Origin of the sequence: Actinomadura sp. NPDC000929, assembly GCF_040492065.1 — a bacterium.
Lineage (GTDB): Bacteria > Actinomycetota > Actinomycetes > Streptosporangiales > Streptosporangiaceae > Spirillospora > Spirillospora verrucosospora.
The window spans coordinates 1-50,882 of the sequence record NZ_JBEUPA010000044.1 but is presented as its reverse complement, the minus strand read 5'-3'; the positions used below and the strand labels follow the sequence as shown (position 1 = coordinate 50,882).

General features: G+C 73.1%; 43 protein-coding genes, 1 tRNA gene and 1 pseudogene. 21 read left to right on the top strand and 24 right to left on the bottom strand.

Features of this window, described 5'->3' with window-relative positions; all coding sequences use genetic code 11:
• Both ABWI04_RS18120 and ABWI04_RS18115 read left to right on the top strand, forming a co-directional pair.
• A partial coding sequence (locus ABWI04_RS18120; protein ID WP_353833123.1) for an RcpC/CpaB family pilus assembly protein occupies positions 1–473 on the top strand: 473 nt, incomplete at its 5' end.
• Between the two features lie 117 nt (positions 474–590).
• The gene (locus tag ABWI04_RS18115; RefSeq protein ID WP_345173384.1) at positions 591–1,010 is read left to right on the top strand and encodes an MscL family protein; all 420 of its coding nucleotides are present in this window, start codon (positions 591–593) and stop codon (positions 1,008–1,010) included.
• Positions 1,011–1,026: 16 nt separating this feature from the next.
• On the opposite strand, the gene ABWI04_RS18110 is transcribed toward ABWI04_RS18115, so the two are convergent.
• Together ABWI04_RS18110 and ABWI04_RS18105 are read right to left on the bottom strand one after the other, a co-directional pair.
• Positions 1,027–2,064, bottom strand: a complete 1,038-nt coding sequence (locus ABWI04_RS18110) for a D-alanyl-D-alanine carboxypeptidase family protein (RefSeq protein WP_345173383.1) — start codon at positions 2,062–2,064, stop codon at positions 1,027–1,029.
• 82 nt (positions 2,065–2,146) lie between these two features.
• Complete coding sequence (locus ABWI04_RS18105) at positions 2,147–2,587, bottom strand: hypothetical protein (RefSeq protein ID WP_353833122.1); 441 nt, start codon at positions 2,585–2,587, stop codon at positions 2,147–2,149.
• A gap of 127 nt (positions 2,588–2,714) precedes the next feature.
• On the opposite strand from ABWI04_RS18105, the gene ABWI04_RS18100 reads away from it, so the two are divergent.
• Positions 2,715–2,787 (top strand) — tRNA-Arg (locus ABWI04_RS18100).
• A 378-nt stretch (positions 2,788–3,165) separates the two neighbouring features.
• Here ABWI04_RS18100 and ABWI04_RS18095 read toward each other — a convergent pair.
• The 3 genes from ABWI04_RS18095 to ABWI04_RS18085 form a co-directional block, all read right to left on the bottom strand.
• Positions 3,166–3,591: a hypothetical protein gene (locus ABWI04_RS18095; RefSeq protein ID WP_345173380.1), complete on the bottom strand. Its 426-nt coding sequence runs from the start codon at positions 3,589–3,591 to the stop codon at positions 3,166–3,168.
• Between the two features lie 280 nt (positions 3,592–3,871).
• Entirely contained in the window at positions 3,872–5,140 is a 1,269-nt protein-coding gene (locus ABWI04_RS18090; protein ID WP_353833120.1) for a hypothetical protein, read from the bottom strand.
• 359 nt (positions 5,141–5,499) lie between these two features.
• Positions 5,500–6,165 (bottom strand): TetR/AcrR family transcriptional regulator, encoded by a 666-nt coding sequence (locus ABWI04_RS18085; protein WP_378188585.1) that lies wholly within the window; start codon positions 6,163–6,165, stop codon positions 5,500–5,502.
• 188 nt (positions 6,166–6,353) lie between these two features.
• On the opposite strand from ABWI04_RS18085, the gene ABWI04_RS18080 reads away from it, so the two are divergent.
• Positions 6,354–7,595 carry an oxygenase MpaB family protein gene (locus ABWI04_RS18080; protein WP_353833119.1) on the top strand — a complete coding sequence of 414 codons (1,242 nt, stop codon included), beginning with the start codon at positions 6,354–6,356 and terminating at the stop codon, positions 7,593–7,595.
• A 299-nt stretch (positions 7,596–7,894) separates the two neighbouring features.
• On the top strand, positions 7,895–8,413 hold the full coding sequence (locus ABWI04_RS18075; protein WP_353833118.1) for a GNAT family N-acetyltransferase: 519 nt from the start codon (positions 7,895–7,897) through the stop codon (positions 8,411–8,413).
• Between the two features lie 71 nt (positions 8,414–8,484).
• Here the strand turns inward: ABWI04_RS18075 and ABWI04_RS18070 are convergent, their stop codons facing one another.
• Together ABWI04_RS18070 and ABWI04_RS18065 are read right to left on the bottom strand one after the other, a co-directional pair.
• Positions 8,485–9,930 carry a M1 family metallopeptidase gene (locus tag ABWI04_RS18070; RefSeq protein ID WP_353833117.1) on the bottom strand — a complete coding sequence of 482 codons (1,446 nt, stop codon included), beginning with the start codon at positions 9,928–9,930 and terminating at the stop codon, positions 8,485–8,487.
• 259 nt (positions 9,931–10,189) lie between these two features.
• Positions 10,190–10,994, bottom strand: a pseudogene (locus ABWI04_RS18065) (SAM-dependent methyltransferase).
• Between the two features lie 41 nt (positions 10,995–11,035).
• Between ABWI04_RS18065 and ABWI04_RS18060 the strand changes: the two are divergent.
• Together ABWI04_RS18060 and ABWI04_RS18055 are read left to right on the top strand one after the other, a co-directional pair.
• The gene (locus ABWI04_RS18060; protein ID WP_425550302.1) at positions 11,036–11,416 is read left to right on the top strand and encodes a YchJ family protein; all 381 of its coding nucleotides are present in this window, start codon (positions 11,036–11,038) and stop codon (positions 11,414–11,416) included.
• A gap of 112 nt (positions 11,417–11,528) precedes the next feature.
• On the top strand, positions 11,529–12,182 hold the full coding sequence (locus ABWI04_RS18055) for a hypothetical protein (protein WP_345173367.1): 654 nt from the start codon (positions 11,529–11,531) through the stop codon (positions 12,180–12,182).
• A 256-nt stretch (positions 12,183–12,438) separates the two neighbouring features.
• On the opposite strand, the gene ABWI04_RS18050 is transcribed toward ABWI04_RS18055, so the two are convergent.
• On the bottom strand, positions 12,439–13,887 hold the full coding sequence (locus ABWI04_RS18050) for an MFS transporter (RefSeq protein ID WP_353833116.1): 1,449 nt from the start codon (positions 13,885–13,887) through the stop codon (positions 12,439–12,441).
• A gap of 59 nt (positions 13,888–13,946) precedes the next feature.
• On the opposite strand from ABWI04_RS18050, the gene ABWI04_RS18045 reads away from it, so the two are divergent.
• Positions 13,947–15,116 (top strand): ROK family protein, encoded by a 1,170-nt coding sequence (locus ABWI04_RS18045; protein ID WP_353833115.1) that lies wholly within the window; start codon positions 13,947–13,949, stop codon positions 15,114–15,116.
• Between the two features lie 534 nt (positions 15,117–15,650).
• On the opposite strand, the gene ABWI04_RS18040 is transcribed toward ABWI04_RS18045, so the two are convergent.
• From ABWI04_RS18040 to ABWI04_RS18030, 3 genes are read right to left on the bottom strand one after another with little or no spacing between them, the layout of a single operon-like run.
• Positions 15,651–16,058 (bottom strand): cupin domain-containing protein, encoded by a 408-nt coding sequence (locus ABWI04_RS18040; protein ID WP_179844124.1) that lies wholly within the window; start codon positions 16,056–16,058, stop codon positions 15,651–15,653.
• Positions 16,058–16,879 (bottom strand): phosphoenolpyruvate hydrolase family protein, encoded by an 822-nt coding sequence (locus ABWI04_RS18035; RefSeq protein ID WP_353833114.1) that lies wholly within the window; start codon positions 16,877–16,879, stop codon positions 16,058–16,060. The genes ABWI04_RS18040 and ABWI04_RS18035 overlap by 1 nt, the downstream gene beginning before the upstream one ends.
• Positions 16,876–18,075: a Tm-1-like ATP-binding domain-containing protein gene (locus ABWI04_RS18030; RefSeq protein ID WP_353833113.1), complete on the bottom strand. Its 1,200-nt coding sequence runs from the start codon at positions 18,073–18,075 to the stop codon at positions 16,876–16,878. Before ABWI04_RS18030 ends, ABWI04_RS18035 begins: the two co-directional genes overlap by 4 nt.
• Before the next feature lie 101 nt (positions 18,076–18,176).
• Here ABWI04_RS18030 and ABWI04_RS18025 point away from each other — a divergent pair, with 101 nt between their 5' ends.
• The gene (locus ABWI04_RS18025) at positions 18,177–18,896 is read left to right on the top strand and encodes a hypothetical protein (RefSeq protein WP_353833112.1); all 720 of its coding nucleotides are present in this window, start codon (positions 18,177–18,179) and stop codon (positions 18,894–18,896) included.
• Between the two features lie 3 nt (positions 18,897–18,899).
• On the opposite strand, the gene ABWI04_RS18020 is transcribed toward ABWI04_RS18025, so the two are convergent.
• The 5 genes from ABWI04_RS18020 to ABWI04_RS18000 all read right to left on the bottom strand — a co-directional run bounded on the left by ABWI04_RS18020 (position 18,900) and on the right by ABWI04_RS18000 (position 29,789).
• Positions 18,900–19,592, bottom strand: coding sequence for an ABC transporter ATP-binding protein (locus ABWI04_RS18020; RefSeq protein ID WP_345173357.1), 693 nt, complete (start codon positions 19,590–19,592; stop codon positions 18,900–18,902).
• Entirely contained in the window at positions 19,589–20,518 is a 930-nt protein-coding gene (locus tag ABWI04_RS18015; RefSeq protein WP_345173355.1) for an ABC transporter ATP-binding protein, read from the bottom strand. The genes ABWI04_RS18020 and ABWI04_RS18015 overlap by 4 nt, the downstream gene beginning before the upstream one ends.
• The gene (gene cas5, locus ABWI04_RS18010) at positions 20,518–23,085 is read right to left on the bottom strand and encodes a CRISPR-associated protein Cas5 (protein WP_353833111.1); all 2,568 of its coding nucleotides are present in this window, start codon (positions 23,083–23,085) and stop codon (positions 20,518–20,520) included. Before cas5 ends, ABWI04_RS18015 begins: the two co-directional genes overlap by 1 nt.
• Complete coding sequence (locus tag ABWI04_RS18005) at positions 23,082–26,426, bottom strand: ABC transporter permease (RefSeq protein WP_353833110.1); 3,345 nt, start codon at positions 26,424–26,426, stop codon at positions 23,082–23,084. Before ABWI04_RS18005 ends, cas5 begins: the two co-directional genes overlap by 4 nt.
• Positions 26,427–26,576: 150 nt before the next feature.
• Positions 26,577–29,789 carry an AfsR/SARP family transcriptional regulator gene (locus ABWI04_RS18000; RefSeq protein WP_353833109.1) on the bottom strand — a complete coding sequence of 1,071 codons (3,213 nt, stop codon included), beginning with the start codon at positions 29,787–29,789 and terminating at the stop codon, positions 26,577–26,579.
• Positions 29,790–29,928: 139 nt separating this feature from the next.
• Here ABWI04_RS18000 and ABWI04_RS17995 point away from each other — a divergent pair, with 139 nt between their 5' ends.
• Entirely contained in the window at positions 29,929–30,489 is a 561-nt protein-coding gene (locus ABWI04_RS17995; protein WP_345173349.1) for a dihydrofolate reductase family protein, read from the top strand.
• Between the two features lie 7 nt (positions 30,490–30,496).
• Here ABWI04_RS17995 and ABWI04_RS17990 read toward each other — a convergent pair whose 3' ends face one another.
• Positions 30,497–31,426, bottom strand: coding sequence for a Sco1979 family transcriptional regulator (locus ABWI04_RS17990; protein ID WP_345173348.1), 930 nt, complete (start codon positions 31,424–31,426; stop codon positions 30,497–30,499).
• A 367-nt stretch (positions 31,427–31,793) separates the two neighbouring features.
• On the opposite strand from ABWI04_RS17990, the gene ABWI04_RS17985 reads away from it, so the two are divergent.
• Together ABWI04_RS17985 and ABWI04_RS17980 are read left to right on the top strand one after the other, a co-directional pair.
• Positions 31,794–32,147 (top strand): YciI family protein, encoded by a 354-nt coding sequence (locus ABWI04_RS17985; protein ID WP_353833108.1) that lies wholly within the window; start codon positions 31,794–31,796, stop codon positions 32,145–32,147.
• 84 nt (positions 32,148–32,231) lie between these two features.
• A complete protein-coding gene (locus ABWI04_RS17980; protein WP_449718088.1) occupies positions 32,232–33,536 on the top strand; it encodes an RNA polymerase sigma factor in 1,305 nt (434 codons plus the stop codon).
• Here ABWI04_RS17980 and ABWI04_RS17975 read toward each other — a convergent pair.
• Positions 33,517–34,680 carry an FAD-dependent monooxygenase gene (locus ABWI04_RS17975; RefSeq protein ID WP_345173345.1) on the bottom strand — a complete coding sequence of 388 codons (1,164 nt, stop codon included), beginning with the start codon at positions 34,678–34,680 and terminating at the stop codon, positions 33,517–33,519. The two genes, ABWI04_RS17980 and ABWI04_RS17975, sit on opposite strands and share 20 nt — an antisense overlap.
• 313 nt (positions 34,681–34,993) lie before the next feature.
• On the opposite strand from ABWI04_RS17975, the gene ABWI04_RS17970 reads away from it, so the two are divergent.
• A complete protein-coding gene (locus ABWI04_RS17970) occupies positions 34,994–35,935 on the top strand; it encodes a threonine/serine dehydratase (RefSeq protein ID WP_353833107.1) in 942 nt (313 codons plus the stop codon).
• Between the two features lie 22 nt (positions 35,936–35,957).
• Here ABWI04_RS17970 and ABWI04_RS17965 read toward each other — a convergent pair whose 3' ends face one another.
• Positions 35,958–37,286, bottom strand: a complete 1,329-nt coding sequence (locus tag ABWI04_RS17965) for a serine hydrolase domain-containing protein (protein ID WP_345173342.1) — start codon at positions 37,284–37,286, stop codon at positions 35,958–35,960.
• Between the two features lie 250 nt (positions 37,287–37,536).
• Here ABWI04_RS17965 and ABWI04_RS17960 point away from each other — a divergent pair, with 250 nt between their 5' ends.
• A complete protein-coding gene (locus ABWI04_RS17960; protein ID WP_345173340.1) occupies positions 37,537–37,977 on the top strand; it encodes an Hsp20/alpha crystallin family protein in 441 nt (146 codons plus the stop codon).
• 115 nt (positions 37,978–38,092) lie between these two features.
• Positions 38,093–38,413 carry a MerR family transcriptional regulator gene (locus ABWI04_RS17955; protein ID WP_345173339.1) on the top strand — a complete coding sequence of 107 codons (321 nt, stop codon included), beginning with the start codon at positions 38,093–38,095 and terminating at the stop codon, positions 38,411–38,413.
• A 57-nt stretch (positions 38,414–38,470) separates the two neighbouring features.
• Here the strand turns inward: ABWI04_RS17955 and ABWI04_RS17950 are convergent, their stop codons facing one another.
• Positions 38,471–39,385: an RNA polymerase sigma factor gene (locus ABWI04_RS17950; RefSeq protein ID WP_378188456.1), complete on the bottom strand. Its 915-nt coding sequence runs from the start codon at positions 39,383–39,385 to the stop codon at positions 38,471–38,473.
• A 183-nt stretch (positions 39,386–39,568) separates the two neighbouring features.
• On the opposite strand from ABWI04_RS17950, the gene ABWI04_RS17945 reads away from it, so the two are divergent.
• On the top strand, positions 39,569–40,216 hold the full coding sequence (locus ABWI04_RS17945) for a TetR/AcrR family transcriptional regulator (RefSeq protein WP_345173337.1): 648 nt from the start codon (positions 39,569–39,571) through the stop codon (positions 40,214–40,216).
• Here the strand turns inward: ABWI04_RS17945 and ABWI04_RS17940 are convergent.
• Complete coding sequence (locus ABWI04_RS17940; RefSeq protein WP_353833106.1) at positions 40,213–43,593, bottom strand: pyruvate carboxylase; 3,381 nt, start codon at positions 43,591–43,593, stop codon at positions 40,213–40,215. The genes ABWI04_RS17945 and ABWI04_RS17940 overlap by 4 nt on opposite strands.
• 332 nt (positions 43,594–43,925) lie before the next feature.
• Between ABWI04_RS17940 and ABWI04_RS17935 the strand changes: the two genes are divergently transcribed.
• Positions 43,926–44,108 (top strand): hypothetical protein, encoded by a 183-nt coding sequence (locus ABWI04_RS17935; protein WP_345173334.1) that lies wholly within the window; start codon positions 43,926–43,928, stop codon positions 44,106–44,108.
• A 72-nt stretch (positions 44,109–44,180) separates the two neighbouring features.
• Here ABWI04_RS17935 and ABWI04_RS17930 read toward each other — a convergent pair whose 3' ends face one another.
• Entirely contained in the window at positions 44,181–44,819 is a 639-nt protein-coding gene (locus tag ABWI04_RS17930; protein WP_345173333.1) for a TetR/AcrR family transcriptional regulator, read from the bottom strand.
• Positions 44,820–44,973: 154 nt separating this feature from the next.
• On the opposite strand from ABWI04_RS17930, the gene ABWI04_RS17925 reads away from it, so the two are divergent.
• On the top strand, positions 44,974–46,716 hold the full coding sequence (locus ABWI04_RS17925; protein ID WP_353833105.1) for a serine/threonine protein kinase: 1,743 nt from the start codon (positions 44,974–44,976) through the stop codon (positions 46,714–46,716).
• A 117-nt stretch (positions 46,717–46,833) separates the two neighbouring features.
• Here the strand turns inward: ABWI04_RS17925 and ABWI04_RS17920 are convergent, their stop codons facing one another.
• Positions 46,834–47,085: a DUF397 domain-containing protein gene (locus tag ABWI04_RS17920; RefSeq protein ID WP_185035161.1), complete on the bottom strand. Its 252-nt coding sequence runs from the start codon at positions 47,083–47,085 to the stop codon at positions 46,834–46,836.
• Positions 47,085–47,951 carry a Sco1979 family transcriptional regulator gene (locus ABWI04_RS17915; protein WP_179844140.1) on the bottom strand — a complete coding sequence of 289 codons (867 nt, stop codon included), beginning with the start codon at positions 47,949–47,951 and terminating at the stop codon, positions 47,085–47,087. The genes ABWI04_RS17920 and ABWI04_RS17915 overlap by 1 nt, the downstream gene beginning before the upstream one ends.
• Before the next feature lie 226 nt (positions 47,952–48,177).
• Here ABWI04_RS17915 and ABWI04_RS17910 point away from each other — a divergent pair, with 226 nt between their 5' ends.
• The 3 genes from ABWI04_RS17910 to ABWI04_RS17900 all read left to right on the top strand — a co-directional run bounded on the left by ABWI04_RS17910 (position 48,178) and on the right by ABWI04_RS17900 (position 50,744).
• A complete protein-coding gene (locus ABWI04_RS17910; protein WP_345173328.1) occupies positions 48,178–48,795 on the top strand; it encodes an ATP-binding protein in 618 nt (205 codons plus the stop codon).
• A gap of 119 nt (positions 48,796–48,914) precedes the next feature.
• Positions 48,915–49,268, top strand: coding sequence for an STAS domain-containing protein (locus tag ABWI04_RS17905; protein ID WP_353833104.1), 354 nt, complete (start codon positions 48,915–48,917; stop codon positions 49,266–49,268).
• 219 nt (positions 49,269–49,487) lie between these two features.
• Positions 49,488–50,744 carry a M16 family metallopeptidase gene (locus ABWI04_RS17900; protein ID WP_345173327.1) on the top strand — a complete coding sequence of 419 codons (1,257 nt, stop codon included), beginning with the start codon at positions 49,488–49,490 and terminating at the stop codon, positions 50,742–50,744.
• Positions 50,745–50,882: the final 138 nt, after the last annotated feature.

The following is a 50,882-nucleotide window of genomic DNA, read 5'->3' as shown; positions in this document are numbered from 1 at the left end:
GAACGCCCCTCGCCCCGGCCGACCTCCGCCCCCTCGACCTGCCGCCGTCCGCCGTCCCGGCGGGCGCGCTCCGCGCGGGCGGCGCCGGCCGCGTCCTCGCCGGCCCCATGCGCCGCGGCGAACCCCTCACCGACGCCCGCGTCGTCGGCGCCGGGCTCCTGCGCGGCTACGGCCCCGGCACGGTCGCCGCACCGGTCCGCCTGGCCGACGCGGGCGCCGCCCGCCTCGTCCGCCCCGGCGACCGCGTGGACGTCCTGACCGTCCCGTCCGAGGGCGCCCCCGCGAACGGCCCGCGCCCCCGCTGGCCCGCCGCCCGCGTGGTGGTGTCAGAAGTGCCGGTCATAGCGATCCCGCCCCCGGACGAGAACGGCCCCGAGGAGGGCGCCCTGGTCGTCCTGGCGACCGACCGCCCCCAGGCCGTCGCCCTGGCCGGCGCCGCCGGCCCCCTCGCCCTGACGATCACCGCCCCCTGACCCCGCGCAGGTGAGAGGGGTCGACTTGGCGAATCAGGCATGACTTCATTACGATCCGTAGCCGTTTCACGCGCCCCGCCAGCCGGGGGCGCGACCCCCACAACCCCTGGAGCCGACATGAGCGGATTCAAGAAGTTCCTCTTCCGCGGGAACCTTGTCGAACTCGCGGTGGCGTTCGTCGTCGGAGCGGCGTTCGCCGGGCTCGTGAAGGACTTCGCGAACTCCTTCATCACCCCGCTGATCGCCCTTCTCGGCGGCAAGCCCGACTACACGCGCCTGGCCGTCAGCATCGACGGCACCACGTTCCCCTACGGGGTCTTCGTGACATCGGCGATCGCGTTCTTCATCACGGCCCTGATCGTCTACTTCCTGGTCGTGCTCCCGACGACCAAGCTGATCGAGCGGATGGACCGCGGCAAGGAGGCCACCGAGCGCGAGTGCCCGCAGTGCCTCAGCGACATCCCGGTGAAGGCGCGCCGCTGCCGCTACTGCACGGCGGAGGTCGTCCCCGCCGACGAGGTGCCGTCCCCCCGCTGACGCCGGGCGGCCCGGCTCATCCGTTCTCCGTCCCGAACTCCCAGTGCCAGGGCTCGAACGGGTTGCTGTAGGCCCAGGCCGGGTGGATCCATCCGTACTTCCCGGCGTGGGCCTCCATCCAGTTGAACTGGACGGAACCCGAGCTCTGCACACCACCGCACAGGTCGAGCGCCTGCCCCTTGCCGTGGTTGCTCGTCCCGGGAACGGCCGCGAAGCCGGGCCGCTGCGCGTAGACACGGTGCTGGTCCGCCAGGCTGCGGTAGGCGTCCGTCACGCACATGTCGCGCCCGAAACTGCGCTTGTACGCCTCGTTCAGCTTGTAGAAGGCGAGCGCCGCGTCCGCCCGCAGCATGTGCCCGTTCTTCTGCGGCAGAGGGCACAGGTACTTCGACGGGATGAGCCCGTTGGGGAACTTCCTCGCATCCCTCGCCAGGGACTTGTCGCACCCGAGTTCGAGCCGCTTCTGCCGCGTCACCGCCAGCTTGTCGAGCATCGCGTTGAGCTGCTTGGTCAACTGCGCCGACCGGTTCTTCAACCCCTCCACCTCCTGCTGGAGGCGGGTCTGCTCGACCGCGTTGCGCGACTGCAGCTCCTGCGCCGTGGAGGCGAGCCGCTGCCGCCGGTCCTGCAGCTCGTCGGCACGGTCCACGAGCGCCTGCTGCGACCTCGCCATGAGCGTCACGTCCGCCGTCGAGCGCAGCGCCGTGCTCGGATCACCGCCCCCGAAGATCGCCATGGAACCGGCCGCGCCGCTCTGCTGGTAGGAGGTGTTCGCGAGCCGGGCCAGCGGCTCGCGTATCCGGTTCAGCTCGGCCTCGGCCCCGGCGAGGTCCTTCAGCGTGGCGCGCAGCTTCACCTGGGACCCGGCAAGGTCCTTCTTCCGGGTCTCCATCTGCTTCGTGGCCTTCTCTAGCTCGGTGCGCGCCTTCGTCGCCTCGCGGCGCAGCGACTCGAGCGAGTCGGCCCCCGCGGCCGCGTTCGCGGCGCCGTGCGGTGAGAGCGTCGCCATCACCAGGAAGACCGCGGTCAGCGCCGCCGACCGGGGGTTCGGCACGGTGGTTTTCCTCCTGATGCCCAAAAGCGGAACAGCGCCAGAACGCTACTACAGGATCTACGATGACCTGTCCGTAATCGGTTCAGCGACTTCGGTGATGTTCGCACCACCGGCGCATCCACCAGACGTCCTCCCAGCCGGCAGGGCACGGCCGCCGCCCACGCGCGGACGGGGAGGGGGTGGGCGCGGGCGCGGGGCTCGCCCTCCGCGGCGTCACCGCCGGCCTGGGCGCCCGCCTCGGCGGCTTGGTCGCCACCTGCGGCTCCGTCTCCGGCGGCACGTACGTCCCGAACGTCGGCTCGCCCTCAGGCCCCGGCGCCACGCTCCGCGCGGGCCCGCCCGCCGACTCCGGCCTCTCCCGCGCGGGCTCGTCCCGCAGCCCGAACGCGATCGCCGACGCCACCAGCACGGGCACCGCGAATGCCGCGGCGACGACCGTGATCCGCCTACCGCGCGGCGACTCCTCGCCCGCCGATTCCCGGGCGTCCAGGTCCTTCGGCTGCCCTCGATGCCGTCCCGTCACGGAACGGAAGCGTACCCACACCGCCCCCGCGCGGCCTAGGGTCCGGCGCATAACAGGGAGCGCCCACCACTCCCCTTCCCCTACCCTGTAGGTGCCGTCCGCTACGCTCTACCGCGAGCGACGACACGCCTCCGTAGCTCAGGGGATAGAGCACCGCTCTCCTAAAGCGGGTGCCGCAGGTTCGAATCCTGCCGGAGGCGCTTTCATGACCACCGCGAAAGGTCCCTGGCCGGCATGAGCGCCGCGCAGGGCTTTCGCTTCCTCGGAACGGGCGCGGTTTCCGTGCGGGGCGCCGTCCCCAAGGCATGTTGCTCACGTTTCCCGGTGCGGGCTCGGCGGGCGTGCGGGCGTCTTTCAACGAAAGTGGCCCTCCTCCCGGGGGAGAAGGGCCACTTCGGTGAGAAGCGCGCCATGCGGGACGGCACGCTCAAGTGAGAATCGGCTCGGCTGAGCCGAAGGTTTCGCGATCGGCGTCCGGCGTCACGCCGGGGCCGTAGATGAGGGGGCCGCACCAGCCCCCTCATCTCGGTCATCTTGACGATGGAGCCGCGCAGGCCGGGGGGCCTAGGGCGCGGTTCTCACACTCGCCAGTCCGCAGCGGAGACCAGCGCGGTGTACTCCACCCAGTCGTACCCGTCCCGGGTGTACTCCTCCCGGAGGTACTTGAGCAGGCCGTACTCCCGCACGTAGCAGCCCACCGGCGTGTACTCCACGACGGTGATCCACAGGATGGCGATCCGCCGCACGGTGACCCGCACCACGAGGAACTCCACCACGGTGACGCGCATCGTGGCGAGGTCGAGCACGGGGATCCACACCCGGTCGTACTCCACCACGACCAGCTCCACCAGGACGAAGTCGATCTCGGTGAAGCCGCCCCCGGGGAAGCTCACCCCGGTGAAGACGGGCCAGGTGAAGTCGGGCCCGGCGTAGCGGGTGAGGGGGAAACCGTTCCCGCGACGGGAGATCTCGGGACGGTCGTTGGTCGGGATCATGATGATCACGCAGCCTTCCGGGCTTTAGTCACGAACTGCACGAGGCAGAAGCCCTGCCGAGCAGGACCTGATCAAGACCGTACGGCGCCGAGGCCGGAAGGCAACCGGGCCGAAAGCGCGACCCAGGTCATATTCCGAAAGGCCTTCGGCTCGCCCGGCGGCGCGGCATGGGAAAGGCCGGGCGGCGCGTGAGTGCGCCGCCCGGCCTTCGGGTGGACGGGTCGAGTGCCCGGACCGGCCCTAAGGCGGGCCGGGCCTGATCATTACCGGCCGTGAGACCGCCGCACGATCAGCTTTCTCGCGGCGAACCGGCCAGCCTCTCGATGAACGCCTCCCTGGCCGTGTCATCCCGCAGTTCGTCGAACTCCGTCCAGACGGTCCGCGCGGTTTCGGCGGACAGGCCGGCGGCTTCGACGGCGTCGGCGAGTTTGACGTTCATGCCCCACCGGGCCGTCCGCCAGCAGTACGTGCTGACGAGTTCGCGGAGCCCCGGATGCATGGCGTCCAGGTTTCCGGCGATCCAGTCCCGGGTGTTCCGCACCATTCGCTCGTGGCCGGGGCGCAGCAGTTCCTGGACGTCCGCGCCGCGCCGCTCGCGAAGGGCCACGGACCGCGCGTGATTCCCGATGGCCTCGCGGACGGCGCGCAGCACCCCCTCCTGGACCCGAGGATCCGTGTAGCGGGCGGACCGGTGCACCGGATTGACCCCCTTCGTCAGCGGGTGGTCTCGGAACCATCCCTGCACGGGGTGGCCCTGGGCGTCGATCCGGTCGGGTGTCAGTTTCGGCCCGCTGGTCAGAACCTCGATCACCACGAGCGCGTCGTTCGCCCGGAAGGTCAGACCTTCCAGATCCGGGTCGTCCGGCAGCACGAGCAGGTTCTTGCCGCCGTCGCTGCCGGCCGCGTCGAGGTCGAACAGGTACCCCCGGTCCGCGTGCGGGTGCGGGTCGAAGTACGCCGCCGTCCGGAACAGGTACAGCCCGCGCACCAGGGTTCCCCTGGCGGTCGGCCAGTACATCTGCTTCAGGGCCGCACGGGCCGTGCCGCGCATTCCGTTGTCGAGCAGGATGACGTCCTGCCGCGGTTCGGGCTCGTCCACGGGCAGGCCCCGCCGACGCAGGAGTGTCGTCAGGTTCCGAGCGGCGTCGGCGATCTCCTCGTCGGAGGGGGCCTTCCACGCCATCGTCCCGAGCATGGCGTCCAGCTCGGGGAAGGTCCTGCCATGGTGGCGCTTCAGATCCGCCAGTGCGCTCCTGACGACGCTCCGGTTGATGGGGATCTCGATGATGTCCAGCCCCGGCTCGAAGGCGAGGACGATCATGCGGCAGTTCTCGCCGTCGCGGCCGACCGACGCGAGGGTCGCGCCGTTCGCGGCCGCCGCTCGGATGTCTCCGAGCATGCGGTGGACGGCCCGGACGTAGAACGGTGCGATGGTCTCCCATGCGGCGTCGTACGCGTCGCGGAGGGCGGACGCCACGGCCTCCCGGTCGGTTTCCGACGCGAACCGGAAGAGCCCTTCGGTGTCGAGGATCGACCTCAGCGAGGCCTCTCGTTCCATTTTATCTTGTTTGTTCAAGCTAGTCGCCATTGCGACACACTTCCCTTTTCTTTGAGTTCCTTTTGCGGCCTTTGCCGCAAAGGACATAGTACTTACTTAATGCCCGACGTCAAGCTTCCAGCGCCACGCATCCGTCCATGTGGACGCAGGTCAGCCCCATATCACAAAGGGCCCTCTCCCGTCACGCAGAGCCGCACATCGACGCCATTTCATTCACCATGGCGCTCCGCCCGGCGGAGAATGGAACGGTTCGCCATGGCGGCGCCGCGAAGGCTCTTCCATGGCGGCGGGAAAGGGTCACAAGGGTCGCCCGCGGCGACATTTCGCCGCGCGAGGGCGCCGACCGCGGCCTCGACAGGTCAGGGACGGTCGAGACGGGGCTCTCTCGGTTCCAGCATCGGGACGAGGAAGCGGTGGGCCAGGGCGGCCAGTCGAGCGTCGTCGTCGAGGTCGATGATGTGGCTGGGAACCGCCAGGAGCGAGCCGGATATCCGGACCATCATCTCGGCCACGAAATCGATGTCCAGGTCGCTCGACACGTTGCCGGCGCGCTGCTCGCGGCGGAGCTGGTCGGCGACGAACCGCCGCACGGTGGCGAGGGTCCGGCCCCCGTCACCGGTCAGGGAGGGCAGGAGCAGGTCCGGTTCCGTGGCGATCAGGCCGCCGATCAGAGGGTTGCCCCGGATGGCGCGCAGCGAGCTCACGAAGCCGAGGACGACCCGGTCGGCGGCCGTCTCGGCCTCCCGGATGTCGATGAGGAACCGGTCGAAATAGCGGCGGAACTCCCGCCGCACCACCTGCTCCACCAGGGCGTCCTTCGTGGCGAACCGCCGGTAGACGGTGATCCGCGAGACGCCGGCCCGCCGGGCCACGTCGTCCATCGTGGAGCGCTGGATGCCCATCCGGCAGAACTGCGCGTAGGCCGCGTCGAGGACGCGCGACCGGGTCTCGTCCACGTCGTCGACCTGTTCGACGGCCTCGACGTACACGCTCTCCAGCAGCGACCCCGAGTCCGACGACCCCATGAGGAACGACAGCACAGGTTCCACGATCCCCTCCCGAGACACCGATTCTGCCCGAATCGTCCATGTGCGTCACGAAGGGTCTTGTGACCGAAGCCACCGTGTGCTCTCATGATGCCAGACCCTGATACACGGAAGCACGTTGTGTTTCATCGTATCAGCAGTCGTCGTCGGCCCGAGGAGGGAAAGGCATGGAACAACCCAGCAGGCGCAACGTGCTGATGACGGGCGGGGTGCTCGGGGCGCTCGGTGCGCTCAGCGTCGCGACGCCCGCCCAGGCCAGGCCGCTGTGGACGTGGTCGCCCAAGGGATCGGTCGTGGGCGCCGGCAAGGGCGTCGACCCGCGGTGGGTCTGGGACGAGGAGGCCGACCCGCTGGTCGCCTCGCTGATCGACCGGGGCGACGTCCCCAAGGTCAACATGCTGCTGAAGACCTGGACCAAGAACGGCCAGGCGCTGCCGTCCGGGCTGCCGGCGGACCTGAGGGCGTTCATCGAGAAGGCCCGGCAGCTGCCGTCGTGGGCCGACCAGACGAAGCTCGCCACCGCGTTCAGGTTCAACCAGAAGCGGGGCACCTACCTCGGCGTCAGCTACGGCTTCGCCAGCGGGATGATGAGCACGGTCATCCCCCACGAGGCGCGCGCGGTGTACTACTCCAAGGGCGGCGCGGACATGAGGGACCGCATCACCAAGACCGCCAAGCTCGGCTACGACATCGGCACCAGGAACGCGTTCCTGCCCGACGGCGAGATGATCGTGACCTGCGTCAAGACGCGGCTGGCCCACGCGGGCGTGCGCCACCTGCTGCCGCAGTCCCCGTACTGGACCAAGGTCGCCGACGAGCAGATCCCGATCAGCCAGGCGGACATGATGGTCACCTGGCACAGCCTGCCCACCACGGTCATGAAGCAGCTGAACCGGTGGAAGGTGCCGATCCCCGCCGACGAGTCCGCGGCGTTCCTGCACTCCTGGCAGCTGACCGCGCACATGCTGGGCATCCTGGACGAGTACATCCCCAACTCGTGGGACGAGGCCAACGCCCAGGCCGCGCAGGTCCTCGACCCGGTCCTCGCCCCGACCCCCGAGGGCGTCAAGCTGGCCGACATCCTGCTCCACCTCGGCGTCACCATCGACGGCGGCATCCTCACCACGCACATCCTCGGCGCGCTCACCCGCTACATGCTCGGCGACCAGATCTGCGGCTGGCTGCAGATCCCGCGCGAGCCGGTGTGGGACCCGGCCTTCGAGGCCTTCTGGCCGACCTTCGTCGCCATCAAGGAGGGCCTGCTCAAGATCACGGACGCGCCCCCCGGCCTGCTGCAGATCTACTGGGCCTTCGACGAGATCATCCGCCTGGGGACCCTGCTCTTCCTGTCGGGGGGCAACCTCCCGATCAGCATCCAGATCCCCACCACGAACAACCCGAACTACTGATCGCTTCGGTCCCACCCCACGGACTCCCGAAAGGACACGCGCGCCACGCTCCCCACGCCGGAGGCGCCAGGCAGAACCGGGCTCGGAATCCACGGATTCCGAGCCCGCGGCGGTTCCGCCCCCGGTCGACGGCGGCGGACGGCCGGCGTCTCGCCGCCGCGGAGGCGCCCGCTCGGCGGGAAAGGTAATGAGCGTGGGCGATGTCGTTACCGGTAGAGGGCACTTTTCTTGCAGGTCTGGGGAGTGGTTGTGGCGTTTAGTTTGAAATGGCGGGTATTTCCATCTGGCACACTGGGGGCGTGACGGCCACTGATCCGCTGATCCGGCTCGGGCGTCCAGGAGACGCGTCCGCTTTGGCGGAATTGCAGCACCTTCTGGACGGCGAGACGGAATTCATGCTTCTGGAACCCGGCGAGCGGGAGCCGGACCTCGACCCGCTGAAGCTGCGCCTCGCCGCCCGCGCCGAGGGCCGCGACCCGTCGTACCTGGTCGTGGCGCTGGAGGGGCCCGCGGCGGTGGGCTACGTCGACGTGTCGGTGCTCCCCTTCGCCAGGGCCCGCCGCACCGGCTACGTGGTCGCCGGCGTGCGCTCCGGCCACGGCGGGCGGGGGCTGGGCAAGGCCCTGATGGGGGCGGCACTGCGGGAGGCGCGGACGCGCGGGATGCGACGTCTGGAACTCACCGTGATGGAGCACAATCGCCGCGCTCTTTCGCTTTATCTGAATTGTGGTTTCCAGGTGGAGGGGCTCCGGCGGGCCGCGCTGGAGGCCCAGGGGCACCGGATCAACGAGTACTACATGGGCCTGCTGCTGGACTGAGCCAGGCAGGGCCGCCCCCCTGCCTCACCCACCGCGCCGGGGGCCGGCGGTGCGCCGGCCCCCGGGGCGGGTCACCAGGTGGTGGGCTTGGTCGGGCTGTGGAGCCAGGCCTTGAAGAAGGCGTCCAGGTCCTGGCCGGAGACCTTCTCCGCCAGAGCCTCGAACTCCCCGGTACCGGCGTTGCCGTACCGCTTGGTGGCCACCCAGGTGCGGACGAGGCGCAGGAACGGCCCGTCACCGATCTTGTGGCGGAGGGCCTGCAGCGTCATCGCGCCGCGGAAGTAGATCGCGCGGTGGAACAGCTGGTCGTGGGTCGGGTCGGCGATCACGAGGTCCCAGAACGGGGGCCGGTCCGGCTGGATCGGCGGCGGGTTGTCGTAGGACTGCTGGAACGACAGCTGCGCGGGCTGGCCTCCGTGCTTCTCCGCCCAGTACCACTCGACCCACTTGGCGAAGCCCTCGTTCAGCCAGACGTCCTTCCAGTCGCGCACCGAGACGCTGTCGCCGAACCACTGGTGGCCGATCTCGTGCGCCACGCCCCGCTCGACGGGCGGGCTCTGGTAGGTGGGGCGCGTCTGGGTCTCCAGCGCGTTCTCCAGGTTGAGCGGCGGGACGTTGTCGTTCTCGACGATGGAGCCGGTGCTGGTGAACGGGTAGTCGCCGAAGTAGCCGGCGAGCTCGTCCGTCACCCGCGTGGTGTGGCGCGGCGTGCTGAGCGCGTCGGGGTCGGAGGCGATCTCCGGGTCGACCGCGTCGAGCTGCGGGACGCCCTTGGGGGTGGTCGTCGTGGAGACGTCGAACCGTCCGATCGAGTTGGTCACCAGGTACGTCGCCGTCGGCCGGTCCTCCCGCCACAGGAAGGTGTCCTCTCCGTGGGCGCTCCACTGCCGGACGAGCCGTCCGTTGCCGATCGCCTTGAGGCCGTGGGGGACGGTCGTCTCCAGCGTGACCAGCGCCTTGTCGCGCGGGTGGTCGTTGGACGGGAACCAGGTGGACGCGCCGTCGGGCTCGCTCATGACCGTCGCGCCGTCCCTGGTCGGCAGGAAACCGTACGGGAGGTCGAAGACGACCGGGCCGCTGAGGACCTGCGGCACGCCGTCGTAGCGGACGGTCACGGTGAACGCGCTGTGCTTCCGCAGGCCGCGGGGCGGGGTGATCTCCAGCTCCCGCTCGCCGGTGCGGTCGAACGACGCCGCGCGGCCGTTCACCCGTACCGACCGCACGTTCATCTTGTGGAAGTCGAGGTTGAACCGGGACAGGTTCTGGGTGGCGGTCGCCTTGACGGTGGTCGTGCCGGTGAGCTCGTCGGTGCCCGGGTCGTAGGCGGTCTGGATGTAGTAGTGCGTGACGTCGTATCCGCCGTTGCCGAGATCGGGGAAGTAGGGGTCGCCCATGCCGGGGGCTCCGGGCTCGTACCGGACGTCGGCGGCCGCGGCGGGCGCGAGAAGCGCGAGCGTCGCGGCGCCTGCCGCCGTGACCGCCAGCGGAAGGCGGCCGGCGGATCTGAGAGTCGCCATCGAGTCCCTCTCCGTCGAAGTCGGACGATCGCCTCAGCGGCGACCGAGACATGATCGATAACGTGCCCGCCGGAGAAGTCGATCAAGCCTGACAAAACGATCTTGTCGCGCGAAGCGGGCTCCCGACCTCACGTCCACCTGCGCCGCCACGGGCAGCGCGGGGTGGCAGCAGGTGAAGATCCTTCGAGTCGTACGGGGTCTTCCACCTCCTGGACGATCGGCGGGCGGCCGGATGCGACACCTCGCGGCGACCGCCGGGTCAGGGCTTGCGGGCCAGGCCGCAGGCGGCGTCCACCGGCTCCGGCATGCCGAACGGCGTCGCCTCGGGCCGCCAGCGGGACGTGGAGACGACGCCCGGCTCCAGCAGTTCGAGGCCGGTGAAGAACTCGGCGATCTGCTCGGGCGTGCGGACGACATAGGGCGTCGAGCCCTGCTCGACGGCGATCCGCACGGCCTCTTCGCGGCCCTTCCGGTCGACGACGCCGGTGCCGTCGTTGAACGCCGCGAAGCTTCCCGGGACGAGCGCGTCGAGGAGCCGCCGCACGATGGCGTGCGCCTCGCCGTCGTCGACGACGTTGCCCATGATCCCGAACATGATGAGGCCGACCGGACGGCCGAAGTCGAGGGTGCGGGCGGCCTCGTCCAGGATCCGGCCGGGGTCGCGGACGTCGCACTGGACGTAGTCCGTCCTGCCTTCGGGGCGCCCGGTCAGCAGCGCCCGCGCGTGGAGCAGGACCAGCGGGTCGTTGTCGATGTACACGACGCGCGACTCGGGCGCGACGCGCTGGGCGACCTCGTGGGTGTTGTCGTGCGTGGGAAGCCCCGTCCCGATGTCGAGGAACTGCCGGACGCCCTCCCGCTCGGCGAGGTGGCGGACCATGCGGCCGAGCGTCGCGGTGGCGGGCGACGTCGCCGGCGCTGGGGAACGCCGCCGCGACCTGCTCGCCGACCTGCCGGTCGATCTCGTAGAAGTCCTTGCCGCCGACCCAGTAGTTCCACATGCGCGCGGGATGGGGGCGGGAGGTGTCGATCTCGGGCGGTAACCGTGCGGACATGGCGCTCATCGTCGCCGCGCGGTTACCGCCCCGCAAGGCAGAATCGGAAGGTGGCGAAAAGATGTCCGTGCGGGGTCGGCTCCCGGTATCGGGACTGTTGCGGGCCCTTGCACCGGGGTGAGGAAACGGCTGAGACGGCCGTCCGGTTGATGCGGTCGCGGTTCAGCGCGTTCGCGGTGGAGGACGAGGCGTACCTGCTCGCGACCTGGCATCCGGCGACACGTCCGGAGCGGATCGGCTTCGAGGACGGCACGCGCTGGACGCGGCTGGAGGTCGTCCGCACCGAGGGCGGCGGGCCGGACGACGACAAGGGCCTCGTGGAGTTCCGCGCCCATTACCTGACGGGAACGGAGCCCGGTGAAATGCACGAGGTCAGCCGGTTCGTGCGACACGACGGCAGATGGGTCTACGTCCGGGGCAAAGTGAGCTGACATTCCGCCCCACGGGCGAGCGGTATCGCCCGTACGGGGGAAGGACGACCTGGGCGGGCGCTGAGAACGTGTGGATGCGGGCGATGGACGCCCACGGAAAAGGGGAATCCACATGTCACGGAAAAGGCGTGCCGCGGTCGCCGGAATGGCCGTTCTCTGCGCGGCCGGCGCGGTCGGCACCGGCAGCGCGATGGCGCAGGACAAGGGGCCGGTCCCGAAGGAGGCCCACGTCACCGGGGACGCGTGGCTGAACTACCCGGGCGACTCCGAGTACCCGTACCGGCGGTTCATCGTCGACGCGCACGGCGGCCCGTGGAAGTTCGTCAACGGCAAGATGATCATGGGTGCGGCGCGCGGCACGGTGAAGTTCGACCACTACGCGCCGGACGTGCCCGGTGGACCGTCGAAGCACCACTGGGGCTGGATCAAGGTCGACTACGTGATGGCGACCGGGCCGGTCGCGGTCGTGTCCGGAATCCGGCAGGACGACGAGCACGGCATTCCACCGAACCAGAAGCGCGCGAACCTGACGTTCTACCAGTCGCCGCGCGGCCACAAGTTCGACCGGATGGGCTTCTCGTGGGGCGTCGTCTATCCGCAGTGCCAGCAGATGGGTGTCGGGCCGGCGCCGTTCAGCACCAACAGTTCCGGTCCTTTCGGGAAATGGCTGAAGGGGTACACGGTGAAGGACGCGCCCCTGAAGCTCCCGACCGGCGACTTCCAGCCGCCGGACAACCCCGCCGACTGCTCGTTCGCCGACAGCTAGCCCACCCGCCGACGCGACGGAAGCCGTCCTACTCCGCGCCTCGACGACGACCAGTCGGGGGCCGAGGCGCGGAGGGCGAACGGCCTGGACAACCTCCACCCGTCCGGCGTCCGGCGCCACTCGGCTCCGCGCCCACGCGATCGTGGTCGAGACGCCAGAAACCACCGTTTCGCAAGCCGACCGCCACCGACCGCCACCAGCCGCCGCCGGGCGTGGCTGGGCCCCGCTGGGCGCCGCCGGGCGCGGCGGGGCGCGGCTATCCGGTCCTGAGCCGCCGTCCGCAGCGGGCCAGCAGCACCAGCAGCAGGACGGGCGCGACGAGCGCGGCGGCGCGCAGGGTGGCGAGGTCGGCGAGCGCCCCGAGCACGAGCGGGGCGACGCCGATCGCCACCCCGGACGCGAGCGCGCACCGCGCCGCGGCCCGCGCCGGCTCGGACGGCCGCGCGGCGAGGGCCTGGCCGAGGATCACCGGATACAGCAACGCCACCCCGAGCCCGGTCACCACGAGCCCGGCGACGGCGACCGGCGCGGGCGACGCCCACAGCACCGCGAACCCGCCGAGGCCGACGGCCGCCGCGAGGGCGAGCAGCCGGTCCGGCCGTCCTCCGCGCCGCACGACCGGCCCCGCGGCGGCCCGCCCGGCGGCCATCCCGAGGACGAACCCCGCCGACAACGTGGCCGCGCTCCCCGCCCCCAGCCCCTTGACGCTCCCGAGGAAGTCCGCCGCCCAGAAGACCATGCAGAACTCCACCCCCACCGCGAGCACAAGATCGACCCACCGTCCCCAGAACCCAACCCCGCCCCGTCCCCGGCGAACGGACCGACCCCCTTCTCCGCCAGCACCCACCCCACCAGAAGCCTCAGCGCCTACACCAAGGCAGGAAACCCGCCCACCACCCACACCACCCGCCGCCGACTCCTCGTCGAACGACCTGCGATCGACAGAAGCGCCAGAAGGCTCAGTACCTGCCGCGCCGAGACGGGTAGGCCGGACTTCGGTTGCGGTGCCTGCCGTTGGCTCGTTCCCGGGCGACTCGTAGTCCGTTGGCGCAGCGTTGAGGGGCTTGGTGCTGGGCGGGTCGGTGGGCGCGGGGGTGGCGTGGGCCGGTGCGGGCTCGGTGGGGGCGTTGATCGGGGGGCGGGGTGGACGGGTGAGGAGAAGGAGGATGGCGGCGGCCAGGAGGGGCGGGGCGGCGAAGGCGGGGCGCCAGCCGAGGCCGTGGGCCAGGGCGGCGCCGATGAGGATCGGGGACAGGACGGACGCGGCGCTGGAAACGGCGTTGGCCTCGCCGATTTGGACCGTTCCATCGCCGTGCTGGGCGGCGCGCAGGGCCGCCGGGACGAGTTGGACGAGGCCCGCTCCGCCGAGGCCGAGGACCAGGGCGCCCGAGGCCGTTCCGAGTCGTTCGCCGGATGCGGCCAGGAGGGCGGCGCCGCCGACGAGGGCGGTCAGGGCCGCCGGGATCGCGTACCGCCCGAGCCGTGCGGCCAGGCGGTGTCCGACCAGCCCGACGATCACCAGACCGAGGGCGAAGGCGGACGGGTAGAGGGCGGCCTCGGCGCGGGGCAGGCCGCGCTCCTCCCGCAACTGGGGCAGGATCGCACCGAGCCCGGTGAGCAGGTAGCCGAGGCATCCGAAGGCGGCGTACAGCCCGAGTGTCTCCGCTGTCCGCCCGGTGGCCGGGCCCGTGTCGGCGGGCTTCATCGCGCCTCCCTATTAAACTCGTAGGACGAGGATAAGTCGAGCACGCCAGGATGTCACCCATGGAGCCGATGACCGCGCACTCCGCGCGCGCCCTGCGCAGCCAGGGAGCGCTGGCGATGCTCCGCCACGCCCACGCTCACCCGTCGGTCAAGCGCGCGGACGCGGCGCGGGCGCTGGGGCTGAGCAGCGGCTCCGCGACCGAGATCACGAGCCGGTTGAAGGCGGCCCGGCTGCTCGACGAGGAGGCCTCCGCCCTGACCGGCGGGCGCGGCCGCCCCTCCCCCGCGCTCGTGCCCCACCGCGACGGCCCGCTGGTGTGCGTCGTGGACATCAGCCACGAGCGGTGGCAGGCGGCCTGCGTCGAACTGGGCGGCCGCGTCGTCGCGCAGGAGGCCGGCGGCCACTCCGGCACCCCGGACGTCCTCGAGACGCTCGGCCACCACGTGGCGGCCATGCACGCCCGCTACGGCCACCGCCTCCGTGCGGTGTCCGCCTGCGTCGCGGGCACGGTCAGCGCGACCACGGTCGTCCAGGCGTCGGGCATGGGCTGGCGCGGCGTGGACCTAGAACCGCTCCGGCCGCCCGGAATTCCCCTGCTCGTCGGCAACGACGCCTCGCTCGCCGGGCTGGCGGAGGCCAGACGCGGCGCGGGCGCGGGGGCGCGGGTGGTCCTGCACCTCACGGTCGAGGTAGGGATCGGCGGCATCCTCGTCGTGGACGGACGGCCGGTGGACGGCGCCACCGGCGCTGGCGGCGAGTTCGGCCACATGCCGTTCGGGGACCCCTCGCTCCAATGCCCCTGCGGCGCCCGCGGTTGCTGGGACCTGGAGGTCGACGGCCGCGCCATGGCCCGCGCCCTCGGCCGCCCCGCCCCCCGCGACCCGCGCACGGCCGCCGGGCACGTGATCGCCGCCGCGTCGTCCGACCCCGCGGCCCGCTCGGCCGTCGGCGCCGCCGCGCACGCGCTGGGACGGGGCATCGGCGCCCTCGCCAACGCCCTCGATCCCGGCGTGGTCACGCTCTCCGGCCTGGCCACCGATCTGGCCGCGACGGCGCCCGCGGCCCTGGAGACCGGCTACACCGCGGCCCTGATGCGCTACCGCCGCACGGCGCCGCCGCCCATCCTGCCCTCGACGCTCGGCCCGCAGGGCCCCCTCACCGGAGCCGCGGACGCCGCCTTCGACCTCCTCCTCACCGAGGAAGGCCTGGCCGCCTGGTCCCGAACGTGAGTCCGAGCGCCAGGCCAGGCCCCCAGCGCGGCACCCCGTCACCAGGGACGCTGCGGGATCGCGGATGCCACGTTCGGCCCCTCCTCGCGCAGAAGCATGAGGTCGCCTGGTCCCGCACCTGAGCCGAGCGCGCGGTGCGTGGCCACGCAACGCCGCGCGGCGCTTGGCTGCCCGCGCGGCGCTCGAGCAGCCAACGCCGCTAGGAGGCGCGCGACGGGCTGCGCTCGGGAACCTCACGCAAAGAAGCACCAAGGCGCACGCTCCCCGTACCTGCGGCCGGGCGGCCAGGAACTAGCCGCGCAGCGGCGCGCAGCGCGCGGCTGCCCTAAGGCCGCTCGGAGGCGCGGACGGCTGCGCCCGGGGCTTTACGCAGAGGCGGACCAGAGCGTGTGGGCCCTGCACCCGAGGCTGGGCGGCCAGGAACTAGCTGTGCAGCGGCGCTCGGGTGGCCGATGCGGCTTGGGGGGGTGCGGCGGTTGCGTTCGGGCCAGCGCGTATGGGGTCCGCATCTGGGGGCGGGAACGGGGGTGGTGGTTAGGCGGGGCGCCATTCGGGGATGGCGCCTGGTTCGTGGAGGCAGTGGTCGGGGGCGGCTTCCAGGGCCTTCTCCTCGCCGCCGGGGGTGTAGGTGACGATCAGGCGCAGGGGGCGCCAGGTCATGTTGTAGGTGGAGTGCCAGACGCCCTTGGGGATGTGGACGGCGTCGCCTTCGCGGATCAGGAAGGGCTCGCCGTCGTCGACCATCTGCGCGGCCTCGCCGGAGATGACGTAGATGACCTCCTCGGCGTTCGGATGGTGGTGGCGGGCGTGGCCCTTGCCGGGGTTGACGATCACCTCGCCCAGGGTGCTGCCCGCCCCGGGCACCGCGGACGGGGTGACGAACCACTTGATCGACCCCCAGTCGAAGGTCGCGGTCGCCACGTCACCGGGGTTCCTCAGCATCAGATCTCCAGGTTCTTGAAGGCCGCGACCTGCGCGGTGACGGCCTTCTCGGTCGGGAGCCGCTCGACGGAGGAGGCGCCGAAGAAGCCGACGACGCCCTCCGTCCGGGACAGGACGTAGGCGGCGTCGTCCGGTTCGGCGATGGGGCCGCCGTGGCACAGCACGAGGACGTCGGGACGGACGGCGGCCGCGGCGTCCCGCATGGCCTGGACGCGCTCGACCGCCTCGTCCAGCGTCAGGGACGTCCCGGCGCCGATGCTGCCCTTGGTGGTCAGGCCGACGTGGGGGACGAGCACGTCGGCGCCGGCCTCGGCCATCGCCCGCGCCTGGTCCTCGTCGAAGACGTAGGGGGCGGTGACCAGGCCGCGCTCGCGGGCGAGCCGCACCATCTCGATCTCCAGGTCGTAGCCCATGCCGGTCTCTTCGAGGTTCTGCCGGAAGACGCCGTCGTAGAGCCCGACCGTCGGGAAGTTCTGCACGCCCGCGAAGCCCATGGCCTTGAGCTGGTCGAGGAAGACGGGCATCAACCGGAACGGGTCGGTGCCGCACACTCCGGCCAGGACGGGCGTGTCCCGGACGACGGGCAGCACCTCCGACGCCATCTCCACCACGATCTGGTTGGCGTCCCCGTACGGGAGCAGGCCGGCCAGCGACCCGCGTCCGGCCATCCGGTAGCGGCCCGAGTTGTAGATGATGATCAGGTCGACGCCGCCCGCCTCGGCGCACTTGGCGGACAGCCCGGTGCCCGCGCCCGCGCCGATGACGGGCCTGCCCTCCTCGACGGTGTTCCGCAGCCGGAACAGGACGGTCTCGCGGTTCACTGCGCGCCCTCCGAGATCAGCCGGTGCAGCCGGTCGGCCATCGCCCGGCCGAACTCCGGGTCGTTGATGTGCATGTCGAGCATCTCCGCCTCCGCGACGTCCTCCAGCGCCATGAAGCAGGCCACGTCGGCCACCGGATCGTGGAACGGCATGCCGGGCGCGTCGAGCGCCGACACGCCCTTGAGCGGGACGAACAGCGCGGTCGGCCCGGTGGCGGCGGCCAGCTTGGCCGCCATCCTGCGGCCCAGCTCGCCCATCTCCTCGGCCGTCGTCCGCATGAGCGTCACGGTGGGGTTGTGGACGTACAGCATCCGCTGCCCGAACCGCTCGGGGACGGTGCCGCGCGGCCCGAAGTTGACCATGTCGAGGGCGCCGGGCGCCACGACCTGCGGGACGCCGTGCCGTCCCGCGGCGGTGAGGCGGTCGGGTCCCGCCGACAGGACGCCGCCCACGAGGTCGTCCGCCAGCTCGGTGGTGGTCAGGTCGAGCACCCCGGCCAGCAGGCCGCTCTCCACGAGCCCTTCGAGCGCCCGTCCTCCGGCGCCCGTCGCGTGGAAGACGAGCACCTCGTAGCCGAGTTCGTCCAGGCGCTCCCGGGCGGCGTCCACCGCCGGGGTCGTGACCCCGAACATGGACGCCGCGACGAGGGGCCGCTCGTCCGGGGCGGGCTCCGGGACGGCGTGCGCCTTCGCCATCCCGGCCGCCGCCGCGGCGGCGTTCCCGAGGATCAGGCGCGACAGCCGGTTCAGGCCCGCGATGTCGACGACGCTGTAGGTGAGCGTGACGTCCTTGGCGCCCACGTAGGGCGAGACGTCCCCCGACGCCATCGTCGACACGATCAGCTTGGGCAGTCCGATGGGCAGGTCCCGGACGGCCCGCGCGGCGATCGACGATCCGCCGCTCCCGCCGACGGCGAGCACGGCGTCCACCCGGTCCAGCGCGGCGAGGACGACCGCCGCGCCCTCCCCCATCGCCGTGACGGCCGCGCCCCGGTCGCCGGCGTCCCGCAGGGCCTGGAGCGAGGCGCCCCCGGCCTCCGCGACCTCCTCGGCGGTGACGTCGGCCGTCACCTCCGACGGCCCGACCCCCGCGTCCACGAGGACGGTGTCGCAGCCCAGCTCACGCACCCGCTCGCGGAGCCACGCGTACTCCGCGCCCTTGGTGTCGAGCGTCCCCACCAGTACCACGGTCGCCATCGCGTCCCCTCCGTTCCCCCGATACCGATTCCCCCGACGATCACTTCGCAAGCCTGTCCCCCTGGTGAGCGCCACCCTTCTTGGAACGGGACAATCTGGGCATGCCCCAGCCCTCTCTCGCCGGAGTCCTGCGTAGCACCGTCGCGACCGTGCTCACGCTCCTGGCGGCCGTCGTCTTCGTGGCGCTCGCCGTGGTCCTGATGGTCACGCAGGTCCCGGACGGCACCCGGGACCTGGACGCCTACCGGGCCGCGCCGCGCTGCCCGTCCGCGCCGGCCCGGCCCGCCGAGTGCCGCTGGACGCGGGAGTTCACCGTGGCCGGCGTCCGGCTGACGTCCAGGCGGGGCAGGCTCGACACCGTCACCCTGACCGGCACGGACGGCCACCGGTGGGAGACGGCCTACACCGACCGGGGCCCGGTCATCGGCGATCTCGGCAGGGGCGACCGGGTCACCGGCACCGTCTGGCGCGGGCGGCTGACCGAGATCGCGGCGCGCGGCGAGTCGCAGGACACCGACGCCGCCCCGGCCGACCTGCGCGCCCGGTCCCTCATCGCCGGGCTGATCATGATTCCGCCCGGCCTCCTCGTCACGGCGGCGTGCGTCTGGAGGCTGGGACGGCACGCCGGCCCGAGCCGGGGCATGGTCGCCACCCTCGGCCTGGCCGTCGGCGTGTTCTTCGCCGGCCTGTTCTCCCCGCTCGTCGCGAACGCCGTCGGCGAGGACTTCTGGGCCACGGCGGCCGTCTGGCTGCCCGCGGCCGTCCTCCTGGCCGTCGGGGCCCGCGTCTACACGACCCGGGGGAACGGCCTCGCCAGGTGACGGTCAGGCGGGGACGGACGCCTCGGTGACGGAGCCGTCCTCCAGGGTCAGGACGCGGTCGGCCTCGGCGAGGAGGGTCTCGTCGTGGGTCGCCACCAGGACGGTCACGCCCTCGCTGGAGACGACCGCGCGGAACAGCGGCATGATGGCGGCGGCGGTCTCGGAGTCGAGCTGGCCCGTGGGCTCGTCGGCCAGGAGCAGGCGGGGCCGGTTGGCGAGGGCGCGGGCGATCGCCACGCGCTGGCGCTGGCCGCCGGACAGCTCGTAGGGGCGCTGCAGCGCGTGGTCGGCCAGGCCGACGAGGCCCAGCAGGACGCGGACCCGCTCGTCGCGCTCGGCGGGCGGCGTGCGGACGAGGCGCAGCGGGACCTCGACGTTCTCGGCGGCCGACAGGACGGGGATGAGTCCGTGCGACTGGAACACGTAGCCGATGTCGTCGCGGCGCAGGGCGAGCAGCTCGTCCTCGGAGAGCGCGCCGACGTCGCGGCCGTCGACGCGGACGGTGCCGCCGTCCGGGCTGTCCAGGCCGCCGATCAGGTTGAGGAGGGTCGTCTTGCCGGAGCCCGAGCGGCCCCGGACGGCGACGATCTCGCCGGGCGCGATGGTGAAGGACGCCCCGCGCAGGGCCGGGACCTCGATCCTGCCCGTCCGGAAGGTGCGGACCAGCCCCTCCACGGCCACCATCGGCGCGGTCATCGGTTCTCCTCCCGGTCGGGCCACACGCCGACATGGTCGCTCTCCAGCGCGAGGCGGACGCGGTCGCGCAGGTCCAGGGCCTCGGTGAAGCCCTTGGGCAGCTGGACGCGGCCGACGCGGTCGAGGAGGGCGTACTCCTCGACGACGCGGGTCCCGTCGTCCTCGGAGCGGCGGCGGACCTCGACGCTGGTGCGGCCGTCGCGGATGCCGACGGTCCGGTCGACGCGCTCGGACACCTGCGTGTCGTGGGTGACGACGACGGTGGTGGTGCCGAGCTCCTCGTTGACGCGGCGCAGGGCGGCGAACACCCCGGCGGCGGTGGCGGTGTCGAGCTCGCCGGTCGGCTCGTCGGCCAGCACGACCTGGGGTTCGTTGGCGACGGCCACGGCGATCGCGATGCGCTGCTGCTGGCCGCCGGACAGCTCCGCCGGGCGGCGGCCCGCGCAGTCGCCGACGTCCAGCATGCCGAGCAGCTCGGCGGCGCGGGTGGCGCGCTCGCGGCGCGACCGCCCGGCGAACCTCATGGGCAGCTCGACGTTCTGCGCGGCGGTCAGGTACGGCAGGAGGTTGCGGGACGTCTGCTGCCAGACGAACCCGACCTTCTCGCGCCGGAACTCCAGCCGCTCCTTGGACGCCATGGTGAGCAGGTCCGACCCGGCGACGCGGGCGACGCCGGCGGTCGGCACGTCCAGGCCGGACAGGATGTTCAGCAGCGTCGACTTCCCCGACCCGGAGGCGCCGACGATGGCGACGAGCTCGCCGGGGTCGATCAGCAGGTCGAGGCCCTGGAGGGCGACGACCTCGACGCCGTCGGTCTTGTAGATGCGCACCAGGTTGTCGCAGACGATGTGGGCGCCCTCGCCGTAGACGGGGCCGCGTTCGGCGGCCCGTCGCTCCAGTTCGGCGAGATCGGTCGTGTCGGTCATCACTCCCCCGTTCTCAGAGCGTCGGCGGGGTCGGCGTCGAAGGCGCGGTCGACCGCGATGGCGGCGGCGGCCGCCAGCAGCAGCGCGGCGAGCAGGCCGAGCAGCGCCGGAAGCCCCGGGACGTGCGCGGTGACGGCGAAGCCGCCGGTGTAGGGGCGCAGGTCCACGGCCGGTCCGGTGATCTCCGGCAGCAGGAGGCCGAGGACCCACCCGGCGCCGACCGCGCACAGCAGGACGGGCGCGACCTCCACGAGCGCGAGGCGGCGGCTCTGCCGGCGGCTCAGCCCGAGGGCGCGCAGGTGCGCGATCGTCCGGCCGCGGGCGCGGGCGCCCACGACGAGCATCAGCAGGACGGCGAGCAGCCCGTACGCGCCGCCCGCGAGGGCGCCGTTCCGGAAGGTCTCGTGGACGACCGACACCAGCGGCAGCCCCGTCATCTCCCGCAGGACCCGCTGCCGCAGCACGATGTCGTCCCCTGGGGCCGCGGCGCGCAGCGCCTTGACGTCGATGTGGCCGCCCGCGAGGAAGACGTGGGACGGGAAACCCGTCGCACCGGCGACCGTCCGGTAAGGGACGATCACGAAGGCGCTGTTCTTCTCCTGACCGGGGAAGCGCGCGATCTGGCCGGACGGCTTGACGGTCACCGGGTCCATGCCCGCGCGGCCGAGCGTCACGGTGCCGGAGCCCAGGGTGCGGGCGGCCAGGGGCGACACCAGCGCGCCCGAGGTGTCCGGGATGCCGGGCACTTCGGGCGCGAGCCTCCGGTAGGCGTCGAGGTCCACGCCGACCACGGTCACCGGCGCCGGGTCGGTGGCGGACGAGGCCCGCGTGATGACCCGGACCCGGACGGCGCCGGTGACGCCGGGCACCGCGCGGATGCGGCGGAGCCCGGCCTCGTCCAGCGCCCCCGCCTCGACCCGCGCCTCGGCGCCGGTCTCGGCCCAGGAGGCGCGCTCCTGCCCGATCCGCAGCGCGGTGTCCACGGTGGAGGTGAAGCCGGCGATGGTCGCGGCGAGCAGCAGGACGGCCAGCGGCAGCGCGCCGACGAGGTTCTGCCGGGACGCGCGGGCGAGGCCGATGAACGCGACGGCCCCGGTCCGCCGCCGCAGCAGCGGCCCGGCCGCGCGCAGCAGGTACGGGTAGGCGCGCAGGACGAGCACCCCGAGCGCCGCGCCGAGCAGGGCGGGAACGGCGGCGACGAGCGGGTCGGTGCCGGCGGACGGGCCGCGCTCGCGCAGCAGCACGACGCCGATCACCGCGAGCACTACCAGCAGGCCGTCCATGACGAGCCGCCGCCGGGAGGGCCGCGCCGCGACGAGGTCGTCGCGGCGTTCGGCGACCGAGCCGAGCCCGCCGCCGCGCTCCCGCAGGACCATGGTCGCCGAGACGCCGAGCACGGCCAGGACGAGCAGCCCGATCGCGTACAGCGAGGCGGCCTGCGGCGGACCGGCGTCCAGCAGCCGTCCCGCCGCGTAGCCGAGCAGGGCGGACGGGACGGCGGCGAGCGCGGTCAGCCCGCAGGCGGGCGCGGCGAGCTGGCGCAGCGACGCGCCGCGGGCCCGCATCACGCCGAGGAGCGGGCGGAGCCGCTCGCCGAACAGCCCGGCGGCGAGCAGCAGCAGCCCGGCGGCTACGGCGACGAGGCCGCCGAAGGCGAGGCCGAGGACGGACTGGGCGGTGTGGAGCCGTTCGATGAACTCCTTCAGCCGGTTGTCCAGGGCGGTGGAGACCTCGCAGGGGAAGAGGTCGGCGCGCCCTTCGACGGCGGAGCGGAAGGCGTCGAGGTCGCGGACCATGACGCGGGTCTGCTCGGCGCTGACGGCGCCGGTGCGGACCGGGAACCGCCAGTCGTAGAGCAGCTTCAGATGCGGGTCGCGCGTGAGGCGCGAGTACGCGGTGGCATCGATCAGCGCCGTGCCCGCGTCGGCCTCGATGGTGCTGTTGGGGAGGTACTCGACGGTCGGGTGCAGGATCCGGGCGCGCGGCCGCCAGAACTGGTCGGCGGCGTTCAACGGTGCGTACAGGCCGCTGATGCGGACGCCCCTGCCGCCGAGGTCGATCCGGTCGCCGGCCTTGTAGCCGAGCTGGTCGGCGTACCTCTTGGCGACCAGCACGTCGATGTCGCCGCTCGTCTGCCCCGGCTTGTTGAAGGGGTAGCGGCCGGAGACGAGGCGGACGCGCCGCCAGGCGCCCGGCTCCCAGCCGAGGTAGAGGATCCTCGGGCGGCGGAAGTCCCCCTCGACGCGGTCGCCCGGGGAGGTGACCGACGACTCGGGCTCGCCGACGACCCCGGCCAGGGAGCGGGGCAGCCGGTCCCGCCAGGCGAGGGCGTGGGAGTTCAGGGCCGCGTCGCCGGGGACGGCCGCGAAGGCGGCGGAGCCTCCGGCCTCCCCCTTCACGTGGATGTCGGCGTCGGCGCCGACGGCGGCGGCCGCGGCGCGGTCGTACCCGGCGGTCGTCCGGGACGGGACGGCGACGGCGAGCAGCGCCGACACCAGCATCAGCACGGCCAGCGCGGTGAGCGGCGCCCACTGCGCGCGGGCGAGCCGCGTCCCGGCACTCCTCATCGGTCCTCCCCCACGCGCAGGCCGGCGCCGAGGTTCCGGCGCCGCAGCGTCCGGATGACCGGCGCGAGCACGAGCCCGAGCACCGCCGCCACCCCGCCGAGGACGGCCAGCACCACGGGCCACTGGACGACCAGGTGCGCGGGCGGGTACGGCTCGGCGGCCTGCACGCTCAGCACGACGTGCGGGACGACGAGCCGCGCCACGACCAGGCCGAGGACCGTCCCGCCGAGCAGGCCGAGCCCGACCAGGTAGGCCTGCTCGGTCGCGAGCATCCCGGCGACCTGGCGGGGCGGGACGCCGAGCGCCCGCAGCACCGCGAACTCCCGGTACCGCTCGCCCGCGGTCACCGCCGCGTTCACCACGAACGCGATGACGGCGAACGCCAGCGCCGCGGCGAAGCCGAGCACGAGGGCGCCCTGGAGCGCCGCGCCCAGCGGGGCGTCGCGGAGCCGGGCGCGGGTCTCGACGCGGTCGGCCGCGACCTCGCCCCAGGCGGGATGGCGGGCCAGTTCCCGGACGGCGGGGGCGGTGCGGCCGCCGCGCGCCGACGCCCACCATTCCCGCGGCGTGATGGTCTCGCCGCCCGAACCGTCCACGGCGAGCCGCGACTGGGTGAGGGTGGGCAGGTCGACCAGGACGCCAGGCCTGCCGGGCGCCACGCTCGGCAGCGCGGGCGCGATGCCGGCGACCTTGACGGGCTGGTCGCCGTCGATGGTGTTCACGGTGACGGTGCCGCCGACGCCGACCTTGGCGCGGCTCGCCATCTCCTTGGTGATGACGCCCGGCACGACCGGCAGCAGGTCGGTGTTCTTGGTGTCGTGCGAGGGCGGGGTGGACGTGCCGAGCATCGCGTGGACGGCGGTACCGGTCGCGTAGCCGTAGAAGCCCTGGCGGTCGAGGGTGGGCGACGAGGGGATCGTGAGGGTCGCCAGCGCGTCCTCGCCCTCCTCGGCGGTCGTCCTGATCGGATGCTCCAGGTCCTGCGGTCCGGCGAACGCGTCCCAGCGGGCCCCCGCGGGCCGCGTGGCCTGGCCGGTGCCCTCGCCGGCGATGCTCCGCAGCTCCAGGTCGAGCCTGCCCGAGATCTTGTTGTCGTCGTAGTTGAAGTGGACGCCGCGGACCGCCAGCGGGAAGGAGGGCACGCCGTCCTTCCCCGCGAGCCGGGCGGTGTCGAGGGCGATGGTGTGCTCGTCGCCGTCCGCGTCGATGCCGGGCAGGGTCACCTGCCGGGTGAGCCCGTCGGCGTCGACGATGCTCACCACGAACTTGTAGCCCTCGCCGAGCGGCGGCACGTAGTCGGGGGGCACTTCGGGCTCCGGACCGGAGCGGCTGAGGCGCAGGTCGAACAGCAGCCGCTTCGGCGTGCCGGGCACGGTCAGCGCCGGGGCGGCGGGACGCGCCCGCGCCAGCTCGTCCAACCGCAGGTCGTTCCGCAGGCCGGGGCCGACGCGCAGGAGCGGGCCGAGTCTCCTCGCGTCGACGCCGAGCAGGGTCGCGGGTTCGGTGCCGAGGTCGGCGTCCATGCGCAGGACCCCGCTCGCGGCCGAGACGCCCGGCAGCGCCGCGAACCGCCCGGCCTGCCCGAGCGCCTCCGGGCCGCCCTCCCGGGCCGAGGCGGCCAGCCGCAGGTCGGCGCCGCTCTGGAAGTCGGCCTGGTCGGTCTGCGACCGCCGCCAGGTCGCCATCGTCGTGACCGACAGGATCCCGACGGCCATCGCCATCACCAGCAGCAGGACGGGCCCGGTGTAGCGGAGCTGGCGCCGCCCGACCTGCCGGGTGCCGAGGACGGCCACGAGGCCGCGCCCGCGGGTCGCGATCCGCTCGGCCACGCGGGTGACGGCGGGCACGAGGCGGAGCAGGAGGACCCCGCCGGCGAGCAGGGCCAGGGCCGGGCCGGACACGATGAACGGGTCGATGCCGCCCGTGCCGCCGCCGGGGGCGCCGCCGCCCGCGCCGTCCGCCCCGTACCGGGTGAGCTGCCAGATCGCGAGCCCGGCGACGAGCAGCAGCGCGAGGTCGGTGCCCGAGCCGCGCAGGCCGCCGCGGCCCTGCCGCCCGATGCCGGCCTGGGCCTCCACGAAGGTCCGGTTCGCGCCCCGCAGCGTCGGGACCGTCAGGACGACGGCGCAGGCCAGCGCCGTCAGCACCGAGACGGTCCACAGCGGCAGGAGCGGCCCGGCGTCCAGCCGCAGCCCCGAGTCCCGGACCGCGGGCGCGTGCCCGGCCAGGCGCAGCAGCGGGCCGGCCAGCAGCGGGCCGAGCACCGCGGCGGGCAGCACGATCAGCAGGCCCTCGGCGAGGCCGAGCCGGGCGAGCTGGCGCATGCCGAGGCCGCGGGTGCGCAGCAGCGCGACCTCGCCGCGCCGGTGGTCGGCGAGCAGCCGCGCGACCAGCAGCCATGCGCAGCCCGCCAGCAGGGCGAGCTGGATCACCGGGATGAGCATCGTGGACCGCGCGACCTGGAGCGCGGTGCGCAGCTGCGCGGTCAGGTCGGGCAGGTCGGTCGCGACGCTGAACTGCGCACCGTCGCCGGCCTTCTCGAAGGTGTCGCCGCCGGCGGCCACCCGGTCGCCGAGGGCGCCGAGCTCGCCCGGCTCGACGCCGCGCAGGTCCGGCATGACGGTGAAGCGCGCCTCGGATCCCGTGCCGGTGAACCGGGCGGCGAAGACCTCGGGCCGCACCACGAAGGGCCCGTGGCTCGTGTAGGTGAGCCTTTCGACGCCGGTCGTGATGAGCTTGTCGTCCTGCCAGAAGTAGTCCTGCGGGTCGGGGACGTCGAACAGCCCGACGACGCGGACCTTCACGACCGACTTCTTGTCGACGCGGCCGTGCAGCGTGAGGACGTCGTCCACACCGGCGCGCATGGCGCGGGCGGCGGCGCCGGGCAGGGCCGCCTCGACCTCCCTGGAGCCCGTGCCCGAGGCCGCGCCGGGCCAGCGTCCCTCGGTGAGCCGCGCGTGCTTCTCGATGCCGGTGTAGGTCTCGAACGCCGTCAGGTCGGGGTGTTCGCTCTTCTCCTGGCCGGGCAGCGTGAAGGAGTCGCTGCGGACGCTCATCGAGACCGCCAGCGGGACGTCCCGGTAGATCTGCTTCAGCGCCCGGTCGACCTGGCCCTGCACCGTGGGGAGGCCGTTCGCCGGGACGTGGGTGCCGAGCGTCGTCCCGACCGACTCGAACGTCGCGTCCGCCAGGGTGCGGCGCAGGCCCTCGCGGGTCACCGAGCCGGTGTAGCCGACCAGGGCCGCGAGGACGGTCGTGGCGAAGAGGGCGGTCGCGCAGGCGGCCAGCACCAGCGTCCGATCGCCGATGATCCGGCTGAGCACCAACCCCCGTCGTCCCACGAAGGGTGATGATCAACCCCTGTGGGAGGGGCCACAAGGGGTCGTGATGAATCCGCGACTATTCGCAACCTTCTTGCAATAGGGCGAATCACCCAGGCAAGCGCGTCCCCAGGAGGCCCTGCCGCCTCGCCCTGCCGGTCCGCCCGCGCCCTACCGGCCGGCCCATACGGACGCGCCCTCCGGAGGGACGGTCTCCGCACGGCGCAGGATCTCCGCCGGATCGAGGCCCGCCCCCGCGGCGAGCGCGTCCGGGCCGGCCGCGTCCCCGAGCCGCGCGGCGGCCCGGTCGATGTCGTCCTGCTCGACGGGGGCGGGCGGCACGCCGGCGGCCTCCCGGATCGCCGCCGCCTTCCCGAGGGCCTGCGCCGCGTCCCGGTGCCGCCCCGCCATGGCCAGCGCGCCGGCCAGCCCCTCCAGGGCGCCCGCCAGGTCGCGTGGCGCCTCCAACCTGATCGCGACGGCCAGCGCGTCCCGCTGGTACCGGACGGCGGACGCCGCGTCGCCCCGCGCCTCCGCCACGCGGCCCAGCCCGGTCTGGATCATCGGCAGGTACAGGGGCGGGAACTCCTCCGGCGACGCCGCCGCCAGCAGGGGCCGCATCCGGTCCTCGGCGTCCTCCAGCCGCTCCTCGCGTTCCGCCGCCAGCCCGAGGCCGATGTCGGCGAACATGGCCGCGGGCGCGAACCCCTGCTCCGCCGCGACCCGCCGCGCCCGCCCGAACAGCCGCCGCGCGGACGCCTGGTCGCGGCGCAGGTAGGCGATCCAGCCGCGCCACGCCATCCGCATGGCGACGTCCGGCCACAACCGCAGCTCCTCGGCGATGCGCTGCGCGTCGTGATGGAGCCGCTCGGCCCGGTCGTAGTCGCCGGTCAGCTCCGCCAGCCCGCCGAGCCACTCCACCGCCTGGAGCCGTCCCCAGCGGTCGCCGACCTCGTCGAACAGCACGGCGGCCCGTTCGGCGTCGCGCTCCAGCGCGGCGGGCTCGCCGCGCGCGTGGGCGTGCATGGCGCGCTGGACGAGCGCCGCCGCCTCGCCCCACCGGTCGCCGCACGCGCGGAACCCCGTGAGCGCCTCCTCCAGCCGCGCGGCGCCCTCGCCGGTGTCGTCCAGCTCGGCCCGGGCGAACGTCAGGAACCAGCGCGCCCACGCCTTCAGGCGGTCGTCGCCGGTGGCGTCCACGAGCGCGAGGGCCTCGTCGCGGCGGGCCTTCCAGTCGCCGGGGGCGCCCTTGAGCACGGCCAGCCCCGCCCGCCACACCAGCGCGCGGGCCCGGACGTCCGGCGATCCGCCGTCCCGGGCGAGGGCCGCCTCCAGCGACCGCAGCGCCTCGGTCAGCCGCCCGCGCAGGAACCAGTACCAGGCGAGCGCGTTGACCAGCCGCAACGCCTCGTCCGCCGACCCGGCGGCGTCGAGCGCGGCCCGCAGGTTCGCCGACTCGACGTCCAGCCTCGCCAGCCAGCGCGCCTGGTCGGGCCCGGTGAGGCCGCCCGCCGCGCGCTCGGCCAGGGCCAGGTGGTGGGCGCTGTGCGCGGCCTCGGCGCGCCGCGTCTCCCCCGCCTCCGCCAGCCGCTCGGCCGCGTAGGCGGCGACCGACTCCAGCAGCCGGTACCGGGGGCCCTCGCCGGGACGCTCCGTCATCACGACGAGCGAGCGGTCGACCAGCCGCACCAGGACGTCGAGGACCTCCGCGTCCGGGACCTCCCCGCCCGCGCACACCGCCTCGGCCGAGTCGGCGGTGCAGCCGTCGGCGTGCACCGACAGCCGGCCCAGCACCGCGCGCTCCGGCCCGGTCAGCAGGTCCCAGCTCCAGTCGATCACCGCGGTGAGGGTGCGCTGCCGGGCCGGGGCGCCGCGGTGCCCGGACGACAGCAGCCGGAACCGGTCGTCGATCCGTTCGACGAGCCCCTCGACGCCGAGCGTCCGCACCCGGGTCGCGGCGAGTTCGAGGGCGAGCGGGATGCCGTCCAGCCTGCGGCACAGCTCCCCGACCGGGCCGGCCGTGTCCCCGTCCAGCCGGAAGCCCCGCGACGCCGCCCGCGCCCGCTCCGCGAACAGCCGGACCGCGCTCGACGCCGCCGGGTCGTCGCCGCGGCCCGGCACGTCCAGCGGCGGAACGGCCCACACGACCTCGCCCGGCAGGCCGAGCGGCTCCCGGCTCGTCGCCAGCACCCGCACCCCGGGCACCCCGCGCAGCAGCCGGTCCGCCAGCTCGGCGGCCTGCTCGACCACGTGCTCGCAGTTGTCCAGGACGAGCAGCAGCCGCCGGGCGCCGAGCGCCGCCGCCAGCCGGTCGAGCGCCGCCGCGGGCTCGCCGGGCGCGTCCCGGATGTCGAGGATCGCCGTCACGACCTCCGCGAGGTCGGGCACGGTCGAGCGCTCCAGGGCCGCCAGCTCCGCCATCCACACGCCGTCGCCGAACCTGTCCGCGAGCCCGGCCGCCGTCTCGATCGCCAGGCGCGTCTTGCCGACCCCGCCCGGGCCGGTCAGCGTGACCAGCCGGTCGGTGCCGATCCGGGCCCGGATCTCCCGGACGGCGCCGTCCCGCCCGATCAGCTCGGTCGGCGGGGCGGGCAGGTTCGAACGCGGGCGCGGCGGCTCCGGGGCGGCGGGCCCGCCCAGGGCGGGGTCCTGCCGCAGGATGGCCCGCTGGAGCTCGGCCAGCTCGGAGCCCGGGTCCAGGCCCAGCTCGTCGGCGAGCAGCACCCGGTACCTCTCGAAGCACTCCAGCGCCTCGTTCTGCCGTCCGGCCCCGTAGAGGGCCCGCATGTGCGCGGCCCTCAGCCGCTCGCGCAGCGGGTGCTCCTCGACGGCGCCGCCGAGCTCGCCCGCCAGGGCGCCGTGCTCGCCGAGCGCCAGCCGCACCTCGGCGTGCTCCTCCAGCGCGGTCAGCCGCAGTTCCTCGAGCCTCGCCACCGCCGCGCGGGTGAACTCCTCGTCGCGGAAGTCGGCCAGCGCGGGGCCGCGCCACCGTCCGAGCGCCTCCGCCAGCAGCGCCGCCCTCTCCTTCGGCTCCGCCGCGCCGCGCGCCCGCTCGACCAGCGCCTGGAAGGACCGGGCGTCGACCCGCTCGGGGGCGGCGGCCAGCAGGTACCCGGCCGGGCGCGACTCCACCAGGGCCCGCGCGCCCGGCTCGGCGTCCTCCAGGACGCGGCGCAGCTGCGACACCTTCGCCGACAGCGCGCCCATCGGGTTCCCGGGCGGCGCGTCGCCCCACAGGTCGTCGACCAGCCGGTCGGCGGGGACCGGACGGCCCTCGTGCACGAGCAGGTCCGCCAGCAGCGCCCGCACCTTCAGCCCCGGCACGGGGACGAGCCCGCCGTCGTCGGTCCAGACCGCGAGCGGTCCGAGCAGCCCGAAACGCATCTTCCGACCCTAATGCGAACTCGTTCTCCGGCGCGTCCGGGCGGCCGCCGGAAAGGAAGCGTAAGGATCCGGTAAACGGTCCCGCGCACAGTGGTCACACGGCGCCGGAAGGCGAACGATCAACCCGACGGAGGAGACCATGCGCAAGATCATCAACTCGACGTACGTGTCGCTCGACGGCGTCATCGAGAACCCGCAGAACTGGACCTCGGCCTACTTCCAGGACGAGGCCGCCGCCTACGCCAGGGAACTGCTGTTCTCCTGCGACGCCATCCTGATGGGACGCAAGACGTTCGACGGCTTCTCCCAGGCGTGGCCGGCCATGGAGGAGGCGACCGGCGACTTCGGCGTCCGGATGAACAGCCTGCCCCACTACGTCGTGTCCGACTCCCTCCGCAAGCCCGGCTGGGGCGACACGACGGCGATCCCGCGGGCGGAGGCCGTCACGGAGATCGCCAAGCTGAAGGAGCAGGACGGTCAGGACATCCTGCAGTACGGCTTCGGCCCGGTGTCCCGGACGCTCGTCGAGCACGGCCTGCTGGACGAGCTGCGCCTGTGGATCCACCCGGTGCTCGTCGGCGCCCGCGAGACCGGCGAGCTGCTCAACGCCGACGAGTTCTCGGCCGCGTTCGAGCTGGCCGGCACCGAGGTCTTCAAGACCGGCGTCATCATCGCCACCTACGTCCCCAGCGCGCGGTAGCGAGCGGTCACCCGGCGGCCCGGCGCGGCGGAACGCCGAACCGGGCCAGGGCCGCCCGGAGGATCGCGCGGGTGCGGTCCGGGGGCTCGGCCTGGACGCCGACACGGTCCAGGGCGTCGCGGTAGCGGGCGATGTCGGACGCCCGGTCCGGGTAGAGCGCGCAGGTGAGCTGCTCCAGGTAGACCACGTCGGGCAGCTCGGGCTCGGCGAACCGCAGCAGCGTCATCGGGCCGCTCTCCGTCGCGGGCCCGCCCGAGGCGAAGGGGGCGATCTGCACGGTGACGTTCGGCCGCTCCGCCATCTCGATCAGGTGCTCGATCTGGGCGCGCATCGTGGCGCGGCCGCCGACCGTCCGGCGCAGCGCCGCCTCGTCCAGCACCGCCCACAGCCGCAGCGGGTCCGGGCGCTCGAACACGCGGCGGCGCCGCATCCGCAGCTCCACCCGCCGCTCGATCTCCTCGGGCCCCGCCTCCGGGTGGCGGGCCGCGATCAGGGCGCGGGCGTAGTCCCTGGTCTGCAGCAGTTCCGGGACGTTCTGGACCTCGTACACGCGGACGAGCACCGCACCCTGCTCCAGTCCGAGGTAGGGCTCGAACCAGGACGGGACCACGTCGCCGAACGGCTGCCACCAGCCCGGCGCGTTGGCGTGCTCGGCCAGTTCCAGCAGCGGCTCGCGCAGCGACGGGTCGGTCACGCCGTAGAGGGTCAGCAGGTCGGCGACGTCGCGCTCCTTGTAGCCGACCCGGCCGAGCTCCATCCGGCTGATCTTGGAATGCGAGCCGCGGATCTCGTACCCGGCGGCCTCGGTGGACAGGCCGGCGGCCTCCCGGTAGCGGCGCAGCTGGGCGCCGACCAGCAGGCGCAGCACCGTCGGGCCCGCCTCCCGGTGGTCCTGGGCGACGCGGGCGCGGTCGCCCTCCGGTTCCGCGGCGCTCACGAGGCCCCGCGCCCCGCGGCGCGGCACCGCCCGTGCGGCGCCGGACCTCCGGCACGCGGCGCGGACGGCCCACCGGTCACCGGTGCCGGAACTCCCATGGGACGCCCTCCTCGACGTGCGGAAAAACTTTCCACCGGATGAAGTTACTCGTTGGAGAGTCACTTGCCCACTAGTCCGGAATGTCCTCTTTGGTGGTCATCTCGGGGAATGTACGGGAGCGTCCGGCTCAAGAGCGCCGTGACCTGGCACGATACGGAGCACGAAAAAAATCCAGAAGATCTCGGCCAGGATGTCGATCCGGTCACACGTTCTTCGACGCGTTCGTGACGGACCGGGAAGGACCGGGCCGGTGAGCAGAGGAGACGACATGCGGTTCCTGTTGATGACGACGGACGACGGTTCTGCGCCCGCCGCGCCGCCGGACGAGAAGCTGCAGACCGAGATGGGCCGGTTCATCGAGGAGATGTCCCGGAGCGGGGTGCTGCTCGCGACCGGCGGGCTGGAGCCCGGCGGCACCCGGATCACGTCGTCCGGCGGCAAGGTCACCGTCCTCGACGGCCCGTTCGCCGAGGCGAAGGAGACGGTCGTCGGGTTCGCGCTGATCGAGGTGGGCAGCCGCGAGGAGGCCATCGAGCTGTCCAAGCGCTTCTGGGCGATCATCGGCGACGGCGAGGGCGTCATCCAGCAGGTGTTCGGGCCGGAGGACCTCCCCGGCCAGTGAGGCTCGCGCCCGGCGGGCGCCCGGCCGGGCCGGGGCGTCCGCCGAGGTTGCGCGGCGGCCGGTGCGGGTGCTCTCATCGGCAGCGTGACGGCATCGGACGAGCCCGGGGCGCGGAAGGCGCCCGCACGGGGCACGAGCGTGCACGCGACCGTCGACGCGGTGTGGCGGCTGGAGGCCGCGCGCATCATCGCCGGTCTCGCCCGCATGGTGCACGACATCGGGCTCGCCGAGGAACTCGCGCAGGACGCGCTGGTCGCCGCGCTCGAACAGTGGCCGGAGTCGGGCGTCCCGGATAACCCGGGCGCCTGGCTCATGGCCGTCGGCAAGCGCCGCGCGATCGACCGGATCCGGCGGCTGCGGCGGCTCGACGACAAGATCGAGGAGATGGGCCGCGACCTGGAGACCCAGGCGCCGCCCGACGAGTTCGACGTTCCGGACGACGACCACATCGAGGACGACGTCCTCCGGCTGATCTTCACGGCCTGCCACCCCGTGCTGTCCGCGCAGGCGCGGGTCGCGCTGACGCTGCGCATGCTCGGCGGCCTCACCACCGAGGAGATCGCGCACGCGTTCCTCGTCCCCGAGGCGACCGTGGCGCAGCGGATCGTCCGGGCCAAGCGGACGCTCTCGGAGGCGAACGTCCCGTTCGAGGTGCCGCAGGGCCCCGACCGCGCGGCCCGGCTGGCGTCCGTGCTGGAGGTCGTCTACCTCGTCTTCAACGAGGGGTACGCCGCCAGCGCGGGCGACGCCTGGGTGCGGACGGACCTGTGCCGCGAGGCGCTGCGCCTCGGCCGCGTCCTCGCGGCGCTGGCCCCCGGCGAGCCCGAGGTGCACGGGCTCGCGGCGCTGATGGAGATCCAGGCGTCCCGCACCCGGGCGCGCACCGGCCCGTCCGGGGAGCCCGTCCCGCTGGCGGCGCAGGACCGCGGCAAGTGGGACCGGCTCCTCATCACCCGCGGGTTCGAGGCGCTGCTGCGCGCGAAGAGGATCGGCGAGCCGCCCGGCCCGTACGTCCTGCAGGCCGCGATCGCCGCCTGCCACGCGCAGGCGCCCTCCGCCGAGGACACCGACTGGGCGCAGATCGCCTCCCTCTACGAGATCCTCGCCCGCGTCGCGCCGTCCCCCGTGGTGGAGCTGAACCGCGCCGTGGCGGTCGGCATGGCCCACGGTCCCGAGAAGGGCCTGGAGCTCGCCGACGTGCTGGTGGACGAGCCCGCCCTGCGCGGCTACCACCTGCTGCCGAGCGTCCGCGGCGACCTGCTCGCCCGCCTCGGCCGCCGGGACGAGGCCCGGGAGCAGTTCGAGCGCGCCGCGGAGCTCACCCGCAACGCGCCCGAACGCCGGGTCCTGCTGGACCGCGCCGCCGCGCTCAGTAGTCCCGCACCGTGAACGAGCCGACGATCTCCCCGAAGTCCTGGAAGTCGACGACCTCGGTCCCGGCGCCCGTCTCGGCGTCGCGCTGCGCGTCCACCCGCGCCTTGTTGGTCAGCGCCAGTTCCTGGTTCGCGGCGACGTACCCGCGCAGCTCCTTCTCGTAGTTCGCGAACGCGGCGCGGTGGTCGCCGCCCGCCGCCTTCAGCTCCCCGGCCAGCACGTACGCGCCGACGATGGCCATGCTCGTGCCCTGCCCGGACAGCGGCGACCCGCAGTAGCCCGCGTCCCCGAGCAGGACGACCCGCCCCTTCGACCAGGAGTCCATGTGGATCTGCGCCATCGAGTCGAAGTGGAAGTCGGGCGCGTCCCACATCGTCTCCAGCAGCTCGGGCACCACCCAGCCGCCGCCGGCCAGCGCGTCCGCCATGATCTTCTTCTGCGCGGCGGTGTCGCGGTGGTCGTACTCGATCGGCCGCTCGGACTCGAACCCCAGGTAGACGCGGACCTCCTCGTTGCCGCGCACGCTCATCACGCCGCCGCCCCAACTGCTGCCCGGCACCTGGTGGAACACCTGCCAGCGGTCCAGGCCGAGGAAGTTCGGGGCCGTCCACACCGACAGGTAGGTGCCGAGGTGGGTGAGGTAGTCCTTCTCCGGCCCGAACACCAGCCGGCGCGTGGTGGAATGCGCGCCGTCCGCGCCGACGACCAGGTCGAACGTGCGGATCAGCCCGCTCTGGAAGATCACCCGCACGCCGTCGTCGTCCTGCTCCACCCCGGCGATCGAGTCGCCGTACAGGTACTCGACGCCGTCGCCCGCCGCGTCCACCAGGATCGCGGACAGGTCGTCGCGCAGGATCTCCACGTCTGCGCTGCTCAGGTCGCCCCCGGTGATCGTGTAGTCCTCGCTGCGGTACAGCTCCTTGCCGTCCCCGTCCACCATGGACATGCCGCGCATCTCGACGCGCCGCTCGCGGATCCGGTCGAGGACGCCCATCCGCTCGGCGACCTCCAGCGCCGGCCCGCGCACGTCGATCGCCTGCCCGCCGGCCCGCGGCCCGGGCGACACCTCCACGACCGTCACGCCGAACCCGTACCGCCGCAGCCAGTACGCCAGCGCGGGACCGCCGATGCTCGCACCCGAGATGAGGACGTTCTTCATGGAGACCTCCCTAGTCCGGCGGGACCTGCGTCCCGCGCCGATGAAGAGACTCGCCCCGGCCGCTGACCGACCTCGCACCGTGTGCTGACCGGCGTCCGGAGCGGAGCGGAGGACGACGGTCAGCAGCCCTTGCCGGGGGGCTTGGGGGGTCGCCCCCCAAAGGAAAACTGACCGGCGTCCGGAGCGGAGCGGAGGACGACGGTCAGCAGCCCTTGCCGGGGGGCTTGGGGGTGGTTGTCAGGGGGGCGGGTGGCGTGATCGGGTGTCATGTCCCAAACTGGCGTTGGGTGCTGATGACGCGGAGGGGAAACCGGTGATCGATCGCTCGCACGTCCAGGCCGCCGCGGAGCGTGTCGCGGGACATGTCCGCCGCACGCCGATGGTCGAGGTCGAGCCGGGGCCGCTCGCGCCCGCCGCGCGGATGTGGCTGAAGCTCGAACTGACGCAGCACACGGGGTCGTTCAAGGCGCGCGGTGCGTTCAACCACATCCTGGCGGCGCGGGAGGAGGGGCGGCTTCCCGAGACGGGAGTCGTCGCGGCCTCAGGCGGGAACGCCGGGCTGGCCTTCGCGTACGCGGCGGCGCGGGCGGGCGTCCCGGCCGAGGTGTACGTGCCGGAGACGGCGCCCGCGGTGAAGGTCGCGCGGCTGCGGGCCCTCGGCGCCGCGGTCGTGCAGGTGGGCACCCGGTACGCCGAGGCGCAGGACGCCGCGACCAAGCGCGCCGCCGACACCGGCGCGCTGTTCTGCCACGCCTACGACCTGCCGGAGGTGTGCGCGGGCCAGGGCACGCTCGGCCTGGAGATGCTGGAGCAGACCGGCGGCGAGGTCGACACGGTCCTGCTGGCGGTCGGCGGCGGAGGGCTGATGGCGGGCGTCGCCGCCGCGCTCGAAGGGCGGGCGCGCGTCGTCGGCGTCGAGCCCGCGACGATCCCGACCCTCGAACGCGCCCTGCACGCCGGACGCCCCGTGGACGTGGAGGTGTCGGGGATCGCCGCCGACTCCCTCGGCGCGACCCGGGCCGGCGAGATCGCGTTCGCGGTCGCCTCCCGTGCCGGGGTGCGTCCCGTCCTGGTCACCGACGAGGCGATCATCGAGGCCCGCCGGTTCGTGTGGCAGGAGTACCGCATGGTCGTCGAGCACGGCACGGCCGCCGCCGTGGCCGCGCTGCGCGGCGGCGCCTACCGGCCGTCCCCCGGGGAGCGCGTCGTGGTCGTGCTGTGCGGCGCCAACACCGACCCGTCCGACCTGGTCTGAGTTTCCGGCGACCGGCCGCGTCTCACCCGGCGGCGCGCAGGGCCTGGAGCGGCAGCAGCCGCACCTGCGCGGCGGGACGGACCGTGCCGGTCGCGGGGCGGCTGCCGCACAGGGCCTCCACCACGTGCGCGGCCAGCGCGTTGTCGATGGGGTGGGGGACGGGCGTGCCGCCGGCGCTGAGCTGCTGGTACTTCATCAGGTTGAAGGCCAGCGAGATCTGCCGCTCGCCCCCGGCGGAGGACAGGGACTGGGTTCCGGCGCCGAAGACCGCGCCGTCGTGGCCCCAGAACGTCCCGCACGGTAGGTCGAGGGAGTAGAGCCCGAGGCCGTAGTTCATCAGGACGTTGCCGTCCGCGTCCTTCACCGGGACGGTCCGCCGCATCTGCGCCAGAGCGTCCGGCCCGATGAGGTCGCCGGTGAGGAGCCTGCGGTAGAAGCGGTTGAGGTCGTCCATGGTGGAGACGAGCGCGCCCGCCGTCCAGGCCCAGCTCATGTCGAAGGTGCTGTAGTCGCGGGGCGGCGTCACGTGCTGGTACAGCGACTCGTACATCCGCGGGTGCGGGCCCGCGATCCAGGGCGAGGACGGGAAGTAGGTGTGCTTCAGCCCGGCCTTGCGGATGACGTTCCGGGTGATGTACTCCTCCGCCCTGGTCCCGGTCACCTTCTCCAGGAGTCTCCCGGCGATGACGTAGTTGGTGTTGGAGTACGACCAGCGCTCGCCCGGCTCTCCCGTGCGCGGCGCCCGCAGCCCCCAGGCGATGAGCTGCTCGGGCGGGACGTCGCGGAACCGGTACTCGTCCAGGCTGTCGGCCGAGAGCTCCCGCAGCGAGGGGAACGCCGGGGCGACGTAGTCGCCGATGCCGCTGGTGTGGTCGAGCAGCATCCGCACGGTCGTCTGCTCGCCGGGGCGCCCCGGGATGAGGCCGGGCAGGTAGCGGCCGACCGGGGCGTCGAGGTCGACGCGGCCCCGCTCGACCTGCTGGAGGATCGCGGTGGCGACGAACGACTTGGTGATGCTGCCGACCCGCTGGCGCATGCCCGGGGTGACCCGGCGCCCCGTGCGCACGTCCGCGACGCCGGCCGCGCCGTCCCACGCCGTGCGGCCGTCCCGGACCTCGGAGAACAGCCCGTACATCCCGGCGTCGTGCGTGGCGTCCAGGGTGGCCCGGAGCTTGGCGGGATCGAACGGGACGGTGGGCGGCTGCGCCGCGGCGATCACGGACGGGCCCACGTCCGGCCCGGCCGCCGCCGCGACCTGGGCCGTCGCCAACGTCAGAACGAGCGCCGCACCCGCGGCCGCTCCCCTGGCGACGCCGCGCCTCGCCAGCCGTCCCAGCCCTCTGGCCATCATCCCTGTCTTTCCGCGCCGACCGCGCCCCCGAGGGGGCTTTTCTAGATCATCCACTCTCTCATCCCGAGGGTGGAAGCGGTCCCAGAGCCACCAAAACGGGTCGCTCACGACACCCGGGACTGGACGGCCGCGACGCCGGGGCTTGACATCGGCTTCCCGGTTTCCTATAACTGGAGTTGCAGGTTTCCTCTTGTACGAGGAACAGGTAATCGGCGCACGCCAGGCGCCGAGGTCTTCGGAGGTGATGTCCGTGTTGCTGACGTCGATCGACCCGTTCGTGCAGGAGTTCGAGCGTCAGTTCGACCGCGCGGTCCGCCAGGCGGCCGGCCAGGGAAACGGCGCCGCCATGGCGATGGACGGCGTCCGCCGCGCGGACGACGTCGTCCTGCGGTTCGATCTGCCGGGGGTCGACCCCGGCTCCATCGAGGTGACCGTCGACCGCGGCGTGCTCTCGGTGACCGCGCGGCGCGAGGAGGAGTTCGGCGAGGAGGAGCGCGTCTTCGTCCGCGAGCGCACCATGGGCTCCTTCACCCGCCGGGTCTACCTGTCGGAGCACCTGGACGCCGAAGCGATCGAGGCCGCCTACGAGAACGGCGTCCTCGCCGTCCGCATCCCGGTGCTGGAGCGGGCGCGGCCGCGGAAGGTGGCCGTCCAGCAGTCCGGCGCCGGCCAGAAGGCGATCAGGAGCTGACGCGCGACGTCCGGGCGGCCCCGGCCGGCGCGGCTCGTCGAAGGCCGTGCCGACCGGGGCCGCCCGCATCGTCCGGCGGTTCGCCGGTACCGCGACGGCGCCGAGGAGGCCCCCCATGAACCTGCCGTTCGACGACGAGCACGCCGCGCTGTTCACGGTGGGACAGGTGGCGCAGATGCTGGACGTCCAGCAGGCGTTCCTGCGCCGCATCGACGACCACCGGGTCGTCTCCCCCCAGCGCTCGACCGGCGGCCAGCGCCGCTACAGCCGCCACGAGATCGGCCGCATCCAGGAGGTCGTGTCGATGATGGGCGAGGGCATGACGCTGCCCGCCATCCGGCGCATCTTCGAACTCCAGCACGAGGTCGCCGAACTCACCCGGGAGCGCGACGAACTCGCCCGGCGGCTCGCCGGAGGCCGCGACTCCACGGCCTGACGCCCGGGCGGGCGCGCGGGCGCCGCGGGCCTCCCCGGCGCCGGCCCGGCCGGCGGCTCAGCCGAGCAGGTCCGCGAGGGTCTCGCGGCGGGAGGGGTGGCGCAGCTTGTGCATGCCCTTGGACTCGATCTGCCGGATGCGCTCGCGCGTCACCCCGTAGACCTTGCCGACCTCCTCCAGGGTCTTCGGCTCGCCGCCCGACAGCCCGAACCGTAGCGAGATCACGCCGGCCTCGCGCTCGGTGAGGGTCTCCAGGACGGCGTCGAGGCGCCCGCGCAGCATCGAGGTCGCCACGACGTCGGCGGGGTCGCCGCCCTCGGGGTCCTCGATGACGTCGGCGAGCTCGCCGTCGCCGTCCTCGCCGAGCGGGGTGTGCAGGGACAGCGGCTCGCGGGCCTGCCGCCGCAGCCACTCGACCTTCTCGGGCGTGACGTCGAGCTCGACGGCCAGTTCCTGCGAGGTCGGCTCGCGGCCGAGGTCCTGCATCATCCGCCGCCGGACCCGCGTCATCCGGTTGAGCACCTCGACGACGTGCACGGGGATGCGGATGGTGCGGCTCTGGTCGGCCAGCGCGCGGCTGATCGCCTGCTTGATCCACCAGACGGCGTAGGTGGAGAACTTCAGGCCGCGGCGGTACTCGAACTTCTCCACGGCGCGGATCAGGCCGAGGTTGCCCTCCTGCACGAGGTCGTTCAACGGGAGGCCGTGGCCCATGTAGCGCTTGGCGAGCGACACGACGAGGCGCAGGTTGGCCTCGACCATGTGCTCCTTGGCGCGGACGCCGTCGGCGGCGATCCACTCCAGGTCCTGCTTGTCCTGGAGGCTCAGTTCGTCGCCCAGGGTCATGAGGCGCTCTCGGGCGAACAGGCCGGCCTCGATGCGCTTGGCCAGGTCGACCTCCTGCTCGGCGGTGAGCAGCGCGGTGCGCCCGATGCGGGACAGGTAGTCCTTCATCGGGTCGACGAGGTTCACGGTGGAGCGGGGGGATGCGCTCGGCGCGTGGCTGGCGTTCAGGGCTGTGTCCTTTGCTCGTCCGGCGGCCGGGAGGGAACGGTCACCCGATCTCGGTACCCGTCAGGCTCGCGAGCCAAACTTAGATCCGACCTAAGCTTATGTCGGGAACGAACTTAGGTCGGATTATGAGAGGATGGCGGCATGGGACTGCGGGAGATGAAGAAGCAGCAGACGCGCCAGAGCATTTCGAACCACGCGACCCGCCTGTTCCTGCGGCACGGCTTCGACCGGGTGACCATCGCCGACGTCGCGGCGGCGGCCCAGGTGGCGAAGATGACCGTCACCAACTACTTCCCCCGCAAGGAGGACCTGGCGCTCGACCTGCACGAGGTGTTCGTGGCCTCCCTGGCGCGCACGGTCGCCGAGCGGGCGCCGGGCGAGTCCGCGCTGGCCGCGTTGCGCCGGGGGTTCCTGGAGGCCGTCCGGCGGCAGGACGCCGTGATCGGTTTCTCCGGCCCCCCGTTCGCCCGGATGGTCGCCGAGAGCCCGGCGCTGGTGGCGCGGCTCCGCGAGTTCCACGAGGAACGGGAGGAGGCTCTCGCCGCCGTCCTCGCCGAGGAGACCGGCGCGGGCCCGGACGACGTCCTGCCCCGCCTCGTCGCCGCGCAGCTCGGCGGCGTCCACCGCGTCCTGTTCCAGGAGGCCCTGCGCCGCAACGTGCGGGGCGAGACCCGCGAGGAGATCGAGGCGGCCCTCGCGGAGTCCGCGAAGACCGCCTTCGACCTGCTCGAACCGTCCCTGGGGAGCTACGCGACGCGTCCGGCCCCCGGAGGACGGAAGGCGCCCTAGGCGCCGTCCTGGATGACCAGGAGGAGGTCGCCGGCCTGGACGGGCGTCGCCTCCGGGACGGCCAGCCGGGCGACGGCGCCCGCGACCGGGGCGGTGATGGCGGCCTCCATCTTCATGGCCTCGATGGTGGCGACCACGTCTCCCGCGGCGACCTCGTCGCCCTTGGCCACCCGCAGCGTCACCGAGCCGTCGAACGGGGCGGCGACGTGGCCGGGCTCGGCGGGGTCGGCCCGCTCGACCGGCGGCGCATCGGACTTGACGGACTTGTCGCGGACGGAGAGTGTCCGGAGCTGGCCGTTCACCGAGCAGATGACCTGCCGGACCCCGGCCTCGTCGACGTCGCCGACGGCCTCCAGCCCGGCCAGGACGCGGACGCCGGGTTCGAGGTCGAACGCCACCTCGTGCCCCGCCCGGAGCCCGTAGAGGAACGGGCCGGTCGGCAGGACGGAGAGGTCCCCGTAGGCGGCGCGGGCTTCGCGGTAGTCCTTCGCAGGGCCCGGGAAGAGCAGGCGGTCGAGCGTGTCGCGAACGTCTGGGCCGGCCAGAGCCTTCTCTTCGGCGCCGTCCAGCTCGGCCCGGGCGGGCGTGTACCGGCGTCCTGCGAGGGCCTTGGTGCGGAACGGCTCGGGCCAGCCGCCGGGCGGATCGCCCAGTTCGCCGTTCAGGAACCCGATGACGCTGTCCGGGATGTCGTAGCGGTCCGGGTTCTCGGCGAAGTCGTCCGGGTCGGCGCCCGCCGCGACGAGGTGCAGGGCCAGGTCGCCGACGACCTTGCTGGACGGGGTGACCTTCACGAGCCGCCCGAGGATGGCGTCGGCGGCCGCGTAGAGGCGCTCGATCTCCTCGAAGCGGTCGCCGAGGCCGAGGGCGACGGCCTGCTGCCGCAGGTTGGACAGCTGCCCGCCCGGGATCTCGTGCCCGTAGACGCGCCCGGTCGGAGAGGGAAGTCCCATCTCGAACGGCGCGTAGAGCTTCCGGACGGCCTCCCAGTACGGCTCCATGGCGGTGAGCGCGTCCAGGTCGAGGCCGGTGGCGTGCTCGGTGAAGTCGGTCGCGGCCACGATCGCCTGGAGCGGCGGCTGGCTCGTGGTGCCCGAGAGCGGCGCGGCGGCGCCGTCGACGGCGTCGACGCCCGCCTCGATGGCGGCGATGTAGGTGCCGATCTGCCCGCCGGCCGTGTCGTGGGTGTGCAGGTGAACGGGCAGGTCGAACCGCTCGCGGAGGGCCCTGACGAGGGTGCGCGCGGCGGGCGCCCTGAGCAGGCCGGCCATGTCCTTGACGCAGAGGATGTGGACTCCCGCGTTGACGAGTTCCTCCGCCAGCCGCAGGTAGTAGTCGAGCGTGTAGAGCCGTTCGTCCGGGGAGGACAGGTCGCCGGTGTAGCAGAGCGTGCCTTCCACAAGCGCGTGGGTCTGGAGGGCCGCGTCGATGGCCGGGCGCATGCGGTCCACGTCGTTCAGGGCGTCGAACACACGGAAGATGTCGACTCCCGTACTGGCCGCCTCCTTGACGAAGGCCCGAGCCACCGAGTCGGGATACGGCGTGTAGCCGACGGTGTTGCGGCCACGCAGAAGCATCTGGATGCACAGGTTGGGCGCCGCCTCGCGGATCGCGGCCAGCCTGTCCCAGGGCGACTCTCCCAGGAAGCGGAGCGCGACGTCGTACGTTGCCCCGCCCCACGCCTCGATCGAGAGAAGCTGCGGCGTCATCCGAGCGAGATAGGGCGCGGCAGACAGCAGGTCATACGTACGTACTCGCGTAGCGAGGAGCGACTGGTGTGCATCGCGGAACGTCGTGTCGGTGACGGCCAAGGCGTCCTGGTTCCGTAGCTGCTCGGCGAACGCGCGCGCGCCGAGCGCCAGCAACCGGTCGCGCGACCCCTCGGGGAAGGGCCCGTCGAGGTCGAGCGGCGGCAGCTTCGTCGCCGGATCCAGGTCGGTGGGGGCTTCACCGTGCGGCTTGTTGACCGTGACGTCCGCCAGGTAGCGGACGAGCCGCGTCGCGCGGTCGCCGCTGGAACGGGCCGTGAGCAGCTCGGGGTGGTCGGCGATGTAGGACGTGGTGACGCCGCCCGCGCGGAAGTCGGGCTCGTCCAGCAGCGCCTGCAGGAACGGGATGTTGGACGCGACGCCCCTGATGCGGAACTCGGCGACGGCCCGGCGCGCCCGCCGTACCGCGTCCTCGAACGTCCGGCCTCGGCACGTCAGCTTCACCAGCAGCGAGTCGAAGTGCGGCGACACGATCGCGCCCCCGTAGGCCGTTCCCGTGTCGAGCCGCACGCCGGCGCCGCCCGGGGACCGGTACGCCGAGATCTTCCCCGTGTCGGGACGGAACCCGTTCGCCGGGTCCTCGGTCGTGATGCGGCACTGCACGGCGAACCCGCTCACGCCGACCTCGTCCTGCGCGATGCCGAGGTCGGCCAGCGTCTCGCCGCCCGCGATGCGCAGCTGGCTCTGCACCAGGTCGACGCCCGTGACCTCTTCGGTGACGGTGTGCTCGACCTGGATGCGGGGGTTCATCTCGATGAAGACGTGCTCGCCGCGGTCGTCCACGAGGAACTCGACCGTCCCCGCGTTCTCGTACCCGATCTCCCGGGCGAAGCGGACCGCGTCGTCGCAGAGCCGCCGGGTGGTCTCCGGGTCCAGCCCGGGGGCGGGCGCGATCTCGACGACCTTCTGGTGGCGCCGCTGCACCGAGCAGTCGCGCTCGCGCAGGTGGACGATGTGCCCGGCCGCGTCCGCGAGGACCTGCACCTCGATGTGGCGCGGGCGGTCCACCGCCTGCTCCAGGAACACCGTCGGGTCGCCGAACGCGCTCTCGGCCTCGCGGCGCGCCGTGTCCACGGCGGCCTCCAGGTCCTCGCGGTGGTCGACGCGGCGCAGCCCGCGCCCGCCGCCGCCCGCCGCGGCCTTCACGAACAGCGGGAACCCGACCTCGTCGGCCGCCTCCAGCTCCCGTCCCGGCTCCGGCGTCGCCGAGCGCAGCACCGGCAGGCCCGCGCGGCCGGCCGCCGCGACCGCCTCGATCTTGTTGCCCGCCAGGCTCAGCACCCGCGACGGCGGGCCGACGAACCTGATCCCGTTGCGCTCGCACGCCGCCGCCAGCTCGGGGCTCTCCGACAGGAACCCGTAGCCCGGGTAGACGGCGTCGGCGCCGACCCGCAGCGCCGTCTCCACGATCCCGTCCACGTCCAGGTAGGCGCGGACCGGGTGGCCGTGCTCCCCGATCTCGTACGCCTCGTCCGCCTTCTGCCGGTGCAGGGACAGGCGGTCCTCGTGCGCGTACACGGCGACGCTGGCGATGCCGAGTTCGTACGCCGCGCGGAAGGCGCGCACGGCGATCTCGCCACGGTTGGCGACGAGCAGCTTACTGATCACGTGTGTCTCCCAGGAGTGGCTCGGGGCGCGTCCGGCCGCGCCCGACGGCCTCCTGGGCTCCACGCTGAGCCGCTCATGGCGGGACGAACCCGCGGGCGAACCGGATCCTGGGATACCTACCCAGTCGAGCGGTCCGGACGGCCCCGCACGGCAACGAGAACAAAGGGACAGATGGTACGAGACGTGAAAACAGGGGAATCTTTCCCCTGAATCCGGTCGTCGCAAAACGGAACGATCACTCGGAATAGCCGGAAGGATCTTGCGGTTGCAACGACCGTGCGCGATCCCGCCGGCCGGGCCGCACCCATGTCAGCGACCTACGGAGGTGAACCGTGCCCAGCAGCATCCCCCGCACCCGTTCCACCAGCGAGCGCAAACGCGTGAGAACCACGTCGCTGCGCGCCCTCGCGGTCGCCGCGCAGCTGGAACGCAACCATGCCCAGGAGGGTCCACCGGGCAACGCGGAGGGCCGGGCGGAGACCCGCCGCCGCCGGCGGACACCCGACCCGGCCTGACACTCCGCGCCCGACCGCACCTCCGGGCAGGCATGGGAAAGCCCCCGCATCCGCGGGGGCTTTCGCGTTCCGCTAGGCGCGAGCCATGTCGAAGAATCTGTGGACGGTGGCCCGGGTGCGTTCCCTGCCGACGCTCTCCACCATCGCGGTGAGGTGTTCCGCGCCGAGGACGGCCAGGAGCGCGTGCGCGACGGCCTCACCGTCCGGAACGGCGTCACCGCGCTGGTCGAGCAGGATCGTCAGGTGCCGGTGCCAGAAGCCGTAGGCGCCGATCCGGTACCGGGCCCCGGGCGAAGCGGTCTCGGACATGCGCACCAGCGACAGATGGTCGAGCACGTAGTCCAGGTAGGCGTCGGCGAAGGCGTGCAGACGCTCGGACGGCGCCACGACCGCGCCGTCCTCCCCGGGGCCCAGCGGAGGCGGGCCGGACAGGATCGCGTCCTGCAGCGCGCGTTCGCGTTCGTTCAGCAGCGCCACGGCGAGGCCCGCCTTGTCGCCGAAGCGGCGGAACAGCGTGCCCTTGCCGACGCCCGCCTCGGCGGCGACGGCGTCCATGGACACCGCCTCCACTCCGTGCCGGGCGAACAGCGCGGCGGCGGCGTCCAGCACCTTCACGCGGTTGCGGGCGGCGTCGGCGCGCTCCTTGGGCGGCGGGGTCCGCATCAGTTCCAGATCCACGCGCCTCGCGCCGGCCGGGCGACGGTCCATCATCGCCTCCTCCCCTGAAGTACAACCGGACTATAGTCCCATTAAGTGGCCGCGGCCACCACGGCTTGATCACCCGCTTTGCCGAGCGCATACCATCGTTGGCCATAGTCTTGCGGAACGATCGCGGGACGATGCGGAACAACGGGGAGCGAGTGGTGTGACCGACAGGACGATGCCGGACGCCCATCCACTGGAGTCGGGGGACCCGGTCGAGCTGGGCGGATACGAGATCCTGGGCCGCCTCGGCGAGGGCGGGCAGGGGGCGGTCTTCCTGGGGCGCCCGCGGGGCGGTGCCCGGGCCGTCCGCGCCGACGACCACGTCGCGATCAAGCTCCTGCACGGCAGGCTCGCGGGGGACGAGTCCGCCCGCGCCCGGTTCGTCCGCGAACTGGAGGTCGCCAAGCGCGTCGCGCGCTTCTGCACCGCGCAGGTCCTGGACGCCGACGTGGCGGGCGACCAGCCCTACATCGTCAGCGAGTACGTGCCCGGCCTGTCGCTCTTCCACGTCGTGCGGACGGAGGGCCCGCGCAAGGGCGGCGCGCTGGAGCGGCTGGCGGTGGGCACGCTCACCGCGCTCACGGCGATCCACCAGGCCGGCATCGTGCACCGCGACTTCAAACCGCGCAACGTCATGATGGGCCCGGACGGCCCGCGCGTCATCGACTTCGGCGTGGCGCGCGCGCTGGGCGCGGCCGGTGAGACGCAGAACGTCGGCACTCCCGCCTACATGGCCCCGGAGCACTTCACCGGCGACCAGGTCGGCCCGGCGGCCGACATGTTCGCCTGGGGCACGACCATGGCGTTCGCCGCGACGGGACGTCCCGCGTTCGGCAACGACGAGATGGCCTCGGTCATGAAGCGGATCCTGACGGGCGAACCGGATCTGGGCGACCTCCCGAGCCCGATGCGCGAACTCGTCCTCGCGTGCCTGGCCAAGGACTCCGCGCAGCGCCCGACCGCCCGCGAGGCCCAGGAGCGGCTGCTCGGCGCGACCAGCGGAGCGTCCGAGGCCGTCCCGCCCGTCGTGACCGTCCCGCCCGCCGCGGCCCTCCCTGCGCCGCCTCCCGAGCACGTGACGGACCCGTCCGGCGTCCCCGAAGGGACGGCCCCGCAGCCGCGTCCGTACGCCGATGCGACGCCTCCCCCGGAGGGTTACGGCCAAGGGGCGCTCGGAATGCCGCCACCGAGCCTTCCTGCGCCGCCCAACGGCCATGAGCCGGACGGCAGGGGACGCGGACGCCTCGCCATACCGATCGCCGCGGCCGTGGCAGTGGCGCTGGTCATCGCGGGCGGCGCCGCGTGGGCCGCGACAAGGCCGAGCGGCGACAAGGAACGGCCCGTCTCGGCGTCCGACGAGAACCACGGCGTGGGAGGCGACTCCGGCTCCGCGAACGGCGCGGCCGGCCGCCCCCAGAGCCCGACGACGACGAAACCAGGGCAGCCGAAGCCCGGAAAGAGCGGGAACCCCGCGAACCCCACCGCGTCCCCGAAACCGGGTGCGCCGCAGCGGCCCGGCGGCTCGACCCCCACGAGAGGCACCGGCGGGGGCACTTCGACGCCGCCCAAGGAGCCGCCCAACAAGTACACGCCGCAGTCCGCGTGCAACAACGGCGGCAAGGGCACCGGGTACTACGTGCTGCGCTCCATGGGGGTGTCCGGCGGCGTCGCCTACCTGCTCTACAGCAACTCGACCAAGTACAACTGCGCCGTCACCATCAAGACGAAGCACGTCGGCACGAAGTCGCCCGTCTCCGCCTGGGTCCAGAAGAAGGGCGGAGGCGCCGTCAGCGACAGCGGTTCGTTCGCCTGGTACGCGGGACCGGTGTACGTGAGCGCGCCCGGGGTGTGCGTCCGCTTCGGCGGCAACGGCAGTACCGCCCCCTACGGCAACTGCGGCTGACGGAGAGATCCGGGGCCGGAATGAACAAGGCCACCCTCGCGCCTGGGGTGGCCTGTGTCTCCTGCGGAGGTCGGGTCGACGTTCGGGTGCACCGGTGCCGACCCGGCCGCTGCTGGATCAGTTACGGGAGGCGATGAGATGGTCGAAGTCGCCGTCCTTGGCTCCAAGGATGAGCGCTTCTATCTCGGGGCGGGTGTAGATGAGGGCCGGGCCCTCGGGATGGCGGGAGTTGCGCATCGCGACCTGCCCGTCGGGCAGTTCGGCGATTTCCACACAGTTCCCCTGGGAGTTGCTTCGCCGGGACTTCAGCCATCGTGCTCCGAGGAGCTCGGCGGCCGGCATCCCGTTGTCGTAATCGGTCTGGAGCATCATGTCTCTCTGAGAAGATCACCGAGAAGCTCGACGGTGCGCTCCGGGGTCGCACTGTCGACACACAGGCGTTCCATCGCCTGCAGGTAGGTGTCGACGTCGTCGCGCTTGTCCAGGTACATCGCGCCGGTGAGGTTCTCGACGTAAACCACGTCCGGCAGATCCTGCTCGGGAAAACGCAGGATCGTGAAGGCGCCCCCCTCGGCCGCGTGGCCTCCGAACCTGAACGGCATGATCTGGATGGTGACGTTGGGCAGCTTCGACATCTCGATGAGGTGCTCGAACTGGCCCCGCATCACCTCCGGCCCGCCGATGGGACGCCGCAGCGCCCCCTCGTCCACCACGGCCCACAGGCGCGGGGCTTCCGCTCCCGTGAGGCGTTCCTGACGCTGCAGGCGCAGCTCCACGCGCTGGTCGATCTCGTGTTCGGCGGCCCCGGCGTTGCCCAGGCGAATCACCGCGCGCGCATACCCCTCCGACTGCAGCAGTCCCGGGACGAACTGCAGTTCATATGTGCGGATCAACGCCGCCGACTCCTCCAGGCCCACATAGGTCTGGAACCAGCCGGGCAACACGTCGTTGTACCGGTGCCACCAACCGGGGGTGTTGGCCTCCCGCGCAAGCTGTAGCAGCGCCTCGCGTTCCGTCTTGTCGCCGACGCCGTACAACGTGAGCAGGTCGTCCACGTCTCGTTCTTTGAAGCTGACCCTGCCGAGCTCAAGACGGCTGATCTTCGACTCCGACGCGCGGATGACGTAGCCGGCGTCCTGACGGGTCACGCCCTTCTGCTCGCGCAGACGGCGAAGCTGCGACCCGAGCAGGATCCGACGAACCGTCGACCCGCTTCCCGGCGTCTCTGGAGTCACGCCCAACCTCCCGGCTATTCGGCGGACAGCGAACCTAGTGTGCCACTGGCCTCAGCGTCCCGCGGTTACCTCCGATCTCCCGCATGCGATCCGCGTCGCCCCACACCCTCGCGATGCGGATGCACGTGCATTGGGCCTTGCATTCGCACGCTACGATGCGCAGGATAACGCACGAGACTTCCGAGCCACGGCTGCACAACGAGATCACTCTGCGGGGTCCGGTGGAATGACGTCACGCCACGCGCACGACGACACGCGGTGGGAGCTCGGCCCTCTCGCGGGGCCGGACGACCCACGGGCCCAGGCTGGGCGCTCGACGCCCGTCCCGGAGGCGTTCGACCTGCCTCCGCGCCTGGACAGGGCCGTCACGGCGCTGACGGAACTGCGGGGGTCCACGGTCTCGTTCACCGTCGAGCCCGATCCGGAGTCGGTCACCGAGGCCCGGCACTTCGCGATCTCCCGGCTGGCCGAGTGGAGCATGGCCGAGCTCGCCGACGACGTCGGCCTCGTCGTCTCCGAGCTCGTCACGAACGCGCTGCGGCACAGCGGGAAGACGGCCGGCGGGCGGCCGGGCGACGACGTGCACCGCGAGGGCGTGTACGGCGACCCGGCCGACCCGCTCGGCTCCGCGCCCTCGGCCATCCGGCTGCGCCTCGGGCACGAGGGGCCGTGGCTGCTCTGCGGGATCATTGACGCGAGCCGGACCGCGCCCCGCCGCAAGGAGCCCGACTACATCGCCGAGACCGGCCGCGGCCTGCACCTCGTCGAGTCGTTCAGCGTCCGGTGGGGCTGGCGCGCCCTCGCCCGCGGCAAGGTCGTCTGGGCCCTGTTCCGGTCCTCCTGAGCGACGCGTCCGGAACAACGGGCGTAACAACGCGCGACCGGGGTAACAATTGAGTTCCCCCGACGAGGCCCTAGAACTCCTCCAGGGTTGGACGAGGCGTGGGGCAGAGAGGAGCACCGGTGGACTTCGCCGTCGAGCATCGCGTCGAGAAGGGCCTCACGGTCGTCAAGATCAGCGGTGAGATCGACGTCTTCACCAGCCCCCGCCTGCGCGAGGCCCTGCTAGAGATCATCGACAACGGCGGCGCGCACCTGGTCATCGACCTCGGCGAGGTGACGTTCCTCGACTCCACGGGCCTCGGCGTCCTCGTCGGGATCTACCACCGGCTGCGGGCGCGGGACGGCTCGATGTCGTTCATGGGCGTCAACGACAGGGTGCGGCGGGTGTTCCACGTCACCCAGCTCACCAAGATCTTCGTCCTGCACCGGTCGCTGGAGGACGCGATCGCCGCCCACGAGTCCGCGGCGCCCTGAGCCCCGGCGCTCCCTGCCCCCTCGCCACCCGTCCCCCGCCTCCCGTCCTGCTCCGGCCGCGCTCGCGCCTTTTCCGTGGCGCCGGTTATCCACAGTTTCCGTCGGCGCTCCCCGCGCCGGGCGCACCCGGTACGGTGAGACCGAGATCAAGCCCGCCGCCTGGGACGCCTCCCGGCGCGCGCGGTGCTGTCCGGCCCATCGAACGGACGGGAGCGCTCCGTGGCAGAACAGCCGCTGCATGAGCACACGCTCGGCAATGGCCTGCGCGTGGTGGTCTGCGAAGACCACGTCGTACCACTGGCCGCCGTGAACATCTGGTACGGGGTGGGCTCGCGGCACGAGCGGGCCGGCCGCACCGGCCTCGCGCACCTCTTCGAGCACCTGATGTTCCAGGGCTCGGCGAACGTCGCCGAGGGCGAGCACGCCGCCCTGCTGGAGAGCGCCGGCGCCGCGTTCAACGCCAGCACGTCCTTCGAGCGCACGAACTACTACGAGACGGTGCCGGTCAGCCACCTGGAGCTCGCGCTCTGGCTGGAGGCCGACCGCATGGGCACCCTCCCCGCCGCGCTGACCCAGGCCAACCTCGACAACCAGCGCGACGTGGTGAAGAACGAGCGGCGCCAGCGCTACGACAACCAGCCCTACGGCACGGCCTTCGAGCGCCTGTGCGCGCTGACGTTCCCTGAGGGGCACCCCTACGCGCACACCCCGATCGGCTCCATGGAAGACCTGGACGCCACCACCCTCGACGACTGCACCGACTTCTTCGCCACCTGGTACGCGCCGGGCAACGCCGTCCTGTCCGTCGTGGGCGACGTCGACCCGGAGAAGACGCTGGAGGCGGTCGAGCGCTACTTCGGCGGCCTGCCGGCCGGCCCGCGGCAGCCCGCCGCGCGCCCCGGCGCCCTCGGGCCGCTGACCGGCGTCCGCGGCGAGACCCTCGACGAGGAAGTGCCCTCCCCCGCCTACTTCGCGATGTTCACGCTCCCCACCGACGGCGGCGACGACATCGAGGCCGCCGAGCTCGCGGTCGAGATCCTCGGCGGCGGCTCCGGCTCCCGCCTCTACGACCGGATGGTGCGGCGCGACCAGATCGCCACCGAGGTGTGGGCCGGGGTCACGCGGCTCGCGTCCGGCCCGTCCCTGGCGATCGTGGACGCCGTCGGCCCGGAGCCCGAGAAGATCGCGGCCGTGCTGGACGAGGAGCTCGAACGGTTCGCCGCGCACGGCCCGGACGCCGACGAGACCGCCCGCGCCACCGCCCAGGCCGAGCGCGGCTTCCTGGAGCAGACCGAGACGGTGACGGGCCTGGCGAACGCGCTGTCGCAGAACGCGACGCAGTTCGGCGACCCGGCCCGGGTCTTCACCGCCCCCGGCCGCGCCGCCGCGGTCACCGGAGACGCGATCAAGGAGATGGCGGGCCGCTGGCTGGCCCCGGGCGCCCGCACCGCCCTGACCTACGGAGGCACCTCGTGAGCAGCGGCCTTGCACTGCAGCCCCGTCCCGTCCCCGGGCCCGTCCCGGCCTGGGCGTTCCCGTCCGGCACCGCGGGCCGCGTCCCGGCCGGCCCCGCGACGCTGCGCTGCGACCTGCCCGGCCGCCGGCTCGCCGCCG

Excerpts from the sequence above, each read along its gene's own strand:
- ABWI04_RS17965 (WP_345173342.1), bottom strand. The coding sequence starts at position 37,286 with ATGATGGCCAGAGGGCTGGGACGGCTGGCGAGGCGCGGCGTCGCCAGG.
- ABWI04_RS17920 (WP_185035161.1), bottom strand. The coding sequence starts at position 47,085 with ATGCTCCAGACCGATTACGACAACGGGATGCCGGCCGCCGAGCTCCTC.
- ABWI04_RS18070 (WP_353833117.1), bottom strand. The coding sequence starts at position 9,930 with ATGGCGACTCTCAGATCCGCCGGCCGCCTTCCGCTGGCGGTCACGGCG.
- ABWI04_RS18015 (WP_345173355.1), bottom strand. The coding sequence starts at position 20,518 with ATGACCGACACGACCGATCTCGCCGAACTGGAGCGACGGGCCGCCGAA.
- ABWI04_RS18115 (WP_345173384.1), top strand. The coding sequence starts at position 591 with ATGAGCGGATTCAAGAAGTTCCTCTTCCGCGGGAACCTTGTCGAACTC.
- ABWI04_RS18090 (WP_353833120.1), bottom strand. The coding sequence starts at position 5,140 with ATGGAACGAGAGGCCTCGCTGAGGTCGATCCTCGACACCGAAGGGCTC.
- ABWI04_RS17955 (WP_345173339.1), top strand. The coding sequence starts at position 38,093 with ATGAACCTGCCGTTCGACGACGAGCACGCCGCGCTGTTCACGGTGGGA.
- ABWI04_RS18055 (WP_345173367.1), top strand. The coding sequence starts at position 11,529 with ATGTCACGGAAAAGGCGTGCCGCGGTCGCCGGAATGGCCGTTCTCTGC.
- cas5 (WP_353833111.1), bottom strand. The coding sequence starts at position 23,085 with ATGAGGAGTGCCGGGACGCGGCTCGCCCGCGCGCAGTGGGCGCCGCTC.
- ABWI04_RS18030 (WP_353833113.1), bottom strand. The coding sequence starts at position 18,075 with ATGGCGACCGTGGTACTGGTGGGGACGCTCGACACCAAGGGCGCGGAG.
- ABWI04_RS18080 (WP_353833119.1), top strand. The coding sequence starts at position 6,354 with ATGGAACAACCCAGCAGGCGCAACGTGCTGATGACGGGCGGGGTGCTC.
- ABWI04_RS17985 (WP_353833108.1), top strand. The coding sequence starts at position 31,794 with ATGCGGTTCCTGTTGATGACGACGGACGACGGTTCTGCGCCCGCCGCG.
- ABWI04_RS17910 (WP_345173328.1), top strand. The coding sequence starts at position 48,178 with ATGACGTCACGCCACGCGCACGACGACACGCGGTGGGAGCTCGGCCCT.
- ABWI04_RS17930 (WP_345173333.1), bottom strand. The coding sequence starts at position 44,819 with ATGATGGACCGTCGCCCGGCCGGCGCGAGGCGCGTGGATCTGGAACTG.
- ABWI04_RS18085 (WP_378188585.1), bottom strand. The coding sequence starts at position 6,165 with ATGGGGTCGTCGGACTCGGGGTCGCTGCTGGAGAGCGTGTACGTCGAG.
- ABWI04_RS18000 (WP_353833109.1), bottom strand. The coding sequence starts at position 29,789 with ATGCGTTTCGGGCTGCTCGGACCGCTCGCGGTCTGGACCGACGACGGC.
- ABWI04_RS17995 (WP_345173349.1), top strand. The coding sequence starts at position 29,929 with ATGCGCAAGATCATCAACTCGACGTACGTGTCGCTCGACGGCGTCATC.
- ABWI04_RS18045 (WP_353833115.1), top strand. The coding sequence starts at position 13,947 with ATGGAGCCGATGACCGCGCACTCCGCGCGCGCCCTGCGCAGCCAGGGA.
- ABWI04_RS17975 (WP_345173345.1), bottom strand. The coding sequence starts at position 34,680 with ATGAAGAACGTCCTCATCTCGGGTGCGAGCATCGGCGGTCCCGCGCTG.
- ABWI04_RS18020 (WP_345173357.1), bottom strand. The coding sequence starts at position 19,592 with ATGACCGCGCCGATGGTGGCCGTGGAGGGGCTGGTCCGCACCTTCCGG.
- ABWI04_RS18050 (WP_353833116.1), bottom strand. The coding sequence starts at position 13,887 with ATGAAGCCCGCCGACACGGGCCCGGCCACCGGGCGGACAGCGGAGACA.
- ABWI04_RS18040 (WP_179844124.1), bottom strand. The coding sequence starts at position 16,058 with ATGCTGAGGAACCCCGGTGACGTGGCGACCGCGACCTTCGACTGGGGG.
- ABWI04_RS17945 (WP_345173337.1), top strand. The coding sequence starts at position 39,569 with ATGGGACTGCGGGAGATGAAGAAGCAGCAGACGCGCCAGAGCATTTCG.
- ABWI04_RS18025 (WP_353833112.1), top strand. The coding sequence starts at position 18,177 with ATGCCCCAGCCCTCTCTCGCCGGAGTCCTGCGTAGCACCGTCGCGACC.